Annotated in this window: 49 protein-coding genes, 1 tRNA gene and 1 pseudogene; 16 read left to right on the plus strand and 35 right to left on the minus strand. The window is 54.1% G+C overall.

Annotated features, from left to right (window positions below):
- From DF283_RS10555 to DF283_RS10565, 3 genes and pseudogenes are all read left to right on the plus strand, one after another.
- Positions 1-1,029 (plus strand): annotated as a pseudogene (locus DF283_RS10555) (hypothetical protein); the annotation flags it as partial.
- On the plus strand, positions 1,022-2,350 hold the full coding sequence (locus tag DF283_RS10560) for a replicative DNA helicase (protein WP_303674831.1): 1,329 nt from the start codon (positions 1,022-1,024) through the stop codon (positions 2,348-2,350). The pseudogene DF283_RS10555 and the gene DF283_RS10560, both read left to right, overlap by 8 nt.
- A gap of 105 nt (positions 2,351-2,455) precedes the next feature.
- Complete coding sequence (locus DF283_RS10565; RefSeq protein WP_303674833.1) at positions 2,456-3,607, plus strand: PDDEXK family nuclease; 1,152 nt, start codon at positions 2,456-2,458, stop codon at positions 3,605-3,607.
- Here DF283_RS10565 and DF283_RS10570 read toward each other — a convergent pair.
- From DF283_RS10570 to DF283_RS10585, 4 genes are all read right to left on the minus strand, one after another.
- A complete protein-coding gene (locus DF283_RS10570) occupies positions 3,604-4,872 on the minus strand; it encodes a tyrosine-type recombinase/integrase (protein ID WP_303674835.1) in 1,269 nt (422 codons plus the stop codon). The two genes, DF283_RS10565 and DF283_RS10570, sit on opposite strands and share 4 nt — an antisense overlap.
- Before the next feature lie 121 nt (positions 4,873-4,993).
- Entirely contained in the window at positions 4,994-5,371 is a 378-nt protein-coding gene (locus DF283_RS10575; protein ID WP_303674836.1) for a type II toxin-antitoxin system death-on-curing family toxin, read from the minus strand.
- Positions 5,368-5,595 (minus strand): hypothetical protein, encoded by a 228-nt coding sequence (locus DF283_RS10580; protein WP_303674837.1) that lies wholly within the window; start codon positions 5,593-5,595, stop codon positions 5,368-5,370. Before DF283_RS10580 ends, DF283_RS10575 begins: the two co-directional genes overlap by 4 nt.
- A gap of 295 nt (positions 5,596-5,890) precedes the next feature.
- Positions 5,891-5,967: transfer RNA gene (locus tag DF283_RS10585), tRNA-Arg, on the minus strand.
- 205 nt (positions 5,968-6,172) lie between these two features.
- Here DF283_RS10585 and DF283_RS10590 point away from each other — a divergent pair.
- Entirely contained in the window at positions 6,173-7,525 is a 1,353-nt protein-coding gene (locus tag DF283_RS10590; protein ID WP_303674838.1) for a FliI/YscN family ATPase, read from the plus strand.
- 22 nt (positions 7,526-7,547) lie between these two features.
- Here the strand turns inward: DF283_RS10590 and DF283_RS10595 are convergent, their stop codons facing one another.
- The 5 genes from DF283_RS10595 to DF283_RS10615 all read right to left on the minus strand — a co-directional run bounded on the left by DF283_RS10595 (position 7,548) and on the right by DF283_RS10615 (position 11,590).
- Positions 7,548-8,396 carry a type III pantothenate kinase gene (locus tag DF283_RS10595; protein ID WP_303674840.1) on the minus strand — a complete coding sequence of 283 codons (849 nt, stop codon included), beginning with the start codon at positions 8,394-8,396 and terminating at the stop codon, positions 7,548-7,550.
- Positions 8,383-9,024 (minus strand): SRPBCC family protein, encoded by a 642-nt coding sequence (locus DF283_RS10600; protein WP_303674841.1) that lies wholly within the window; start codon positions 9,022-9,024, stop codon positions 8,383-8,385. The genes DF283_RS10595 and DF283_RS10600 overlap by 14 nt, the downstream gene beginning before the upstream one ends.
- Before the next feature lie 119 nt (positions 9,025-9,143).
- The gene (locus DF283_RS10605) at positions 9,144-9,413 is read right to left on the minus strand and encodes a hypothetical protein (protein WP_303674842.1); all 270 of its coding nucleotides are present in this window, start codon (positions 9,411-9,413) and stop codon (positions 9,144-9,146) included.
- Positions 9,414-9,431: 18 nt separating this feature from the next.
- Complete coding sequence (locus tag DF283_RS10610; protein WP_303674843.1) at positions 9,432-10,244, minus strand: hypothetical protein; 813 nt, start codon at positions 10,242-10,244, stop codon at positions 9,432-9,434.
- 32 nt (positions 10,245-10,276) lie between these two features.
- Positions 10,277-11,590: an LCP family protein gene (locus DF283_RS10615; protein ID WP_303674844.1), complete on the minus strand. Its 1,314-nt coding sequence runs from the start codon at positions 11,588-11,590 to the stop codon at positions 10,277-10,279.
- Positions 11,591-12,131: 541 nt separating this feature from the next.
- Here DF283_RS10615 and DF283_RS10620 point away from each other — a divergent pair.
- On the plus strand, positions 12,132-12,935 hold the full coding sequence (locus tag DF283_RS10620) for a class I SAM-dependent methyltransferase (protein ID WP_303674845.1): 804 nt from the start codon (positions 12,132-12,134) through the stop codon (positions 12,933-12,935).
- Here the strand turns inward: DF283_RS10620 and DF283_RS10625 are convergent.
- The 4 genes from DF283_RS10625 to DF283_RS10640 form a co-directional block, all read right to left on the minus strand.
- On the minus strand, positions 12,902-13,252 hold the full coding sequence (locus tag DF283_RS10625) for a hypothetical protein (RefSeq protein ID WP_303674847.1): 351 nt from the start codon (positions 13,250-13,252) through the stop codon (positions 12,902-12,904). The two genes, DF283_RS10620 and DF283_RS10625, sit on opposite strands and share 34 nt — an antisense overlap.
- 186 nt (positions 13,253-13,438) lie before the next feature.
- Positions 13,439-13,651, minus strand: coding sequence for a hypothetical protein (locus DF283_RS10630; protein ID WP_303674848.1), 213 nt, complete (start codon positions 13,649-13,651; stop codon positions 13,439-13,441).
- Positions 13,652-13,769: 118 nt separating this feature from the next.
- Positions 13,770-14,879 carry a tetratricopeptide repeat protein gene (locus DF283_RS10635; RefSeq protein ID WP_303674850.1) on the minus strand — a complete coding sequence of 370 codons (1,110 nt, stop codon included), beginning with the start codon at positions 14,877-14,879 and terminating at the stop codon, positions 13,770-13,772.
- Between the two features lie 205 nt (positions 14,880-15,084).
- Positions 15,085-15,924, minus strand: a complete 840-nt coding sequence (locus tag DF283_RS10640; protein ID WP_303674852.1) for an Fpg/Nei family DNA glycosylase — start codon at positions 15,922-15,924, stop codon at positions 15,085-15,087.
- A 254-nt stretch (positions 15,925-16,178) separates the two neighbouring features.
- Between DF283_RS10640 and DF283_RS10645 the strand changes: the two genes are divergently transcribed.
- Positions 16,179-17,408, plus strand: coding sequence for an MFS transporter (locus DF283_RS10645; RefSeq protein ID WP_303674853.1), 1,230 nt, complete (start codon positions 16,179-16,181; stop codon positions 17,406-17,408).
- Between the two features lie 126 nt (positions 17,409-17,534).
- The gene (locus tag DF283_RS10650; RefSeq protein WP_303674854.1) at positions 17,535-18,368 is read left to right on the plus strand and encodes a WecB/TagA/CpsF family glycosyltransferase; all 834 of its coding nucleotides are present in this window, start codon (positions 17,535-17,537) and stop codon (positions 18,366-18,368) included.
- A 97-nt stretch (positions 18,369-18,465) separates the two neighbouring features.
- On the opposite strand, the gene DF283_RS10655 is transcribed toward DF283_RS10650, so the two are convergent.
- Positions 18,466-18,831, minus strand: a complete 366-nt coding sequence (locus DF283_RS10655) for a hypothetical protein (RefSeq protein WP_303674855.1) — start codon at positions 18,829-18,831, stop codon at positions 18,466-18,468.
- A gap of 281 nt (positions 18,832-19,112) precedes the next feature.
- Positions 19,113-19,895: a GGDEF domain-containing protein gene (locus DF283_RS10660; RefSeq protein WP_303674856.1), complete on the minus strand. Its 783-nt coding sequence runs from the start codon at positions 19,893-19,895 to the stop codon at positions 19,113-19,115.
- Positions 19,896-20,464: 569 nt separating this feature from the next.
- Here DF283_RS10660 and DF283_RS10665 point away from each other — a divergent pair.
- The gene (locus DF283_RS10665; RefSeq protein ID WP_303674857.1) at positions 20,465-20,704 is read left to right on the plus strand and encodes a hypothetical protein; all 240 of its coding nucleotides are present in this window, start codon (positions 20,465-20,467) and stop codon (positions 20,702-20,704) included.
- Positions 20,705-20,812: 108 nt separating this feature from the next.
- Here DF283_RS10665 and DF283_RS10670 read toward each other — a convergent pair whose 3' ends face one another.
- The 10 genes from DF283_RS10670 to DF283_RS10715 all read right to left on the minus strand — a co-directional run bounded on the left by DF283_RS10670 (position 20,813) and on the right by DF283_RS10715 (position 31,405).
- Positions 20,813-22,693, minus strand: a complete 1,881-nt coding sequence (locus DF283_RS10670) for a GAF domain-containing protein (RefSeq protein WP_303674859.1) — start codon at positions 22,691-22,693, stop codon at positions 20,813-20,815.
- Positions 22,694-22,770: 77 nt separating this feature from the next.
- Complete coding sequence (locus tag DF283_RS10675; protein ID WP_303674860.1) at positions 22,771-23,145, minus strand: response regulator; 375 nt, start codon at positions 23,143-23,145, stop codon at positions 22,771-22,773.
- Between the two features lie 49 nt (positions 23,146-23,194).
- Complete coding sequence (locus DF283_RS10680) at positions 23,195-23,701, minus strand: chemotaxis protein CheX (protein ID WP_303674861.1); 507 nt, start codon at positions 23,699-23,701, stop codon at positions 23,195-23,197.
- A 30-nt stretch (positions 23,702-23,731) separates the two neighbouring features.
- Positions 23,732-24,106, minus strand: coding sequence for a response regulator (locus tag DF283_RS10685; protein WP_303674862.1), 375 nt, complete (start codon positions 24,104-24,106; stop codon positions 23,732-23,734).
- Between the two features lie 3 nt (positions 24,107-24,109).
- The gene (locus DF283_RS10690) at positions 24,110-24,961 is read right to left on the minus strand and encodes a CheR family methyltransferase (protein ID WP_303674863.1); all 852 of its coding nucleotides are present in this window, start codon (positions 24,959-24,961) and stop codon (positions 24,110-24,112) included.
- Entirely contained in the window at positions 24,958-26,079 is a 1,122-nt protein-coding gene (locus DF283_RS10695; RefSeq protein ID WP_303674864.1) for a protein-glutamate methylesterase/protein-glutamine glutaminase, read from the minus strand. Before DF283_RS10695 ends, DF283_RS10690 begins: the two co-directional genes overlap by 4 nt.
- Positions 26,080-26,113: 34 nt before the next feature.
- Positions 26,114-26,587: a chemotaxis protein CheW gene (locus DF283_RS10700; RefSeq protein ID WP_303674865.1), complete on the minus strand. Its 474-nt coding sequence runs from the start codon at positions 26,585-26,587 to the stop codon at positions 26,114-26,116.
- Positions 26,554-29,394, minus strand: a complete 2,841-nt coding sequence (locus tag DF283_RS10705; RefSeq protein WP_303674866.1) for a chemotaxis protein CheA — start codon at positions 29,392-29,394, stop codon at positions 26,554-26,556. Before DF283_RS10705 ends, DF283_RS10700 begins: the two co-directional genes overlap by 34 nt.
- 3 nt (positions 29,395-29,397) lie before the next feature.
- Entirely contained in the window at positions 29,398-29,703 is a 306-nt protein-coding gene (locus tag DF283_RS10710) for an STAS domain-containing protein (RefSeq protein ID WP_303674867.1), read from the minus strand.
- 73 nt (positions 29,704-29,776) lie between these two features.
- Positions 29,777-31,405: a ShlB/FhaC/HecB family hemolysin secretion/activation protein gene (locus DF283_RS10715; protein ID WP_303674868.1), complete on the minus strand. Its 1,629-nt coding sequence runs from the start codon at positions 31,403-31,405 to the stop codon at positions 29,777-29,779.
- Positions 31,406-32,098: 693 nt separating this feature from the next.
- On the opposite strand from DF283_RS10715, the gene DF283_RS10720 reads away from it, so the two are divergent.
- Both DF283_RS10720 and DF283_RS10725 read left to right on the plus strand, forming a co-directional pair.
- On the plus strand, positions 32,099-34,360 hold the full coding sequence (locus DF283_RS10720) for a methyl-accepting chemotaxis protein (protein WP_303674869.1): 2,262 nt from the start codon (positions 32,099-32,101) through the stop codon (positions 34,358-34,360).
- 162 nt (positions 34,361-34,522) lie between these two features.
- The gene (locus DF283_RS10725; protein WP_303674870.1) at positions 34,523-34,789 is read left to right on the plus strand and encodes a hypothetical protein; all 267 of its coding nucleotides are present in this window, start codon (positions 34,523-34,525) and stop codon (positions 34,787-34,789) included.
- A gap of 107 nt (positions 34,790-34,896) precedes the next feature.
- On the opposite strand, the gene DF283_RS10730 is transcribed toward DF283_RS10725, so the two are convergent.
- Positions 34,897-36,243 (minus strand): hypothetical protein, encoded by a 1,347-nt coding sequence (locus DF283_RS10730; RefSeq protein WP_303674871.1) that lies wholly within the window; start codon positions 36,241-36,243, stop codon positions 34,897-34,899.
- 118 nt (positions 36,244-36,361) lie between these two features.
- Positions 36,362-36,736, minus strand: a complete 375-nt coding sequence (locus DF283_RS10735) for a VOC family protein (protein ID WP_303674872.1) — start codon at positions 36,734-36,736, stop codon at positions 36,362-36,364.
- Positions 36,737-37,022: 286 nt separating this feature from the next.
- Between DF283_RS10735 and DF283_RS10740 the strand changes: the two genes are divergently transcribed.
- On the plus strand, positions 37,023-38,072 hold the full coding sequence (locus tag DF283_RS10740) for a hypothetical protein (protein ID WP_303674873.1): 1,050 nt from the start codon (positions 37,023-37,025) through the stop codon (positions 38,070-38,072).
- A 23-nt stretch (positions 38,073-38,095) separates the two neighbouring features.
- On the opposite strand, the gene DF283_RS10745 is transcribed toward DF283_RS10740, so the two are convergent.
- Positions 38,096-38,776, minus strand: coding sequence for a class I SAM-dependent methyltransferase (locus tag DF283_RS10745; protein WP_303674874.1), 681 nt, complete (start codon positions 38,774-38,776; stop codon positions 38,096-38,098).
- Positions 38,777-39,069: 293 nt separating this feature from the next.
- Here DF283_RS10745 and DF283_RS10750 point away from each other — a divergent pair, with 293 nt between their 5' ends.
- Together DF283_RS10750 and DF283_RS10755 are read left to right on the plus strand one after the other, a co-directional pair.
- Complete coding sequence (locus tag DF283_RS10750) at positions 39,070-39,780, plus strand: hypothetical protein (RefSeq protein ID WP_303674875.1); 711 nt, start codon at positions 39,070-39,072, stop codon at positions 39,778-39,780.
- A 138-nt stretch (positions 39,781-39,918) separates the two neighbouring features.
- Complete coding sequence (locus DF283_RS10755; protein ID WP_303674876.1) at positions 39,919-41,418, plus strand: hypothetical protein; 1,500 nt, start codon at positions 39,919-39,921, stop codon at positions 41,416-41,418.
- Here the strand turns inward: DF283_RS10755 and DF283_RS10760 are convergent.
- The 3 genes from DF283_RS10760 to DF283_RS10770 all read right to left on the minus strand — a co-directional run bounded on the left by DF283_RS10760 (position 41,389) and on the right by DF283_RS10770 (position 47,664).
- Positions 41,389-42,000 carry a VanW family protein gene (locus DF283_RS10760; protein ID WP_303674877.1) on the minus strand — a complete coding sequence of 204 codons (612 nt, stop codon included), beginning with the start codon at positions 41,998-42,000 and terminating at the stop codon, positions 41,389-41,391. The genes DF283_RS10755 and DF283_RS10760 overlap by 30 nt on opposite strands.
- Positions 42,001-42,080: 80 nt before the next feature.
- Positions 42,081-47,090: an alpha-2-macroglobulin family protein gene (locus DF283_RS10765; RefSeq protein WP_303674878.1), complete on the minus strand. Its 5,010-nt coding sequence runs from the start codon at positions 47,088-47,090 to the stop codon at positions 42,081-42,083.
- The gene (locus DF283_RS10770; protein ID WP_303674879.1) at positions 47,077-47,664 is read right to left on the minus strand and encodes an AMMECR1 domain-containing protein; all 588 of its coding nucleotides are present in this window, start codon (positions 47,662-47,664) and stop codon (positions 47,077-47,079) included. The genes DF283_RS10765 and DF283_RS10770 overlap by 14 nt, the downstream gene beginning before the upstream one ends.
- A 118-nt stretch (positions 47,665-47,782) precedes the next feature.
- On the opposite strand from DF283_RS10770, the gene DF283_RS10775 reads away from it, so the two are divergent.
- Positions 47,783-48,694 (plus strand): penicillin-binding transpeptidase domain-containing protein, encoded by a 912-nt coding sequence (locus DF283_RS10775; RefSeq protein ID WP_303674880.1) that lies wholly within the window; start codon positions 47,783-47,785, stop codon positions 48,692-48,694.
- Between the two features lie 62 nt (positions 48,695-48,756).
- Entirely contained in the window at positions 48,757-49,923 is a 1,167-nt protein-coding gene (locus tag DF283_RS10780) for a SpoIID/LytB domain-containing protein (RefSeq protein WP_303674881.1), read from the plus strand.
- Between the two features lie 12 nt (positions 49,924-49,935).
- Here DF283_RS10780 and DF283_RS10785 read toward each other — a convergent pair whose 3' ends face one another.
- Positions 49,936-52,869 carry a tetratricopeptide repeat protein gene (locus DF283_RS10785; protein WP_303674882.1) on the minus strand — a complete coding sequence of 978 codons (2,934 nt, stop codon included), beginning with the start codon at positions 52,867-52,869 and terminating at the stop codon, positions 49,936-49,938.
- 204 nt (positions 52,870-53,073) lie between these two features.
- On the opposite strand from DF283_RS10785, the gene rsmG reads away from it, so the two are divergent.
- Positions 53,074-53,802, plus strand: coding sequence for a 16S rRNA (guanine(527)-N(7))-methyltransferase RsmG (gene rsmG / locus DF283_RS10790; protein ID WP_303674883.1), 729 nt, complete (start codon positions 53,074-53,076; stop codon positions 53,800-53,802).
- Between the two features lie 15 nt (positions 53,803-53,817).
- Here rsmG and DF283_RS10795 read toward each other — a convergent pair whose 3' ends face one another.
- From DF283_RS10795 to DF283_RS10805, 3 genes are all read right to left on the minus strand, one after another.
- Positions 53,818-55,476 (minus strand): hypothetical protein, encoded by a 1,659-nt coding sequence (locus DF283_RS10795; RefSeq protein WP_303674884.1) that lies wholly within the window; start codon positions 55,474-55,476, stop codon positions 53,818-53,820.
- A gap of 278 nt (positions 55,477-55,754) precedes the next feature.
- A complete protein-coding gene (locus DF283_RS10800; protein ID WP_303674885.1) occupies positions 55,755-56,360 on the minus strand; it encodes a lipocalin family protein in 606 nt (201 codons plus the stop codon).
- A gap of 106 nt (positions 56,361-56,466) precedes the next feature.
- Positions 56,467-57,108 carry a lipocalin family protein gene (locus DF283_RS10805; protein ID WP_303674886.1) on the minus strand — a complete coding sequence of 214 codons (642 nt, stop codon included), beginning with the start codon at positions 57,106-57,108 and terminating at the stop codon, positions 56,467-56,469.
- Positions 57,109-57,671: the final 563 nt, after the last annotated feature.

The raw sequence follows: 57,671 nt of genomic DNA on the forward strand, positions 1-57,671 counted from the left end.
TTTTGGAGATTTTGCCCAATGGCCAGAGCCCGGAATATCAAACCCCAGTTCTTTAAAAATGAATTTCTCGCTCAACTCAGCCCGCATGCTCGCCTTCTGTTTGTGGGCCTTTGGTGCATGGCCGATGTAAAAGGTCGCATGGAATATCGACCAGCTCGCATCCGTGCGGAATTATTCCCCTACGAATCTGTGGATATGGAAGCCCTTTTGGATGAGTTGGCCTCCTCCCCCGAGCGGTTCATCATTCGTTACGAAATCGACGGATCCCATTACCTGGAGATTCCCAATTTTTCAAAACACCAGAATCCCCATAAAAAAGAGAAAGACAGTGGAAGCTCAATTCCCGCCCCTAGAGCGGATTTTCAGAAAAGACCCGGAAATTCCGGGACAAGACCGGGAAATTCCGGGTCTGGTACTGTACCGGACCCGATCCAGCACCGTACTAGCCCAGCTGATTCCCTCTTACTGATTCCTGATTCCCTCACACTGAAACCTGAGGGTTCCGAACCTGACGGTTCGGGTGTGAGTGTGATCGGTTTGGAAAATGAAATAGACCCCAACCAAGCATTGGCTCAAGAGGGCATGCATTACCTGGCATCCCTAAACAGTCCCAATCATCAAAATATCGGGTGGATTCAGGGATTCTTGAAAATCCAGCTTCAAGAGCTGGCGCAAACCAAACCTGATATTCCGAAACCGGAAATCCTTCGGTTATGGCGAGACACTTGCGATCTTGCGGTGTCGAGAAACGCAACAGCCCCTCAGTGGCTCAAAACGACGTTTAAAAATAAATTAGATGCCTGGGTGGTCGAAGCTCCAAAAACGCATGCTCTCGATGATCTCAGCAGCCAATCAGCGGCCTTGTTAAAGTTCCCTTTCATCAAACATAAGTACACCCCCGAATGGTTCCGTTCAGAGGAACTGGAAATTCGCCCGGAATCCCCCAGCGGCTTGAGCCATAAAAAGACCTTTGATTATTATCCGCTTGCCCATCTGGAAGGTTGCCTGGAGGAACCCTCGAATGCATGATGTTGAGACAGAGCTTCAGCCGATTGAACGTCTTCCGCATTCAGTAGCGGTAGAGCAGGGCATTCTCTGTGGGCTATTGCAATATCCCGCTTTGTTTCCCCAAGTGGTTGGCCTGCTTCAGCCAGAACATTTTTACTCAAACGTTCATCAGGCAATCTTTCAGGCTATGCTGGATTGCTTTGAGCAGCAAGTTCCCCTTGAGCCCATCGCTTTAACGCAGGCTCTGGAGGTTTCCGGCGGCTTGGCCATGGCCGGAGGGTCAGCCTATCTCTATGATTTGTTGCTTGGCAGCAATCCCGATGTTCAGGTTCTGAACGACGCCAGCCTGAAGCACTGGACAAAGCTCTTGATTGATCTGGCCCGGCGGAGGGAAGTGATTCTGGCCTGTCAGGATATCGCAGACTCAGCCGCCCAACGGGATCAGTCCACCTATCTGGAAGAGGCGGAAAATTTGCTTTACCTAATATCGGAAACCTTCCCCACCGACACGATGGAGGCATTCGATCCCATTGAGGAGGCCATTCAGCAGCTTGAAGCGGAGACCAATAGCCCCAATGGGGTTACCGGCTTATCCACGGGGTTCCCCACACTGGATAATTCCACCCACGGATTTCAACCGTGGCAGTTGATCACCGTGTCCGCCCGGCCCGGTGGGGGTAAGTCCGCCTTTGCTTTGAACGTGGCTTGCCATGTGGTGCTTCAGGAGCGCAAGCCGGTGCTTTATATCAGCCTGGAAATGACCGCCAGCGAGTTAATGAAGCGGGCCATCAAGGCCAAGGCAGGCAATCCTAAAGACATGGACGCCTTGAAGATAGCGGCCATGGCCTGGAAGCCCTTCCAAAAGGATCTGATTATTGAGGATGCCGCCGGTCAAACCCTGGCGGCCATCCAGTCTAAAATCCTGAAAGCCAAAAAGCGGCGGCCTGATTTGGCCTTGGTAGTGGTGGATCATATTGGCTTAATTGCCTCAGAGCCGAATGGCAAGCAACAGAACCGGGCCTATGAGATTCAGGCCATCACCAGCCGTCTAAAGACCCTGGCCAAAACTATTCAGGTTCCCATTATCCAACTGGCCCAGATGAACCGGGCGGTGGATGCCCGGCAGGACAAAAAGCCGATGCTCTCAGATCTTCGGGACTCGGGTGGCATTGAAATGGACAGCGATATTGTGCTTTTCACCAATATTGAGCGCATGGAAGACCGGAAGCCCACTGGTGTGGCTTCTTTGACTATCGCCAAGCAGCGGGATGGCGTCCAGATGGAGATTCCCCTTCTGTTCGTGCCTCATTTGACAAGGTTTAGGGAAAAACTTATGCCATAAATAAGAAACAGATAGGTTAATTTAAGTTAATTAGGTTTGGGCGCAATCCATGTTGTAGGCCGGTTTTCATGGGGTTAAATAGCTCCAATAAAAGGAATTAACCCTTTGCCAAACTCATTTGTGTTCATAGTAGATATCGAAACATATAAGACTCACATCAAATATGGGTTTTGCGCCACCGGCAAATCAAAAAAACCAATTGAAAACTATAAAACCTTCATGGATGAAAAAATTCAATCGGAATATCACGATATTCTTGCAGACCTCTTAAACGTCGAAATTGGCGATCAAATATTTTTCTATATAACAAAAGAGGGTTTTAAGGATGTCTACGAAGTGACTGAAAAGCTCTTTTTTGACGCCACTGAAGTGGAAAATCTTCCGGCCAGTAGACCTTTTCGAATTCTGATCCGTCCAAAGTACCAATTTGAAAAAGCTGTACCTGAAGATAGTTTATTCCTCAGTGAAAAAAGACGCTCCAAGTTTTGGCTACTTTATTTCAATAAAGCTCGTGGTAAAGCCAGGGGATGCACCCCTCTTGATCCTGATGCAAGCCAAGAGCTATTGGAGTTGCTCATAAAGTACAATGCTTGCGAGTACAGTAGCGCTACCCAAGTTCCTGAACGCTATCCAGGCATCAAGAGAGAAATTAAGGAACTTAAGATTAAAACAAGGTTTGAGCAACCATTTTCTAGGGAAGATTCCTTGTTGGCAATGATATTGCGAGCTTATCAGACTAAAAGTGCCACATTTTCCAGCATTTTCGGAGGCTTTGACCGCTTGGAGTGGATGGGAAGTAAAATTCCTTATGACATTACAGGAAAAAATATCGATCTTTTGCTATATCACCGAGCAAAGACACCGGACGAACAGTTTAGTCCACGTTATAAATATTCAGTTGTTGAGCTTAAAAGAGAAACTGCCGACCTTGCCGCACTTTATCAAGTACTGAATTATAGTCAAGCAGTGGGAAACAACTTGGCGGAAGGAGATTTCCATTTAGTTCAGCCAGTTCTTATTGCCCATGATTTCACTGATGATGTTCTTAAAGCGGTGGAGCTTGGCTTCTCAAACCATAAAAAACCAATTCTTGTTTCATATCGATATGTCCAAGATGAAGGACTAACACTAGAAATTATTAATAAACATGATAATGACAGCCCAAGCCCAACAAAACCCATTAAGCGCAATAAGCGGGCTTCTCAATCCGAAACGCCTTATATTGAACCTCTGGTTGCAAAAGGAAAAATCGGCTAATCCCACCCCTTCATCGCCTCAATGACCTCCTGCTCTTTAGTCTGGCAATAGCTCATAGTCGTCTTGATGTCAGAATGCCCGCAAGCCCTCTGAAGCATTTGCAGCGGCCTGCCCTTGTTGGCATTGATGGTCACGAACGCCCGGCGAAGGGCGTGAGGGGAAACGGTGACACCTGCTAGCAATCCCAGTCTTTGTAATCTCTGGTACAGCCCGCTTCTGTCCATTGGCTTACCCTTGCGGTTCAAGAAGAGGGGCTGATGTTCCCCGCTTGGCACTTTGGCCTTATATTCTTTCAGGACTTCCAACAAGCGGGAGGAGATGCCCACCCTCCGGGTTTTATTTCCTTTTCCCAGCCTGACAATCAGCCAGCCGCCTTCCAAGTCAATATCACCCCAACGAAGGGAGCAGGATTCAGAAGCTCTCAAGCCAGTGTTTAACAATAAAAGCACTATGAGTCGCTCTTGTGTGGTTTCACAAACCTTCAAGAGGGCTGGAATGTCAGCATTATTGACAGCCGTTCGCTTGGGGGGAAGGTGCCTCTGTGGCTTCTGATGTTTCACTTCTTCTATAAAGCTGGGGGCTAGGGCATTTTCTCGAATCAGGAATTTAGCAAAAGAAATCAAAGCCTCATAAAGCCTTGCCTTCTTTGCGTACTGCTTGGGAGGAATCGCCATTAAGGCCATTTGCAGCGTTTTAGGAGAAACTTCACCGTACTTTTCAAGGAACTCATCTACTATGCGTTTGTAATTTTTTGAGGTGTTTGGGCTAAAGGGCTTACCAGTCATCAAGCCTGTTTCCATGGCCTTCACCCAGGCAAAGATAAAGAGGGCATGAGGCTTTCTATCCTGCCGAAGCGCTTCCTTTTCCTGCACCTTTCGAAGTTCTTTGTCTGCTTTCAGTTGATAAGAAAGCATTTCCAGAATTTTGGAGCTGATAAGCCAAGTGGTCTTCTTCCCGTAGGGTTTCGGGGTGGCTGGCAGCTTGCCCGTTTCACACCATCGGGCGATTGTCATTGGATTCTTACCAAGTTTTGAGGCCGCTTCCTTGACTGACAGAAAAAGTCCCACATTTTGCACTTTTGCATGTTGGACTTTTGTGGAAGTTGGGGGCGTTTTGCCTATCGTTTTATGAGATGCCTCATATTTTCCATTACCAGCCTCACAAACAAAAACAGCCCCAGAATCAAGTTCTGAAGCCGGTTTCAAGTTTTTAAAAGTGGCGCGCTCGGAGAGATTCGAACTCCCGACCTCATGGTTCGTAAACATGAATCTTCTTGATTTTCTCAATATACGAGGAATATACAGTCTGAATCTTCGAGAACATGAAGAATCATAGCTTGAAAAACCTCTAGGTAAAAGCCTCTTCTGTACGGGTTTTACAGCGGTTTTACAACGGTTTTACAACGGAGCTCAGCCACCAGAGCAACTTGTCAAAACGGAATTGCCCTGTTTCAAACCAGTTCATAAAATCCTGATAAGTCTTGGTATTATCACAATCAATATATTGACCGTTCATCCGCAAGAAGGTATCAGTCATAAAGAGAGCCACTCGCTTATTACCGTCAATGAAAGGGTGGTTGTTGGCCAAACTTTCCATTAAAGCGGCAGCCTCTTCAATTAATCCCTCATAGTAACCAAGCTGGGGTCTGAACAAAGCGGCTTCCAAGGCACCCATGTCCCGAACGCCCGGATGTCCACCAAACTCGGCAATCAGAAGCCGATGAATCGCAAGCGCCTCTTGCAGTGTTGGGAAGTTATGACTCATTGGGCAAGTAGCCGACCCAGTTCACTGTTTTTCCTCAAGCTGCTCTGAAAATGAGCCATCACCTGATTGCGGGGCTTATCCGATTTCTTGGTTTCTAGATAAAGCCGCATGGCATCTTCCATTACAGCTTGAAATTGTCGACCTTCCTGTTCAGCCAAAGCCTTTAGCTCAGCCAATAAAACAGGATCTGCCTGGGTGGAAAATTTTTGTCTTTGTGTAGCCATAACTTCAGTCTAGCTGATTTAAAATCGCATTTCAAGATTCATCTTGATGTTTCAAGCCAATTACATCCACTGCGCTTTTTCAGGGGTTCAAAACGCGCTGATAGCTGGATTTTTTTGGGAGAGTTCATGGCATAGGCCCATGCACTCAAAAAACAGGCGTTTTTCATATCAACCGCTATTCGCTGAAATTCTTATGGGATGAGTCTTTAATGGCGCGTCATCTTGAAAAGCATATCTACAACGGGTCAAAATACAAAAAACACCCGAAAAGGGGTGTTTTGAGAGGCTTTAAAAGTGGCGCGCTCGGAGAGATTCGAACTCCCGACCTCATGGTTCGTAGCCATGCACTCTATCCAACTGAGCTACGAGCGCACACGATAAAAGGTAGATTTATATATTGAAAGAAACACACCGGAAACGCAAGCCCCTCCCCTCACAATCTTTCACTTCCTGCCCGAAATCCCTGAAATCCGCCTGCACCCCCGCATGGCTTCCCCTCCCTCTGGATGAAACAATTCTTCAAAAAACGCTACAATAACAACAGGGCCCCCGTCCAAGCCCCGGAGCCACCCCACCCATGAGCGAATCCCTGATCCCCGACGATACCCTACAGGACACCCGCACCCGCATTCGGGAAATCTTGTACAGCACGGATCTCTACAAGTACAAGGGCCGGGTCTCCCGGCTGCAAGGCCTGACGGTGGAAGCCCAGCTTCCCAAACTGAAAATTGGCGACCTGTGCTTTATTGAAGGGGTGGATGGTGATGCCAAAGCCGCCGAAGTGGTAGCCTTCAAGGGGGATACCGCCCAAATGCTGCTGCTCTACGATGGGACGGGCATTTCTCAAGGGAGCTGGGTGACCACCACCAATGCCCCTATCACCGTACCGGTGGGTGATTTTCTGATGGGACGCCTGATTTCTCCCTTGGGGGAACCCATGGACGGCATGCCTATGGATACCAGCAAGGCCCAGTTCGTCAGCATTGAAGCCGCCCCTCCCGACCCCTTGCACCGTCCCATCATCAAAAACACCTTTTTTACCGGTGTGCGAGCCGTGGACAGCCTGTTGACCATGGGCGCCGGACAGCGCATGGGCCTCTTTGCCGGTTCCGGGGTGGGGAAATCCACCATGCTGGGCATGATTGCCCGGAACTCGGAAGCGGATGTCAACGTAGTCGCCCTCATCGGCGAGCGGGGCCGGGAGGTCAAGGAATTTATGGAAAATAGCCTGGGCGAAGAGGGTATGGCCCGTTCCGTGCTGGTCTGCGCCACCGGGGATCAACCGCCCCTGTTGCGGATGAAATGCCTGCAAACCGCCACCGCCGTGGCCGAATACTTCCGGGATCAGGGTAAAAAAGTCTTCCTGATGACCGATACGGTTACCCGTTGCGCCATGTCCGGTCGGGAAGTGGGTCTAGCCATCGGCGAGCCGCCCACCATGAAGGGCTATCCGCCCTCTATCTTCTCCTGGTTACAAAAAGTGCTGGAGCGCACCGGCATTACGGAAAAAGGTTCCATTACCGCCCTGTATACGGTTCTGATGGAAGGCGATGACATCAACGACCCGGTGGTGGACACCGTTCGGGGGATTATCGATGGGCACATCTTCCTCTCCCGGAAGATCGCCGCCCAGAACCGCTATCCGGCCATTGATATTCTGGGCAGCGTCAGCCGTCTGTTCACGGAAATCTGCGATGAGGAGCATATGCGGGCCGCCGGTAAAATGCGGGAACTGATGGCCGTCTATCAGGACGCCCGTGACCTGATTGACGTGGGCGCCTACGAGCATGGTTCCAACCCCAAGATCGACGTGGCCATCCGCATGATGCCGGAAATTGATAACTTCCTGCGTCAGCGCATCAACGATGACGTCAGCATGGAGTCCACCCTCAACCAGTTAAAGGGCATGATGGCCGACGTGCAAATTTAACCCCGACCTGCGTTGCTCTCCCTTAGCTGAGCGAGAGGGTCAGCCGGTTATAGTCATACAACAAGGCCAGCCCCTTCAGGGTCAAAGCCGGGTCCGTCTGCTGAAAACGATGCTCCAGTCCGCAAACCCGCAGCACCACTTCTGCCAGACCGCCGGTGGCCAGGGCTAAAAACTCCGTGGTATCCAGCGTTTCAATGGATTCCTTCAGCAACTCTTTGACCATGCCCCGGTAGCCGATGCCCAACCCTGCTTCCAGGCAGGCAATGGTGTTTTGGCCCATGCCAATCTCTTCAGCCCGCTTGCCCGTGATGTCCACCCATGGCAGCTTGGCCGTTTTCTCCGGCAGGCAGGCCGCAAAAGTATTCAAGCCCGGCGCAATGGCCCCGCCCCAGTACACGCCCTTCGCACTGACCAGATCAAACGTGGTGGCCGTCCCAAAATCCACAATGATTAAATCCGTGTCGGGATACAATAACCGGGCGCTGCAGGCATTCACCAGACGATCCATGCCCAATTGCCCCAACGGGTAGTGGCTAAAGTCCAGCGGCAGTTGAATGCGGGCCGGCGTCACGGCAAAAATACGGTGATCCGGCAGGTTATAGCAATACTGAATGGTCTTGCGGAAAACGGTCTCAATATCCGGCACCACGCTGGTGTAGGCCAGAGCGCCAAAATGCAGGCCGGTACGGGCCAGACTGTCACGCAGCATGGCGCTGAACTTTTCCGGATGCGTCCGGGTGCCGGTGGCCCGCCACTGTTCCGTTAGCTGTCCATCCCGAAAAATTCCAAACTTGATATCCGTATTGCCAATATCAACGGCCAGCAAATTCATAGTAGCGGCATGATAGTCCGAATTACTACCGTTGTCCAATCTCTCCCTTGCGGAAGGCCAGCTCGGCATGACGCTCCAGCGCGTTCAGTGATTTGAGTGTGTTGTTGCGGATTAACCCGGTGGAACCCGGCAGCGAAACGCCCGGATCAATGCTTAACTGATAGCTGAGCAAGGTGGCTTTACCGTTGTTCTGTGGCGTTAGTTTATAATTCGCCTGCAAAGACTTGAAGTCACCGGCAATGCGGGTCATGCTCAACTGTCGCTGGGCCTCGTTCTCCTGCGCCCGCACCCGGTATTTGTAAAGGGGCAGGAGGTTAGAAACCCGCATCCCCACATCCATTAAAGTGGTGGAACCACTGCGGCTCAGTACCCTGGTGCGTTCATAACCGGGCAAAATCTCGGAGACCCCCGGATAGTCGGTCAGCATATCCCAGACCAGCGCAGGAGGAGCCTGAATGAGTACCTGAGCCTTCACGGTTTTCAGGTTGCTGAACTTGGCCACGGGCGCCACGGATATCATGAGCATGTTTTCCGGCTCGGCCTGGGCCGGAATCAGGCTGGCCCCCAGGGCGATGCCAACTGTCAGACCCAGCAAAGCCAGCGGCTTGGTCTTGCTACAACCCTGTTGACCGAGTTTGCCGAATGGTCTCTTGTCCGGTACACGCACCCTAAAGCGCCTCTTTCTACTGCTGACACGTTCCTATTGTAGCAACCAAACGGCAGGAAGCCATCATTCTATTGGTTAATTGGGCTGTTGGCGAAAGGGGCCAGATTCATGAGGCCTGCTTAAACCGTTTGTAAGCTCAGGGTTTGCCAGCTTGGCAAGGTTAGCTTTTGCTCCACGGTGGTCAAAAAGTGAGTGGTCAGCCCGGTATCATCGCCCGGCAGTGCGAAAACCACTTCCAGCAGGGCGAAGGTATCAGGGCGTTCGGCTTTTAGCAGCACGAGTTTCCGGATATTGACCGCCTGACTTTTAAACAAGGCCAGTAACTCCTTGACCCAGAGTGGATCCAGTTCGCCGTAGCCTCTCAGACAATAGGTGGTGGCCTTTGTCACGATTTTGCGCCTACCCCGTTACTGGGCCAACTGCAACTTTTCGGTAAACCCGATTTCCTGAAGCATTTCGTAGCTACGCAAGCCCACCCGGCTTTTAGGCTGGGATTTTACCACTTCGGCCAGCTCTTTCACCGCCTTACCGTAGTCTTTATCGGCGATATAGACCCGGGCCATCTCCATCATGGTGCGATCCCGGAGTTGGGCGAACTGGAGGGCCAGTTCTTTTTCCAGTTCAGCCTGTCCTTTGGCGGAGGGAATCTGGTTCAGGGTTTTATACAGGCCGATATGGGCCTCGGTCAAATCGATCAACCACTGCCGGAGGGGAAGCAAACCGGTTTTGGCTTCGGCAAAGCGCTTGGCGTCGTTCAGTTGAATCAGGCGCTTCAGCTTGTTCTCGGCATCGGCAAAGCCCAGGGGGTTGGTGGGATCATCCAGTTTGGGATGGCTCAACACCGGTGGATTTTCACTGTCCACCTGCGGGGTTTCAATCTTGGCGTTGGTGAGAGGAGGCTGGGTCAACAACGGTTCGTGCATGGGCCCGGTCTGCATCATGGAGGGCCCGGAAAGGGTCGGCTGGGCGCCCGGAGGCTTTTGACCCTTGGGCTGGGGGCCCTGCACTTCTTCTTCCTCGTCCTCAGACGCTGATTGCTTGTTCTTCATCAGCTTGGTCAGCATTTTGGTCACCCCGTTCTCCTGAACGGGTTTGGGAGGCGGGAGCTGAGGCCCTACCTGCGCGGATGCCGAAACAACAGCTAACAAGCCCACCACACTGGCCAGAATAGCGACGGAACCGGCAACGGACAAGGAACGAGAACGATTGGGGAACAACATATGGGGCACTCTCCGGAATATCAGAACTGATGCTACTGACGGCTGTCCGCTCCGAGGATCAGGGTGTAATCTTCTCCCACGCTACAGGCGTTACTCTCAAATGTAGTGCCCACAGGCGCAAAGATCAAGCGAGCCTTCTCCAGGCGCGGGTCGGACTTGCGCACGGCATCGGTCAGGTTGTCCGTCACCCGGCTGGTATGCTCGATAATCTGGGTGCTGGTTCGACGCTGGCTATCTTTACAAACCACTTCAAACTGCTGACCCTCCAGCTTCTGAATCAACTGGGGCAGGCTGCTGGCCAGCGCCGGATCGTAGAAAATCCCCACCTTCAGGGGCTTACCGGTATCGGCGGAACCTCCAAACAGGGGCTGGGGATTGTCCAGAATCAGGCGATCCAGGATGAGTTGGGCCGGTTCCGGATCGATGACCCAGTAGCTCACGCGGGTGCCGCCGGGATGTCCGGGCAGGGTGGCCGTGCGCAGGCTGTTCATATTCAAGTCCTTGCCAAAAAAGGCCAGGGTCAGCAAGTCGTTGGGATTTAAATCCGTTTCCACATACTGACTGGCCAATTGCACCATGTTGGGGATTTTAAACACAATGCCCGGCTCCCGCAGCTTTTTGGACACCGCGGCGATAAATTGCTGTTGCCGTCGAATGCGTCCGATATCACCCAGCTGATCGTGCCGGAAGCGCAGGAACGCCTCGGCCTGCTTACCATCCAGATGGTGATTTCCCGGTTCAAAGTTGATAAACAGTTTGGCGGTGTTATCGGTGTAGTGCATAGGCTTTTCCACATACACGTCAATGCCGCCCAGGGCATCCACCAGGTCCCGAACGCCCCGCAGGTTGATGACAATAAAATTGTCTACCGGTATGCCGAAAGAATCCTGAACCGTTCGCACCGCTAAATCGGGCCCTCCCAGGGCGTGGGCGGCGTTAATTTTGTCAATGCCACGGTTGCCTGCCAGATAGACCTTGCTGTCCCGGGGAATGGAAACCAGAGACACCTGCTTTTTATCGGCGTTGATGCGGGCCAGCATCATGGTGTCGGTGCGGGTGCCTTCAAAGGCGCTTTCCCCATTCTCTCGCTGACCGCGGTTGGGTTCATCCACGCCCATCACCAAAATCACCTTTTGTCCGGGTGATCCGTGCCAGGAGAACACCGGCTCCTGAGATACCGGATTCCGCAACACCCAGGGAATACTAAACAGCTTGATGCCGGTAAAGATCAACGCGGCGCATATCACGCCCGAGGCAATGACCAGCCAAAGGAGGGGGATTTTAGAGCGCTTGCGCACCGGGGGTTTGCGAACCATCTTGGGCGGTGGCGTTTGAACAGAGGTCACGTTGTTTACCTTTACTGCGTTGCTGGGCGTTGTGTCTTGCTCGTTCATCTTGGCTGGGCATACCAAATGCGGATGGGGTTCTCAATGACAGTGGTGTCTGGGGGGCTTATCGGGAGCGGTTTGACCGGGGCCGTGCGAGAACTGTAATTTGTTCCAGTCAACACAGGTATTCACCTTACAAATTGTAATCTCAGTCCACAATGTCGGCAAGAAGACAGCCAAATGAAAACCGGCCCAACCCGGAAATTGCCTGCGACATAGGCTCCGCTTTAGCGGGTCGAGCTTGAGCCGCCAAATTTTACCCGCCAATTTTTATCCAGGAGGCTAGTCGGTTTGTCCAACTGTGCAATTTCCCCCGAGTCGACTTTTGGCCACAATCAGCACCACAGCACCCAAAAACCGTGAGTGTTTAGAACCAGCCGTCCCGGCACGGGTACAGGCCCATTGGCTGGTTTTTTGGGGGCGATGACAGGGCGTACCTGACCAGCAACGCCTGACAATGGACAATCCGACAGCACGTCCATACGCAAAGGGGAATGATATGCAGTTTTTGCAATCCAAAATTCTAGACGCCTACCAGCCGGGCAGTCTGGCCTGGCAGCTGCGACAAAAACGCTTTGAGCTGTTTCGGCAATGGCTTCAGCAGTTCCCCCGCCCCCTCAAAATTCTGGATGTGGGGGGCACCCCGGCGTTTTGGGAGAGCATGGGCTTTGAGAATCAGGGACAAATTCACATCACCCTGCTGAACGTGGAAGCCTATCCGGTCAACAATGCCCGCTTTAAGGGGCTTGGCTTTACCAGTCTGGCCGGGGACGCCACCGATCTGTCCCGCTTTGCCGACAAGAGCTTTGATGTGGTTTTTTCCAATTCGGTGATCGAGCATGTGGGAAACGACCTGCGGCAGTGGCAAATGGCCCGGGAAATCTGCCGGGTGGGCAAGGCCTACTTTGTGCAAACGCCCAATTTGTACTTTCCCATTGAGGCCCATTTTTACTTCCCCTTTTTTCAGTTTTTGCCCATCCCCCTCCGGGCCTGGCTGCTGTATTACTTTGACCTGACCGGTGGGGGGCTGAAACGGACCCTGCTAGCCTGGCAGCACCGCCTGAGCTTTCGCCGCTTTCATCGCCGACAGGAGGAATCCTGGGAGCGCTGTGTGCAGCGGGTGCAATCCGTGCGACTGATGGGGGCGGCCAAATTTCGCAATTTATTTCCCAATGGCACCCTGCATGCGGAAAAATTCCTGGGGCTGAGCAAGTCCTTTATCCTGTACAACCCTCCGCTCAAAGCCCCTCAAGCCAGCAACCGGGTGATTTACCTGCCCTCGGCCTCCCGGGCCGGGGTGTAGATTTCCGCCCACATGCGGATTAGCTCAAACACCAGATCCTGATGCTTTTGGCCGCTTTGGGCGTCTTTCAGGTGCATGACCCGGCGAAGGTCAAACTTCAGGGGATCCCCGTGCGCCCCTTCCACAACCAGATGCAGCTTTACCAGATCCAGCTTGATCACTCGGGCCTGATCCCAGTAGGCCTCCTGTGCGTCTTGGCTGGTGTAGTAAAAACTGACCCGATGTGGAAATTTTCGAGCGGCAAAGGCAGGCCAGTCCGGATGATCCTGAATGGTTCCACTGGTGCGCAAGGCGGCCAGCAATTCTTCAAACCCCATGATTGAACCTCCACATGCCTCAAGCATTTATTAACCGTCTTTTAAAATACACCGAACGGAACCGAATAAAAGGCTTGCTCAATATGCTAAACCCCAAAACCCTATCAACAAGAAAGCCTGTTAAAAACCAGTCCTGTTTGAGCGGCTTTGCCAGACACCGGATTAGGCACAGCCCCCCCGATCCCGCTAATGCGCCTCCCACCAGCCATCCCCATAGACTTCCGTCACCCGATCCACCCGCCGGTTGGCCTCGGTGCGCTCGGCCACGGCCTGAGCAACCAGGGTGCGCACATCCACCATAATATCGGCCACCACGGCATCGTGGGTAATATGGTTTTGTAGCTTCTGATACAGGTGATGCAAGCGATCTCGACTGGTTCCCGTTGAAGATGAGCGCATCGGGTGACCCTCTCTTCTGCCTGCCCCAGCGTAACAAATCGTCCTGAGATCATCGATTCGGCAACTGGCTAGACTCCGTTTACCCAACCTGCCATCTCGCGGGAATCGTCCTGTATGTCTATGGCCCCGTTTTCATGGGCTTCAACTGAAAACGCTCCCCATGCCCCTGGGATAATTTTACGGAGAGTATCAGGCTCTTCAGTTCCCTGGCATACTCGCCATTGGGTTCCAGTTGCACATAGTTCAGGCTGGCCTGTAAGGCTTCATCCATCCGCTTCAGGCGGGTGAGGGAAACGGCCAGTAAATAGTAGGTGGTGGCATGCTTGGGGTTGATTTCCAAAGCCCGGCTGTAAGCGCTCACGGCATCCTGATAGGCGCCCTGCCGCAACCACAGATTGCCCAGATAGTAGTAGACCCACTCGTTCTCCGGCTCAAGGCGCTGGGCGTCGTTCAGGAATTTTTCCGACCGCTGGTATTGTCCCAACACCGCGTACAAATTCCCCAGATTGAGGCGGGCCAGATTGTAGTTTGAATCCCGCTTGAGGGCTTGCTGGTAGGCCGCTTCGGCTTTTTGATAGTCCCGCAGGTCTTCATAAAGCAGGCCCATGTTGTTGTAGGCAAACACAAAGGCCGGGTCAACGCTCAGGGTTTGCTGATAATAGCGAATGGCTTCCGTCCGCTCCCCCAGCTGATCATGCACCCGGGCCAGGTTGAAAATCAGGGCGGCGTTTTTGGCATCGACCAGAATCCCTTGCTGGTAATAGCGCTTGGCGGCTTGGGGATCGTTTTTTAGCAGGGCGATTTTACCGAGCCGAAAGTAAACCAGGGTCAGTTCATTGTTCAGGTTGGCCACTCGTTCAAAGGCCTGTTGCGCCTGATTCAGGTAGACCGCTTGCTGTTCCGGCAGATCCGTCTGGCGGGCCAGTTCAAAGTAAGTATTTCCCAAATGGTACAAGCCCAATACGCTGACCGGGTTCCGTTCCACGGTTTCAATCAGCGGAATCAGGGCCTTCCCATACTGCCCCCGGGCCATTTGTTGAGAGGCCTGACTCAAGGGCACGAACTCGGAGGCGGCGATGAGATCGCCCGCCCGGTGGTATTGAGGCGCTACCACGGTTGGCCCGATAGCCAAGGCCGGGGCGTTCCATCCTGCCAGCACTGCGGCCAGCAACAGGGGTGTCAGTTTCAATACCTCGGTAGGCCAAGCCACCGGCGTTCTGCTTCTCAAAATATCCGTTTCCACGCTTGGTTATTTATTACTACATTTAGTATAGTTTATATATTAAAAATAGTAAAGTGTTCCGATCGGGCTTTTTGAGGCCTGATATATAATCAATAAACAATTGAAATCGGTAAAAATTGTCCGCTTAGTTCAACGCATGGGCTTACACCCAGCCGGTGAGGTCTCAAATGGAAGATTCCCGGATCGTTTCTCAGGCTTGGCAGACCGAACAAAAATAGGTGGTGCGTCCCCCAAAGGGCGCAATGTGCAAGGGGTGTCCCGCTTTGGGACAAACCGCCTTGGGGTGTCGCTGGTGGAGCATGTAATGGGCTGGTAAGTGATCCCGGTCGGCGGCCACGTCCACAGTGCGTTGTAAAACGTCCACCACCTGCTGGTGCAAGGCCTTTGCCTCTTTAGCGCTTAATCCACAGGCCTGCCGTCCCGGATGCAGTCCACTCTGATACAGGGCCTCATCGGCGTAAACGTTTCCCACCCCGGCCACCAGAGATTGATCCATGAGCGCTGGCTTCAGTTGTCCCTTGCGCTTTTGGAGGGCCGTCACAAAAGTCTCTCGATCCACGTTCAAGGCATCCGGCCCCAGTTTGCGGGCTTCAAAATAGCGATCCGCGTCGGCAGTCAAGCCCAGTTTGCCAAACATGCGCTGCTCATGAAAATTGAACAGGCCGCCGTCGGCCAGAACCAGTTGCACCCGAATATGGGCTTGTGGCAGCGCCGGATTGCCGTAGGCATTGACCACGGTCTGCCCGTCTCGTTCGAAGCTCAGGTAGCCGGTCATGCCAAAGTGCAGAAATAGCCAGCCCGCCTGCGGCTCGGATTCTATCTTCGGGAGCGGGGCAATTTTCACCAACAAGTGCTTACCCACCCTGCGGGTTTCTCCCAAACACCGTCCAGTCAAGGCTTCCTGCAATGCCGCTTCTGTCGTATTTTCCAGAATTTTAGGCCTGAACACCCGAATGTCAGTCACCGGGCTGTGCAAGGCGTATCGCTCCGTAAAGCGGCGAAAGGTTTCCACCTCCGGTAATTCAGGCATGGAGAAGTCTCCTTCGGAAAAGTCAAAATGAGAAGGTCAGCATTATCGGCTGACCAAGTTGACCACAATGTTTCTTGGGTCGGACTCTTTATCATACACACCGGGCCCCGGTCCGAGAACGGTTGCTTCTGGCGTGTCCGACATCAACACTTGAAATCCCCGATGCGTGTAGGAAGATGGAATACGGAAAATTCCGTGTAATCTCTTAGAGACTCCCCTTTCGTGATCCGTTGAACCCTGGCAGGAATAACCCCATGACCGAATCTTCTACCAAGCGTGGCCTATCGCCCGTTTTCGTTATTTTTTTCACCATCCTCATCGACATGATTGGTTTTGGTATCGTTATTCCCATTCTTCCCCTGTATTCGCTGCACTTTAACGCCACGGACTGGCAAATTGGTATCCTGTTCGGCTGCTTTTCGCTGATGCAGCTCATTTTTGCCCCGCTGCTTGGCCGCTGGTCGGATCGCATCGGGCGTCGCCCCATCCTGTTGCTCAGCATTCTGGGCACCTCCCTCAGCTTCCTTATTATGGGGCTGGCCAACACCCTGTGGCTGCTTTTTCTGGGACGCCTCATTGATGGCGCTTCAGGCGGGAACATTCCCACCGCCCAAGCCTATATTGCCGATGTCACGCCTCTGGAAAAGCGCTCCGGGGCCATGGGCCTGATTGGGGCGGCTTTTGGGCTTGGTTTTGTGATTGGTCCGGCCATTGGGGGCCTGTTAGGCCACTATTCCATTCAGTTGCCTTTTTATGTCGCTGCCGGACTCGCTTTACTGAACGCCGTGGCCATTTATCTTTTTCTGCCGGAGAGCCTGAATGAGGCGCAGCGCAAAGCCCACCCTGCCGTTTCTGGCTCGCTGGTGCAGAATTTTTTACAGGTCAAAAATAGTCGCCTCGGCACGGTAATGTGGGTCTCTCTGCTTTCTACCCTGGCTTTTTCTCTGGTGACTGCCCTGTTCACCCTGTTTACGGCCCATCGTTTGCAATGGCACGCCCGCGAGAATGGCTGGTTGTTTGCCTACATTGGTATGCTGGGCGTTTTGATCCAGGGCGGAATGCTGCGCCGCATGGTGCCGAAAGTGGGCGAAAAACCGCTGATTATCGTGGGTAGTGTGTTCCTGTTTATCAGCATGGCTTTGTTGCCAGTCAGTAGCAACCTGATTTGGGTGGTGGTGGCCTCTTCGGCCCTGGCCATTGGCAACAGTCTGGTCACTCCGCTGGTTAGCGGTCTGGCCTCCAAGTCCGCCGATGCCCAATCGCAAGGCATTGTGCTGGGCGTGCTGCAGTCCACGGCCAGCCTGGGTAGGATGTTTGGGCCTATGGTGGGCGGCTTTTTACTGCAATACGACGCCAACACCAACAATGCCCTCTATGGTATTTCACCCTTCTGGTTTTCCGCTTTGCTGATGGTGGCCACGGTGGTGGTGGCCCTGCGCCTGCCTGAGGATGCCATGCCTGACTCAGCCGTCAAGCACCCCTGACACTTTCTCAGTCGTTTGCGCCTGTTTGTCCCGACTTAAAGTCCGAGGCAATTTTGTACGGGGTTTTGCCTCTATAGGACATATCAGAGTACAGCCCGGTAACGGGCCATTCCCCATAGGTTCATCATGCTCTACTCCCCTGATTTGTCCATCCCCCAGACCCGGGAGGCCCTTGGCGACGACAGCCAGCCCGGCCAGCTTCTGCCCGACCCGCGCAGCGATATTGAAGGCATTGGGGTGGATAACATCTCTTGTTTACCCGCCCTGTTTGAACGGTTGCGGCAAGAGGCCCGGCGGCCCGGCAAGTCTGTTTTCGCGGCCCTGAACATTCATATTGCCAATATTGCCCATCAAAACCCGACCCTGCGGCAGTTTTTGCAAGCCAGCGACGTGGTTTACTGCGATGGTGCCGGAATCGTGCTGGCTTCCAGACTGCTGGGCAACCCCTTGCCGTGCCGGTTTACCGCCGCCGACTGGCTTCTCGACCTGTGGGCTTACCTCAGCCAGCATGGCATCACCGCTTTCTATCTCGGCGGGGAGCCGGGCATCGCTGAAAAAGCCCTGGCCCAGTTTGAGGAGCGCATGCCACAGCACACCATTCTGGGTGTTCATCACGGCTTTATCCTGCAGGATGAAGCGCTGGAACGGCAGGTCATCGACCGCATCAACGCCCTGCAGCCCGATGTTTTATTCGTGGGTTTTGGCTGCCCCCTGCAAGAAATGTGGATTCAGCGGCATCAGGCCGCCTTGAACGTGTCCGTGTTCTACCCCATTGGGGCCACGCTGGATTACCTGACCCGCAAAGTGCCCCGTTGTCCGGCCTGGATGGGTGAAAACGGTCTGGAGTGGCTATTTCGCTTTCTGGTAGAGCCCCGCCGTATGTTTGGCCGCTATATTGTGGGCAACCCGTGGTTTTTGTGGCGTATTGGCTGGCAGGCCCTGCAACAACGCCTGGGTTAATGGGTCAGTTATGGGGCGTTGGCGCTAGCAGTCAATGACAGGCCCGATGCTGGGCTTGTGCGGTCGGTCAGGCTTGATTATCGGGCTGCCGGTTTTTCTACTTTTTAGGCTTGAACGCCCCTTTTACAATCTGACCACTCTCCCACAGAATGACACCAGACCAAAACGCGCTCAGCGCCGCCAGTGGCCAGAGTGCTGGGGCGGCTACCGGCACCAGCATGGCGCCCACTAGTAAGGCGGGGGCCAGCCCGGTGGTGATATACCCTGAAATGAGGTAGTTTCGGCTCTTGGGATCCTGAAGTTCCTTTTTGAGCAGTTGAAGGCCTTGCGTCAGTTTATCCAGAAATGACGGCTGGGCCTGCTGAGCCTGGTTGGCGTCGCCGCTGAATCTTACCTTTCCCGAAACTGCCTTCCCCGAAACTGTGGAAAGTCGCCGGGAGCTGGAGGATACCGGCTGGCTCAATGGCCTTGCGGTGATTGGCTGCGTTGAAGAAACCCCATTTAGAACCATTGTGAATAACCCATATTTTTACTGCTAGCAGTATAACAAAAGCACAGACTCCTATAAAAAGAAGTCTCCTGTTAAAATTGCCTGTTGCAACCGGTTGCTGTCTCAATCAGTCGGGGAAGCCACGGCAGCAGGCTGGCTTGCCACGGTGTGGGTGAAGAGGTGTGATTCATCCCCATGGTGCAAACAGCAGCGTCATTTTATTGCCGGATTTTCAGACCGTGTGCAGCATCCGGTTAGTTTATTTTGCTGTCTTGCACCGGATCGTAAATGACAAAGGTGTTCCGCTTTTCTTTGGCCCGGTACAAAGCGGTATCCGCATGCCGGATCAGCACTTCCTCATCCAGCCCATGTTCGGGGAATACGGCGATGCCCAGACTGATGCCAATGACGTATTCTTTGCCCTGCAGGGTGAATGGGGCCTGAATGGCGCTTAAAATACGCATGCACAAGGTGGCAATCGCCCCTCGCTCCTGTAGGCTGGGGCATACAAAGGCGAATTCATCGCCACCGTAGCGGGCAATGGTATCCGATTCCCGAACCACATCCTTCAAGCGGCCCACCACTTGTTTGAGTAAGGCATCACCCGCCTCATGGCCCAGGGTGTCGTTGATGGGCTTGAATTTATCCAAATCGGCCATGATCACGCAAAAGCGGCTCTTGTTCCGGTTGGCCAGTTTGATGGTTTGCAACAAGCCATCCCGAAACAACCGACGATTGGGAAGTTGGGTGAGTGGGTCATAGAAGGCCTGGCTTTCAAACTGGAGCATGGCGTGCTTGGTCTTCCGGCTGGAGATCTCCACTTCCGCTTTGAGTTGGTCGTACTTTTTTCGGAGCCACAAGAGGGCGACAAACTCGATCAAGGCCACTATGAGGGCTATCCCCAAATAAGCCTCAAGGGTTGACGTTTTGGCGGCTGAGCTGGTTAAAGCGTGTGCTTTAAGGCCCAGGGCGCTTGATAAGAGAACCGCACTGGCGGTTTTCAGTTTTAGGGCCTTAAGGGGTCTGGAAGCCATCATTGAATATTGCCACAAAACGATACTGACGGAATGAATGCGGTTTCCTTATATATCTCCAGTCCGGGATTTTTACCTTGCTGCCTTGCCACCGGGTTTAATTCTTTTGGGGAAAGGTCTGGAAATGCTGTTTTCTTATATGGACACCCCAAGCGGGTATCGGGTTGAAAGCCTCACATTCCTATTAGTATACCACTCCTTAAGATTGTTGGGTTTATAAAAGCGGCCTGAAAAAGTTTCTGGCTGGCCCGCGGCTGAAGTCAGGAACGCCTGCCCCGGACTCTCGCGCCATGCTGGTATTCGGGTTGTCCACGGGTCAGCTATCTAAGGATCTTGAGAGACTGCCGGGCATGGCGCCTTTTCGGAGCGTTCTCTGAAGGCCAGCGCTTTGTGGTCACCCAAGCGCTCCCGCATCCTCTTACCTTTGGGAAAAAGTTTGGCGCACAAAATAGTCGGGCTCTGTTTTTATGCGCTCGAAATCGACGTATTTCACCAACGGTTGTATCTTTTTCCCTGCCTGTCGCTAACCAGCGGCACACTTCCCTCCCATTTTTTTGATACTGGAGTTACCCATGATTAATACCACCTCAAATAGCACCCAAAATCCCATTTATAAAAGCCCCGCTAAAAATGCGGGTGCCCCAAAAACCAAACAGGCTGACCCAAAGCCTAGCGCGCCGCCATTAACCGTGGCTGATGATAAAACCTTGCAGGCTTTTATTGATGCTCGTGGTGAAGCCGCTAAAATTGCCGCCCAAATTCTTAAGGAAAGAAAGCAGGCCGCGGGTCGAAGCATCGACGTGCTGGTTTAATTCAAATGACTGAAGCGGAGCCGATCCGGATAGTAGCGGGTCGGCTCCGTTTTTATGAGTGGTGGGGCGTTGTGCTTCAGCCTGTGGGCAGGGGCATTGGAAGTGCCCTCAAATATCGCTCAGGATGGTGTTCAGTGCGTCCAGCTTTCTGCTGAGTTCGCTGAACACGCTGACGCTTTCAGCCGTCGCTTCAGAGGCTTGGGCCAGTAGTTGAATGTTTTGAGTGATTTTCTCGATGGACAGCGCAGTTCCGTTAACGGTGTGACTGATTTCCGAGGAGGTGGCCGACTGTTCCTCGACTGCGCTGGCGATGGTACGGATAATCTCGTTGATTTCTTCCACGGTTTCGGCAATGGATACAATGGTTTGAATAGCGGTTTGGGTGTTCTGTTGAATGGTTTCGATTTTGAGGCGGATGTTTTCGGTGGCCTCCGCGGATTGCTTGGCCAGTGCTTTGACTTCGTTGGCCACCACGGCGAAACCTTTGCCCGCGTCACCGGCGCTGGCGGCTTCAATGGTGGCGTTTAAGGCCAACAGGTTGGTTTGGGAAGCGATGTCTTTAATCAGATCGATCACAGAGTTAATTTCCTGGGACGATCGGCCCAACTCATCCATTATTTTTTTGGACTCTTCGGCCTTTTTCTCCGCGTTGTGGGTGATTTGAGAGGCTTGCTGGGTATTGCGGCTGATTTCTTCCACACTGCTGCTCATCTCGGTGATGGCGCTGGCCAGGGTTTGAATGTTCCGGTTGGAATCTTCGGCCATGTCCGCCACGTGTTGAGATTTTTGAACATTGCCATCCATTGCTGTGCCGATTTGCAGGTTGGCGTCTTTCAATTGATCGGAGAAACTGCTTAACTCCATTGAGCTTTGCTTGATTTGCTCTGATTTTCGGGTTTCCGCTTCCTGTTTTTGTATGCGCTCAATGTTGGCGGAAACCAGTTTTCCTACCGTTTTCAAAGCCTCCAGTCGTTGGGCGCTTGGGTTTAAGGTTTCTGTGGTGAAGAAGTCCATGGTGCCCGTAATTTCACCGTTCACAAAGAGAGGAAAGCAAATACCGGATTTGACGCCCGCTCTTTGGGCGGGGTCACGGCGAACGCAGTCCGTTACGGTTCCCAAATCCTGAATAAAGACAAGCTCTCCACGTTCCCAGGCTTTGCCATTGATTCCCACGCCCTTTTTGAATTCAGCACTTTGGGTGATTTTTAAGAATTCGGGATTGACAGTGCCCGAGTCTTGTTGAAAGCGCAGTGACTGGCTTACTTTATCAATCTGCCAAAACGAAGCGTAGGCCCACTCGAAAGTGTCGCGGACGTTGTCCAATGCGATCTGAAGCGCTTCTTTTTCCGTTTTGGCTTCAATCAGATTTTGAATAATTTGATTGATGGCCTCTGTATCTTTGGCGTTCTGCTGAACAACCTCTTGCTTTCTAAGGCGTTCAATCGTGGACGCTACCAATTGGCCAATACCCCGAAGAACTTCCAGTTGCTCGTCATCTGGGGATAAAACTTTGGTAGAGAAAAAGTCCATGGTGCCGATGACTTTTTCATCGGTAATAATCGGGAAGCAAATACCGGATTTGACGCCCGCTTTTTGAGCTGATTCGCGTCTGCAGCAGTCTACCATCTCGCCCAGGTCTTTTACAAAAAAGAGGTCTCGTGTTTTCCAGGCCCGACCATTGATTCCCACGCCTTCGCTGAAGCTGGCGCTGCGGGTCACCTGTTCAAACTCGCTGTTGACACTGCCCGATTCGGTATAAAAACGCAGTGTGTTGGACTGGGCATCCAGTGCCCAATAGGAACCATAATCCCACTTGAAAGACTGTTTAACACTATCCAGCGCCGCTTTTAGTGCGCTCATTTCATCGCTGGCGGCGTTTAGCACTTTGATGACCTTAATGACGGCTAGCGCGTTACCGCTGTCATTCTGCAGGACTGGGGACTTAAGCTTGGACACGTTTTTGGGATGATGGCTCAGTAGGTTCAGCATGGTGCCCTTTCTTTTAATTTGAAAAATACAAAACCCTGGCGAGAAATATGGTGAATGACGAGATAATGTTCAACGGTTTAAAGCGTTACCAGTTGTTCAAATTTCTCCCGAAGGTCTTCCGCATTGAAAGGCTTTACCAGGTAGTTATTGGCTCCTGCCTGTATGGCCGTGATGACATTGGTTCTTTCGCCTTCGGTGGTAACCATTAAAATGGGGGTTTTGTTGCCAGAGGCGCGAATGTTGCGAACGGCGTCTATACCTAGCATATTGGGCATGTTCCAATCCATCAGGATAATGCTGTATTGCTGGCTTGCTGCTTTTTCAACCGCTTCACAACCATCTGTGGCTTCTTCGATATTGTCATTAGCGATATTCATACTGTTGAGAATTCCCATGATGACCCGTCTCATAATGGCGGAATCATCAACTACCAGAACTTTGATCGAACTCATTTCAGGGACTCCTTGTCGGCTTTGGAATGGATAAATTGGGGGCTGCCTGCTAGTTCGTAAACTTGAAAGAGACTTGCAGGCTAAAGCTTTGTTGTTCGACTTCAAATACAATACACAGGTACGGGCAGTTTTTGGGACTGGCGGAAATCTCGTGACCAGAACCCAAAATGATGCTGGGTAAAGACAATCGGTAATTCGAGTTGGTTTCCGTCGACAAAGAGGTTTTGGTGTTGCCCGAAATCATGTTCACCAGTTCACCAATGCCATCCGAACGATCTTCCGCGGAAATGGCCTCTGCGTTGGCTCCAATCAGGCGGGAGACAATGAGATTAGCAAGTTTGATGGGAAACGACAATGCGACCATGCCCTCGCCGCCTTCACCGGTAATCCCAATCAATGCCGAGATATCGCCTCCTGCCACATAGGAGGCCTGTGGGCGGACCTCTTTTACGGAAACCGTGGTGTTGGCCATGGTTCCCAAAACATCCTGGGTGGATTTGATTAAGGCGTTTACCAGTTTGGCGTCCAGTACTTTTTTTTCAGAAACTTCGCTCATTATGTCTCCTAGTGATTTTGACTTTAAACTTTAAAGAGAGCCGCCCAGGCATTCCAGCATGGTCGTCATCAGGTCTTCCGGGCTGAACGGTTTGACCAGGTAATGCTTAGCCCCTGCCTGAATGGCGCGCACAATGTTGGCTCGCTCTGCTTCGGTGGTGACCATCATGACCGGAATTGACTTGAACCGTTCATCCGCTTTCAGATACTGTAGCGTGGTGAAGCCATCCATTACCGGCATATTCCAATCCAGTAAAATCAGGCTGACATCCGGGTACTCGTTATCCAGAAGGTTTAACGCTTCCTGTCCATCTCCCGCTTCCAGAAAGTCCAGCCCCAGTGTTTCGGCGCTGCCCCGAATGATTTTCCTGATGATTGCGGAATCATCTACAGACAGAACTTTCATCCGCTATCTGCTCCTTTTGAGTTTATAGTAAGCGCCGCCACATGCTTCCAGTCTTTCAAAGTCATCACTGTAGCCGATCAATGATTCGGAAGCCCCGATAAATAGATAGCTATCCGGATTCAGGCACTGAGCCAGTTTTTTGAATAACTCTTTTTTAAACTCCGTAGAGAAATAGATGGCCACGTTTCGCAGCATAATCACATCGAAACGACCCAACTCAGTGAACGGATTCATCAGGTTCAGCTGTTGAAACTGGACAATCTGTCTGACGGTTTCATCCAGTACATAAACCCGGCCATCCTGTTTGAAGTATCGCTCCCTGAGTTCCTCCGGCATGCCTCTGGAAATGGAGAGGGCATCATATCGGCCAGCCTTGGCAATAAACAGTATGGCTTTTGAGAGGTCGGTGGCCGTAATGGACAAGGCGCCGCTGGTTAATTCCCTGCCCTTTCCCAGTCGTGCCAATTCGTGGGCGATTAACGAGATGGAGTAGGGTTCCTGCCCGGATGAACAGGCGGCTGACCAGAAGCGGATTTGCCTTTTTTCCCCGTTTTTAATTTTTTGCAAGAGTTCTGGAAAGATAACTTCCTTTAAAATTTCATAGGGCCATTGATCCCGAAACCACAGGGTTTCATTGGTGGTCATGGCCTCAATAATTTTATTCTTGATGCCGGGATCACTTTGGCTGATTTTGTAAAGATCGCTGAAATTGAGACAGGCATTTTCAATGGCCAGTCTACTGAGACGGGTTTCCAGCAGGTAGGCCTTGTCACTACTGATGGTGATGCCGCATTCTTTTTCTATGAATTTTTGAAACAGGGTCAGCTCTGTTTCTGAAATTGTCAGAGAGGTCATAAGCCTCGTCCTTTCCTCACCAGTTGTGTGATGCGTTGAGCCAGCAAGGACAGATCCACCGACTCATCGGCCAGTCGAAGCTCTTCAACGGCTTTGGGCATGCCGTAGACCACACACGATTTTTCGCTTTGCACCAGAGAGTAACACCCTGTTTGCTTCAGGCTTTTCACACCCAAAGCGCCATCGCTTCCCATGCCGGTCATAATCAGTGACAAGACATTTTTGCCATAGACGGGACTGATCGATCGGAACAGCACATCGACGGCCGGGCGACAGCTATTTTCCGGCGGGCCTTCGTGAATCAGTATCTTGACATCATGGCCCGCTTTAAAAATTTCCATGTGTTTACCACCGGGAGCGATATAGGCAGTGTTGGGTAAAACCAGATCATGGTGCGCTGCCTCTTTGACGTTTAATCTGGATTTTCGGTTCAAGCTGCTGGCCAGGGACTCCGTAAAGATGGGAGGCATGTGCTGAACCAGCAGAACCGGAATGTTTAAATCCTCTGGAAGCATGGGCAATACCTCCGATAGCGCATTGGGTCCCCCCGTGGAAACGCCAATGACCAGCACGTCAAAGTGGCCGGGTACTGTTGGGAGGCTGGATGGTTTAGAGGGCGGCGATGCGATGACCGGATTCTGGTTGGTAGAAGGGTTCAGGATCGGGGTGGGTGTTACCGTGGACTTGGTGGTAGTCAGTCTGGCAAGCCGTTTGGACCGGAAGTGACGAAAGACTTGCGTTAGTTTTTGCTGCAACTCGTTTTTACTGTCTTCAACATTGATCCCGTCCGGTTTGGGGATAAATTCCAGGGCTCCCAATTCCAGGGCCCTGATGGTGATATCGGCGCTGGATTTGTTTAAACCACTGACCATGACCACCCCGATGTCCGGATGATTTTTGTTCAGTATGCCCAGTGTTTCCAGTCCGTCCATTTCCGGCATTTCGATATCCAGCAGGACAAGGTCCACCTTCAAATGTTCCAGTTTGGCCAGGGCGATTTTTCCGTTGCTGGCGGTGGCGGCTACAGTGGCATCGGGGATATTACTGACAATATTGCTGAGAATACTGCGGTAGGTGACCGTATCATCTACAATCAAAACATTTAATGTGTCAGTCATAGGGCTCAATGTTTCTTACCTTCGGCACCAGGACTTATTTCAGGAGTTTATCAACGGAGAGGACTGCGACCAGGGAGTTATTTTGTTTGATGACGCCGGTTAAAAACTGACCGTCAATTTTTCCCATGTTGGCCGGTGGGGGTTCAATGGATTGCTCCGGGACGATGACAACATCTCGAATATCGTCTACCAATAATCCCACTTTATCGGATGTGGCCGCGAAATCCCCTTGATCCGGCTCAATACCCAGAGCTTGTAATTCCTGTTCCGTTTTGAGGATGATGTTGTGAGAGTCCTGGGCGACAGTGGCCTTTTCCAGGCCAAGCCGTTTGTTCAGATCCAGAATGGTCACAATTTGTCCCCGCAGGTTCAACAGTCCTCGAATGTAGGCGTTGGCATGAGGAACCGGGGTGATTTCCAGCTGCTTGTTGATTTCTCGCACCATGAGAATGTCGATGCCAAAGAGCTGGCCACTTAGTAAGAATGTTGTAAATGATCGGTTGGCCATTGATCACTCCTATTACTCGCTTGAAGCATTCCGGCGGATTCCAGTAAGCCCGCAAAATTCAGGAATAATGTCACGTGGTTGTTAATCACGGCGGACCCTTGAACGCCGGGATGTTGAATAAAGGATTTTTCCAGTTCGACGGCTATATCCAGTGCGTCAATAATCCTGGTGGCCACGATACCTGCCTGACCCGAGCCTTCAAGAGGCAAGATCAGAAAGGCCTCTTCAATCGTTTGGGAAACAGGTGTGACCGGTAAATAGTCGTCCAGAAAAATCAGCAGAATGCTTTTTCCCTGATGGGGGAGGAATTTTCGATTCCCAATCCGCTCGACGTCAGACATTTTGAACTGCTCCAGTCGGAGGATTTTAGACAGTGGAAGGGCGAAAATTTCCTGTTCCGCGCTGTTAAAGAGCAGGATGGACTGGTTTTGCTGTTGGGCTCGATGGCCGTTGAGGAAAGCGTTTTCCTGCAGCCGTCTTTCCTCTTCCGCGTTAATCTCGGAGAAGGACAGTCCAGAGGTGGCGACCAGCCCGCTAACATCCAGAATCATGGCCACCCGTCCGTCGCCCATAATGGTGGCGCCCGAGAAGCATTTGCAGTTCTTGATAAACTGTGAAAGTGGTTTGACCACGATTTCCTCGATATCTCGGATGCACTCTACAATCAGTCCATATTGCATGTTCCCTGACTTGAGTACCAGGATGTTGTAATCGCTTTTACCGTCGCTGCGGCGTTCTTTGAGCGAGTTGGGATGATCGGCCAGCAGTCTCTGATCCTCAATGCTTTCGCGCCGGTTTACAATGACTTCCGGTGTTGCCATGGGCGCTGCCATTTCAGGGTGGGCTTCGAGAGTTACCGTCTCATCCAGTCCCAGGGTGGTGCTGAGTTTGATGAGTGGTAACAGCTTACCCCGGAGCCTGAGAACCGAGGCGGTACCTACTTTTTCGATGCGGGTGGCGATTTGGGAGGCCTTGACGCAGACCAGTTCTACCAGATTGATTTGCGGAACCGCAAAAGTTTGTCCGGCACTTTCCACCACCAGGGATGGAATAATGGCCAGGGTCAAAGGCAGTCTTAACAGAATGGTGGTGCCTTTGCCTTTTTCTGTTTCAATACTGATGCTGCCGCCGATTTGCTCGATGTTGGTACGTACCACGTCCATACCCACCCCTCGACCGGATACATCGGTGATTTGTTCCGCAGTGGAAAAACCCGGGGCGAAAATCAGATTGACTTGCTCCTGTACACTCATCTGGCGGAGTGTGGCGTCCGTGATGATTCCTTTTTCCAGGGCTTTGCTAGCGACGCGTTCGTGATCAATACCAGCCCCGTCATCAATGACAGCGATATTGATATGGCCACTTTCCTGATAGGCTTTCAGGATGATGGTTCCCTGGCGGGGTTTGCCTGCCTGTTCACGCTGTTCCGGCTTTTCCATGCCATGATCGCAGCAATTCCGGATCAGGTGAGTGAGCGGATCGGACAGGCTTTCCAGTATGGATTTGTCCAGTTCCACTTCTTCGCCCACCATCTGTAAGGCAATTTCCTTACCAAGGCTTCTGGAAAGATCCCGGATCACCCGGGGGAATTTGCCGAAAACACTGGCAATTGGCTGCATCCGTGTCTGCATGATGTGTTCTTGCAGGTCACTGGTGACCAGGTTGATATTCTGAATGATGGCGCTCAGACCTTCGTGGTTGTCGCTGAGGGCCTTGTTTTCGATGGCACGGGCCAGCTGGTTTCTAGCCAAGACCATTTCACCGGCCAAGTCCATCAGGCGGTTTAGCAGATCCACTTTGACCCGAATGCTGTCATTGGAGCTGTCCGCACCGGCACTGCTTTTTGAAAGGGCTTTGGAAGTGGTTTCGGTCGCCGGGGCCTTGGCTGGAGGAGCGGGCTTCTCTTCCGCTTTTGCAGGGAGGGCGGTCAGCGCTGTATTTATTTCCGGGGATGATGTATTTGCGTTTTCCGTTGCTTTCGATATTTCTGAAGCGCCACTGTTCACCTTTTTGGGGGGAGGCTCTTCTCCCGTGATCTTGAACTCGGAGATTTGTTGCTCAGGGATATTTAAAGCAATGGAGAGCAAGTCGGCTTCCAACACGGAACTGTAAAGAAATAGAAAGGGCAGCGCTTCATCCAGGGAGTTTTCCAGTCCGCTGATGCCGGAGATATCCAGCGCCGTGTCCAGCACGTTGCCGGTAGTCATCAGCAAGTCCAGAAACTGAAGAGGACTGCGATTCTGGAATGCCAGATCGTTGTCTGTAAACACTTTGATGGAGTAGATTTTATGGCCATTTTGTTTGGCGGAATTAATGGCGACAGAGTCAGCGAACAACAGGCTCTTCTCTTCTTCAGGGCTGTTACAAGTCGGCTTCTCTTCTCCCGCTTTGGATACTTTTTCGATGGGCACCATGGCTCTGGGATTGATTAAGCTTTCCAGTTGCTCAACCACATCTTGAAAGGGCACATTCTCGCTGTTTCCAATCTCATCCAGCATGAGTCGCAGGCGATCCACGCCAATGAGAAGCGGGTCCATGACCGCTGCCGTGGGTTCCAGTTTTCCATCCCGCATGATCATTAGAACGCTTTCCATGCTGTGGCTAAGCGCTTTTAATGCCTCAAGACCAAAGAACCCGGAGGCCCCTTTGATGCTATGAATAGCCCGAAACACCCGGTTAATAATCTCGGGATCGACTGACTTGCCACCTTCTTCCAGCGCCAATAAATCGGGCTCGATTGAAGAGAGATGTTCTCGACTTTCAATTACGAACTCAAGGAGTAACGACTCATCGTTGATACTGCTCATTTTTCAATTTTCCTCCAGATGAATCAGTTGCTCCAGTTTGCAGACCCGAATGACCTTGAGGACACTGGGATTTACAACTTCGAGTTTTAACAGGCGGTTTTGAGACTGGCAGGTTTTGTAGAGACCGATCAACAGTTTCAGCCCAAGCGAGTCGATGAGTTCCACTTGCCGCATGTCCAGAACGACATCCCTGTCCGGATTGGCGTTGATGGCTTCCAGCATTTTCTTTTGCAAGGCGTCAATAAACGTCGAGTTAAAATTTTCTTCAGAAATTAACCGAAGTTCTTTTTCATTGACCACAGTTTGCATGGCTAATACGACCTTTGTTGATGAGGGTTGTGCGGAGGCTTTCAGTTTAGGCTGCCCTTTCAGTATATTCTCTTTAACGTAATGCGATATCCACTCCAAAGTGGAGTCTTGGCTTTTGGCTAAAGGGCACCATGCGGATGATGGGATAGGCCAGATCCAACCTGCCGCTGATGCGGTTGGTCAGTTGGGTCCGTAAACCGATACCCGTTGAGAACACTTTGTAGTTGGCGTCAACGCCATCCGCTGGGGCTGCGATTTGCCCGTAGCCATAATCCACAAAGGTGAGCATTTGCGTGGAATCCCGTAAGGTCTTATCCGAGAAGGGCAGTTTTAATTTTTTAGGGATAAAGTATGCGGGTGCCTGCAATTGGCTGGTCATAACCACGTAGCGATCCACGAAAAAGTAGACTTCCCGGTAACCACGCCCATAGAAAGTGCCTCCCAAACCACCCACATCAAAATTGGATAGCCCGTTGGGGGTGAATTGCCACTGTATGTTAAACAGACCCGTGGACTTCAGGGGCAAAGGACGGGTTAGTGCCGCGTAGCCCGTATAACGGAAGTATTGGCTACCCCCCTTGAACCAGGACAACCGTGGATCGTTTGACAAGGAGCCGCCCCAAATGGGCACAGCGCCCGCAAATTCGCTGCGAGTGGACAGATAGGTCTTACCGATGTTCTGATCATAGTTAATTCCGGCTCTCAGGGTGCGCACGTATTCACGTTCCAGCGAGCCTTCTCCCCAGTGGCTTTTTGAGTTTTTCAAGTCAAAGGCCACATCAACGCTGGCTCTGAGGTTGGGACGATCCAGGAAGGTGTATTTCAGGCCCGGAGATATCCGGTAGGCCCAACCATGGGTGTCAAACTGGGTGTACAAGCTTTGAAAGGGTGTAATACTGGCGTACTGTGCTTCCAGGGTTGCTCTCAGAGAGGGACGAATGGGGAATTCGTACCGGTTGAATATACCCCAGGAACGGTAACCTTGCACATAACCCGTCATCAGGGAGTCCCCGTGACCAGTCACGTTGTTGGAAACCGCGGTGGCGGCACCAAAGTGTCGCCCGAAGATGACCTGATCCAGATTGTTAGCCGAGGCGATGAGGTGCAGGTTTTTTCTGGATTCTCCGCCATGAATTTTGACGTCAACCTGATGCGTGTAGGGCTCCACTTCCAGCTCGGTATCAAAACTTAAGTCCGGGTTAGATTGAATCAGTCGGATCTGGCGCTTTAAAGCGGAGAGTCGCAAGGGCTCATTTTCATGAATGCCTCGGGTTAAATGGCTGAGGGCCCGACCTTGCCACTTGTCCTCCAGCGAGATATCCACCTTGCCCACGAGCATGGGCGTCACAGTCAACACAATTTTTTGGTCTGCCATTCGGGCGCTGACATCGCATAAATACCCATCATCGGCACATTGGGCGATTTCTTTTTTAGCCAGTTCAGACAGTCTGGCGGATGTCATTGGCTCAGTCTGGGGCAGGGCTTGATTCTGCCACTTCAGGGGGGGGCCGTACTCAATCGTCACCCCCGGCACAGAGAGCGTTCCCTCGGCCAGTTTTCCCTCCAGATCCTTTTGAATATAGAAGGGTTCCGGGGTGTTCTTGAGCGCTTCAATATCCAGTTTGACTTGTGGTCCGTAGCTTCCGTAAACCAGGTTGGGAGTAGTGGCCATAACGGGTAATTCACTGGCGGTATAGGGCATTACCGGTTCATCGGCGAATGCGCCCCAATGGAAAAGACCGGCTGATAAGAGCAGCGGGACAACCCTTATGGTATGGGCAAACGAGAAGGATCTCATGGGTTCTTTTACACTCCCAACAATTAACACTTTTGCACAATACACGCATTCAATATCCCTGGGCCGCGTCGGTGACCCTAAGGGAAAACAGTGCCTAAACGCTTTAGCTAATCTTTTTTGTACGTTGTTGAATGGTATGTTTTTCTTCCGTTTGGAAATGGATCTTGGTTGGCTAGAAACATATCTGGAATCAATATACAAGATTTTGTTTTCATTTGCTGAAAATGGAATCGAACTTCCCCTGTTTAGAGTAGGCTGCTGTCTACCGCTTGCCTGCGCCTTTCCGCTTGTCCTATCCACGGAGGACATAAACCTCTTACTACTTTTGCTAGTGTTTGCTTAGGCCATTTTATTACGACAGCTTCAGACGCCTCTTAAAATCCTGCAGATGGAGGTTTACCAGAACCTCGATAAATTTGCATTATTAAAGTGATTGCTAAAGATGTTGCTCTTGATTTGAATCATTTTCATTTTTGATTGGGCAAGTTGAATGAATCTGTTTTTAATTGATTGTTTGGGAGTTGGAAGATGTTGTCGCTCATCTGTAAGCCGATGGTTAGGCTGATTAACTGCTTTTCCTATAGCATGAAGTTTGGGATGTTGTCATTGTTGTTTTTGGCGGTGTTGGCAACCCCGGTCTATGTCCTGAATGGCTATGTTGAAGGATCTAATGACTTTGCCAGAAAAGAAATTGCCGGACTGTTATACATTAACCCGGTCAAAAATTTTTTATTTAGTGTGAATCAATACAATTTAATGGATGCAAACCCGGGTTCTCAGGCGTGGTCGGCTGTGGAGAAAAACTGGGCTGCCGTGGAAGGAATCGAGAAAGAGAAAGGTGCTTTACTCTCTACCAAACAGGCTTTTTCGGATTTAAAGGCGGCTTATGCCGATTTTGTGAATTCGGAAAATGCCCGGGATAAAACCGATGCCGGGCGTTATGCCATTGTGGATAAGCTGCTTAGTCAATCCATTGCCCTGATTAGTACAGTGGGCACCAATTCCAATTTGGTTCTGGACCCGGATACGGACGCTTATTATGTGATGGATACGGTGGTTTACCGCTTGCCGGTGCTGGTTCAGTATATTAACCAACTGCATCATCACGGGCTGGCCCTGAACCGTCAAGGCCGTGTCAGTCTTGAGGATGTTGAAAAGGCCATTGAGCTAAAGACTCATTTGGCTGATACCTTGGCGTTAATCCAGGGGAATCTGGATACGACGTTGGGCTCAACCAGGGATAAGATGGCTGGCTTTGAGCTGAAACCGGTTTTTGGCCAGTATTTTCCAACCTTGAGCCAATATATTGACTATACCCGGGCTGCCTTGCGTACCTCTGGGGGAGAGGGGGGGAGTTCCATGAGCTTCCGGGCCTCGACTTCCAAAATTACCAATTTGTCTCTGGCAGCTTCTCAGTATGCCTCTGCGTTTTATGATAAAGGCAGTTCAGTGATGATTCGTCTGTTGCACCAGCGGATACACCGCACCAATGAGCCGTGGAATTTTATGGTGTTGGTCTCTTCCGTGGTTCTTCTGTTTATTTTTTACTTTATGGCGAGTTTCCGCTTGGCTGTGGTGCAAACGGTGAAAGGTCTGGAAAGCACCAGCAAGCGTTTGGCTAACGGAGATTTAACCCAGCGCGTTCAGGTGGAAACCCGTGATGAATTGAGCGATGTGGGGCACGCCTTTAATCAAATGGCAGAGGCCTTCTCCAGGCTGATTGGTGAAGTCAGGGAGAACGCCTTCCAGGTTACTTCCGCCTCGGAAAGTCTGTCGGCGACCTCTACCCAGATGAAGCAGGAAGCCATGACCATGACCCAGTTGTCGGAAACGGCCAGCCATTTGAGTGAAACCGTGGATGATAGCGTGAAAACCGTGGCCGCCGCGGTGGAGCAAAGCAGCGCCAATATCAGCGAAGTTTCCAAGGCCAGCAGCAATGTGGAGCATAATATCAAAATTGTGAAAACGTCCGCTGAGGATGTATCCACTCGCATGCAGTCTATTGCGGACGCGGCTGAAGAAATGTCCACGTCCGTAACCACGGTGGCTTCGGCCATGGAGGAAATGTCCGCCTCCTTGAATGAAGTCTCTCAAAGCGCCGCTGAAGCGGCCAAGGTGGCCAACGTGGCTGAAGGAACCGCCAAAACCACCAGCGAGACGGTCAATGCCCTTGGAGATTCCGCCCGAGAGATTGAGAATGTATTGGGTGTGATCAAGGAAATCGCCTCACAAACCAACCTGCTGGCCCTGAACGCCACCATTGAAGCCGCCAGCGCCGGTGATGCCGGAAAAGGCTTCGCCGTAGTGGCCAATGAGGTGAAGGAGTTGGCCAAGCGTTCGGCGGAGGCAACGGAGGACATTCGCTCCCGCATTGATAATATGCAATCTAACACCCATGCGGCGGTGAGCGCCATTGAGCAGATTCTGGTGATTATTTCTGAGATCAACCATATTAATTCCACCATTGCCAGTGCCGTGGAGGAACAGACCGCCACCGTGAACGAGATCACCCGGAGCGTGGCAGGAGCCGCCCGATCGGCTGGTGAGGTGACCCGCAATGTGCAAGAGGTGGCTGAAACCACTGCCAATGTGGCCATCAAGATCAACGAGGCCGACCAGGGTGTTAGCCTGATTGCCACCAATATCGCAGAACTGGCCCAGGGGACCAATGAAATTGCCAAAGGCGCTGGTAGTGCGGCGACTGGTACGGCACAGATGGCTGAAAAAGTGGAACAGGTCAACCATACCAGTGTTTCTACTGAAAAAGGAGCCATCAATGTTCAGACCACGGCACAAGACCTGTCCGAGCTGGCTGGTCGCTTGCGAGTGGTGGTAGAGCGTTTTAAAGTGGCCGTTTAGGGGTAAAATACCCTTGTGTGAGAATGGAAAGTGAAACCACGGTTACAAAACCGCAAGAATGGTCAATTCTACTTTTTTCCCTGTTTTTATATCAGTATGATGTCATTTGAGGCCCCATTGAGGGATAGATTTCAAATGGATGTGTTTCAAAAAGGAGAGACTATGAGAGTTTTGAGCCTGTCCCTGGTAATGGCCGCCGTGCTGGTGAACGCTGGCGTTCTGGCCCAGGCGGAATCCACTGTGGATGCGTCATTGAAGTCGGATTATTCCTATGTTGACCTGTCCACGACGGGCAAGGAAGAGAGTAGCGCTTTGCTGATGGTGCAGCCCGATACTGCCAAAGAGACCAAAACCACCGAGGCCAGCGATAAACCTCAGGCTTCTCAATGTTTTGCGGCCAACAAGCAGTTTGTACATTGCTTGCGCTAGACTTCGCTGGCTTTTTGGCTTCATATTTTTAAAAATCTCTGGAAAAGAGGGGCACTCCCATTGGGAACGCCCCTCTTTTCGGGTTTTCCGGGTATCGATTGGCTTGCTTATTCCAGCGTGGAACCGTTCAGCGATTGCTGGCTGGCATCGGCGGCAGAGGGTTGAGCTTCTACCTCTGTTGTTGGCGTGCTTTCCTCCGGGGCCTCTGGGGATGCCGGGCTTGTGGTGGCTGGCTCTGAAGTGGGGCCCGGAGCCGCTTTGGGCGAGGTCTGTGTTTCGGCGGCAATGGCCAGGCTCATCATCTGGTTTACGGAACTCAGCAACTTGCTGGCCTGAGCGCTAAACAGACCGGGCTCAACCTGCATTTCGTATTCTCGTACCTTGCGCACTTTAATGGCTGAAGATACGCCCATCTGGCGCATGGCCATATTGGCAGCGAAGCCCAGAGCCTGGGCCCCGAAGTTTTGACCATCAAAACGCACCAGTCCAACGGGGTCCACGTTTTGAACCGGCTTTTTCAGGACGAAGTTCAGCTGGTAGTTGGCGCTGTAGGCGGTTTGGTTCTCACCAACCCGGGTGAAAAACCGGACATGGCTGCCGGGGCTAATGGACAGGCCGAAGGTGGAGTCCTTGGCGCTGCTGCCAAAGGGGTTCCCGGGAAGATAGCCGCCGATGGCCTTCAGTTTTTTAAAGTCCACATAGTAGGTGACGGCGATGGGAGTGAAATCGGAGAAATCCTGATAGGCTCGGCTCTTGGCTTTGGTTTCCCCGTTCTGGGCAAAACCGGCCCCGATTTGCTTCATGCCATCCACAAAGCTGGGTTTGGCGCCCGCAAAAATATCGCTGTTGACGTCCAGCCGCTCCAGCGGGAACCCTTGGGGAACCACAGACCACACCGTGTTCTTGCCGAATTTGGTGGCCCGTTGCGTGTTGCTGGTCAGGTCATCGTTGTGTTTGCCCCGGGTCAGGGTTTCCTGAACGAAGGCCTGATAGTTGGCGCTGTTGGCGATTTGCTCCTGGGGGACGAGTTCAAAACCCTGCTGGGCCAGTCGCTCCTGAAATTCCCGGTACATGGCCTCGGTGATTTGTTGACGCACCTCGGGTGTGATGTTTTTGACCTCAAGCTCCCAGCGGTTATCGCTCCAGTTTCCGGTTCGAATCCCGTTCAGGGTGCTGCCATTGGTCTGTTCCACCACCACTTCGGAAAATACCACGTGAAAGCCCACGATCCCGACCCGGTGGACGCCATTGACCGACTCCTTGCGGGAAAATGTACTGGTTTTTGGACTTTTGGTGTCCACGTATTCTTTGGTTACAGCCACAGGCTGTTGTTCCAGGGCCTGAAAATCAAAGGGGGTGATAAACTCACGGGCCTGAGCGGGCAGAGATGAGCAGATGACGGTTCCGGCCAGCAGCAGACTGAGAAGCGGCGAAGTAGAACGGGAAAAACGCATGGGGATTGTTCCTATGTTATCAAGACAAGACTTTGCAATACGCAATACACAGTTGTGTTTTAACTATAAAATAAACAAGTTGCTTTGGCGACTGTGGTCCGGAATGGCGATGGTGGGGTTAGTCGGGTTGACCGGAGAGCAGTTCGATTTCATACCCGTCCGGGTCTTCAATAAAGGCCATGGACCGTCCGTTGGGCATGGTCGTGCATTCTTCGGTAATCTTAACGCCTTCCGCGCGCATTTGTTCAAGGGCATCCGGGACGTTGTCTACCTGAAAGGCCAGATGGAAAATATCTTCTGGTAATTGAAAGTCTGGGTCCCAGGGTAAATAGGCCAGTTCCAGTTCGGTCGGGGAGCCCGGCACCTGCATAAATGCCAACTGGCTCCCTCGGGGGGATGTCTTTCGCCCGCGGCAGGTCATATTGAAGTAACGGCTGTAAAAAGCGATGGCCCGCTCAATGTCCCGAACTTTCAGGCGAGTGTGTAAAAACATGCGTGCCTCTTTCCTTCTGGCCCTTTGACGGTATGGTTTTAACGAGGGGACTTGTAACCCAATTTTTTTGTTCCAGTTTATAACGAGTGGGGTCCGCATTGAAGTCCCTGACTGTCTGCTAAAGCGCTCAGCCTTTTTTTCTGGCAATTCAGCCTTTTTTTCGGTTTGATTCAGATAAAGGCCCGCAAGTTAAGGCCCCGCGATGCAGAGACTTGCCAGCCGCCCGGGCTCTTGCTGGTTTGCCCCGGATGGGCCTCAGTGCAACGGAAAGGACACAACGGCCAGCATGGACAATGTTTCGTGGTTCCAGATTCCCCGGCCCAGCATGCTGTCTGCGGCGGTGGTTCAATTTCAGGGTGGGGACAAGCCCGGCCCGCCAGAAGCGTCAAAGCCCAAGGCGTTCCTGTTGCAATCGGACCAACTTCGGTTATCCGTTCCTCAGTCAGGCAGACAGCCTCACTTTAATCCCCGCACGACCCGGGTTTTGTTGTCTGTGGATTATGATGGGACCCTCAGCACGGATTTGGTGGGGGCCGAGCGTTTCCAACAGCAGCGTAGTGATTGTTTGCTGCACCTGAACACCGGGCGCTGCGTTGAAGATTTGGCGCCTTTGGGGGAACGGCTGCGAGGGCTCAAACTATACGCCCTGAGTACCTCTAATGGGGAGGGGCTGTTTATCAATCATCAGGCACTCCCGGCCAATCGTTGGATAGCACAGATTGCGGAACAGCAACAGCGGGGGCAGAACGCTCAGTCATCCGACTGGCGGCAGTCCGTGCAGTCCAAAACGGGTTGGGATCACTTCCGGGTGGGCCGTGTGATACGGTCTTTTATTGAGCGGCGACTGGCATATCCCGGCTTCGGCCCCCTGGAGTGCGTTCCCCAGTCAGAGGCGGTGGCTTCGGCTATTTTGGAGACTCTGCGCCAGGAGCGAATTCAGGCTGACTTCAGCGTAGAAGGGGACACCTTGCATAAATTTTGTCCTCAGGGCTACGCCAAGCATTCCCCGGTGAGCTTTTTGGCGGCACGGTGTCCCAACCTGAAACGGGTGGTGGTGGCGGGGGATGGTCTCAATGATTATGCCCTGATGACCCTGGAGTCGGTGGTGAATGGTCGTGGACAACCCGTGGCGGTGGATCGGGTTCTGGTGGCCCGGGACAACGCTTTCGTGCAGCGTGTCTTACAAGAGGCACCCAATCCGTTGAAAGTCAGGATGGTGTCCCCCAGGCGGCACACCTTGTTTGAGTCCATCGCCGACCGGGTGGCGTCGGTGCCGCCGGATGAGGCCGCTGAACCGTCCAGCCTGCCGCAGGACGTGGCGGTTGTCACGGCGTAAAGCCACTGACTGGCTTATTGGTTCTAGAGGCAGAACGCCGGGTTGGTGCCGTGAATGGCCAGACAAATCGACAACCCTGAGGCAATGGCCGCTTGGGGATCGGCAACCTGCTGGCGGGTGCCTGCCACCTCAATGAACCCGGCCCCGGTTAAATGGGTCAGAAGTTCCTGAATGTGGGCGTTGAAGTCGCCCCGCTCAAAGCGGCCGTAATGGCGGTGCATCACAAAATAGATGCGTCCTCCCGGGGTCATTTGGCTTTTGAGGGCCTTTAAAATGCGGCTCATTTTATGGGAAGGCCAGTACATCACGCTGTTCACGGCCAGAATGTGATCGAACTTCCGGTTAAAATCGGGTAAGTCAGCCACATCGGCCTGTAAAAGCTGGACTTTGCCGCTTTGAATGGCTTTCTGATTCAGCTGGGTCGCCTTTTGCAGCATCAGCGGGGCGGGATCGATGCCGGTGATCCGGCTGACCGGGGTGCGCTTGACCAGTTCCCGGATGGCCTGGCCAGTGCCAAAGCCGATTTCAAGAACAGTTTCATTCGGTTGCACCTGCATTAAGTCTACCGCCCATTGATTGACCGACTCAAAAGTGGTTGATAAGCAGCTGGCCACAATCTCGCCATAGAAGCCGTCGGGCTTGGCCAGTTGGCCGAGGACGATTTTTGATTCGTCGATGAAGTTGGGGAAGGCAGGATTCGGCATCAGATTTACAGGCTTTGGCTGGAATTCCGCTTGCGTTTCGGTTAGGGGACGCTTTTTACTGGAATTCAGGGCATTATAGGGGAGCTGGAGCAAGCCCAACGGGCAAGTGCATGAAAGTTTAGCAAAAAACCGGGGACAGTTAAAATTCCCCGCCCCCGCCAGGGAAATCCGGGATGTCAAGGATATGTCAACCTGTGGGCTTGATGGGGCTTTGCCTCTGTGGGATGGTTATGTCGAAGCCGTTTTTTTAATCAGGGCGGGACGGTGGGAGACAGTTTGAGGCAGTCGCATTGGTGAGTTTCTGGCGGGGACGGTTTTTTTGCAGCTTAATGCTGGCGGCGGGACTCTGTCTGGGCTCTGCTCAGGCTCAGCAGACTATTTTTAACGTGCCTTCCGCGGACGTGACCCCCCAAGGGGAAATCTTTTTGCAGCATGAAAGCCAGTTCAGGATCTGGCGGCCCGGTCGCTTTCTCAACAGCACGGAGTATTCGGCTTTCGGGCTGGGTCACGGGACTGAGCTGGATGTGACCCTGTTTAACGTCAACGCCCCGGCTTCCGATAACATCACCCTGGGGGTGGGATTGAAGAAGATTGTGCCGCTATTCCCCAAAAAATTTCCCCGGCAGGAATTCAAACTGACTGTGGGCCAGCTGGTGCCGGTTTCCCTGCAAGGCCAGGGGGTCGGCAATTGGTCTTACGCCCACCTCAGCGCGCGGGCGCCCCGGTTGAAAACTCGGCTGGCGGTCGGGGTCAGTACGGGTACCCGGCAGATCTTCGGGCGCACCACGGTGGGGGCCATCGCCACTCTGGAGCAGCCGGTGACCAAGCGCTTGAGCTTGCAGGGCGACTGGTACTCGGGCACGCACGCCCTGGGCTTTTTGATTACCGGCTTCAGTTACGCCTTACCCTACAATACTGTGCTGTTTGGGGGTTATCAAATTCCCAATACGCCCCGATGTGGTCGGCAGGGCTTTGTATTTGAGTTCGCCAAATATGTGAAATAAGGCAAAGCACCCCGGAGAGGAGGCTTCTTCATTTCTGGGGCACTGGTTGGCTGGAGGGCCTCCGGCAGATTTTCAGGCCAGACCGTGCTATACTCTGGCCCAATTGTGAGGTTGTGTCGAAGGGAGTTGGCCGAGGCTATGACGATTGCGTCTCCATTGTGGACTGGGTTGGTGTTGGCCTGTGGGGCAGGCTTGGTTCTGCCTTTTATGACTGGCGGAAAGCCCGTCTGGCGTTGGCAGTGGACCGCCGCTCAGATCCAGCAGCTGGTTTGGGGGGGCAGTCTGCTTGGACTGGCGGCCCTTTTGGCCGTGGGCTTGCATCTGGCAGCGGCTCAAACTTTGGGGTTCGCCCTGGCTGGCTTTGCGGCCATGGCGCTGCTGTCCGGCTTGAGTCTGCCGGTGGGGGTGCCGGGGCTTTTGCTGGTGATAGTGGCGTTTTTTATAGGCGGGGCTGGCGATGCGCAGATCCCCATCCAGAATGTGCAGGCCTATTTGCTGGGCCTGCTGCTGGCTCAGCTGGCACTGTCTGAGGGCCCTTCTCCTGAGCGCTCCTCCCGCTGGCTGGAGTTTTTATGGCCCGCCATTTTTGGGGTGGGCTCGATCTGGATTGCTTTAACCAGCCCCCAGAATGGCTGGGCCAATCAGCAGGGGCTATTGTTGCTGTCCTTGGCCATCGCCGTGCTGTTACGAAGCGTTTCACTGTTTCCGGTCTTGTCCGAATCAAAAATACGGCAAGCCCTCTTTGTCTCTATCACCTCCGGCTTGCTGGCCTGGTTGGGCATTCAGAATGCGCTATTACAACCCAACCTGTCCCCCTGGGCCTTCCTGATTGCGGGCGGGAGCCTGTTGGGGTTTGGGTTAGCGGCGTTGGGGTCTGTATCCTCCTCTAAAATGGTCGGCATTCGGGCGATGCAGCTGCTGTTGTTGGGGCTGGCCACCTTGGTGGCCTCTCGACTGTTTGGTTCCACGGGTTGGCTGGTCTTGGCGGCCTCGCTGTTATCGGCCACGGGATCTGTGGCGGGCAAGGCGGCGGCAAGCAATCTCCAAACCGGTAGCGATGAACCGCCCGCTGGATTGTCTGTGGTCGGTCTGGCCAGTCTGTTTTTGGTGGGGCGGGTTTTATTGCAGACGTTTATTGTGCAGTTTAACCCCAACGTCACCGGCATTAACATTACCCATCCTTACGCCAGCGCGGCCCTGTATGTTGGATTTGCTGTTATGCTGCTGCTACCGTCATTGCTTAAAGCCACAAAGCCTGCTTCGGAAACACAGACCGCTTTGTCTCATGGGTTTTTACCCGTGGTTTTGGGGGCCATCGCTCTGTTGTCGGCGGGATTGGCCAACTATTTTTTACACGCCGAAGCCACTGGCAGCTTTTTGACTGCCTTGTGGGTCACGGGGATTGGCGTCACTCTGCTGGGCCCCTTTACCGATGAACAGAGCCGCTTTGTGCCGCTTCAGTTGGCTTTTCTCACCACGCTCATCTGTCTGTTGTCCCCGGAATTGATTGAAGCGGGCAATCTGGCTGAGAAGAACGAGAAACTGTGGGTGCTGACGGGGGCCTTTATCGTTTATAGTGCCTTAGCCCTGCTGATTCAGAAACAAGGCTCAGGGCGTCAGGCGGTACCAGTCGCGTGAAATCATACGATCGTTTCGGAAAACGCTGACCAGCACACTGTGTTGGTTGGGCTGCCGGGTTGTTCGCAGAATACGGGCTGACTGCATGACCTGTTTTCCCTGAAAGGCCAACGACAGGGTGTTTCCGTTTTCAGTCACGGCAATGCGCAGGGCCTGAGGCTGGTTGTTTTTGAACTTTAAATCAGCGCCGCCGTACCACACCGTGGCATCCAGCCCTGGCGGCACGCTGTGGATGGTTCGCAAGTGGGGTACCCGTTGCTCAATGGGCAGATTGGCTTTCAAGGCCAACTGGTATAAAGCCGATGACAGCAGGCAAATGCCGCCGCCCACCGTGCTGGGGCTTTCACCACCTAGATAAGAGGGAGCAGCCTGATAACCTCGGGCCTTGGTGCGGGGGCCTACCGAGCGGTTGAAGGAAAAGCTCTGTCCCGCAGGGATGATGACCCCGTTGAGGTGGCGGATGGCCGTACGCAGGTTGTTTTTTTGCGCCGGTGACAGGCTTTGTACGGAGAGTTGCTGCTGAGCCACCGGCTGGGCAAAGGGATTGCCCCACCAGCACAGGGCCAGTAGGGTGATGGGCACACTCCACAGACCAAGGCGCTGAAAGAGCTGTTTTGTGACAGATAGACCTTTAGGTTGCGATTTAGCAGGCAGCAAGGGGGTTACTCCACGACCTGAATGCTATCCAGCGCGGAGTAAGCCTTGACCCGCTGGCTGTACATCCCCTCCAGCTTGACTGGGTTCATCTGGAAGGTGCCGGGCAGCTCCATGCGCACCAGGGCGTGGAACTCCGATTTCCCGGCGGGAACGCTATTGGCGAACATGACCACCCGATCGTCCAGAATATCCTGATGGGCCCACCACCAGTTGCCCCAGTCACCCGAGAACTGGCCTTCCTCGTCAGATTCCTGTAGCAGAGATTCCCGTGGGTCATTGGAAATCACCTCGCCCCCGCTGGGCAAAGCTGCTTCCAATAGTACATAGGGCAGTGCCACTGGCGTGTTGACCGTCACTTTCATTAGTACCGTTTCCCCGGCCCGAACCTGATTGCCGGACAGGGGGTACATTTTAAAGCGCATGGTGCCGTTGGGGCCCACCGGTTCCGCTTGAATGCGGAAGAATTTCCGCTGGATGCTGAGCCCTTGGGGCATGGCCACTTGCGGGACTTGGGCACCCGGTTGTAGTGCTTGCCAGTAGGTCAGGACGGTGCTGTAGAACAACTCGCCGGGGCCTTCCTTGCGCAGGCTGATGAAGGTCGGGTGCTGTTGGGCTAGCGCGACCCGGGTGGTGAACTCTGGATCGTACAATTGGGCCTGAGTGAAAGCACGGGCTTCCGTCCACAAGTTGGAGGTGGCTGTGAAATTGGGCGGCTGGTTACTGCGCAGGGCCAGCGTTTTTTCCAGCAGGGCCTTGAGTACCAGCGCAGTGGTTTTGGTGTTGTCCCAACCGTCCTTGCCCCGTTGCAGCATCAACCAGCGCTCAATGGCGGCCAGGGTGTCCGGCGCAACCGTGGCATAAGGTCGCATGGCCAGGGTGGCCCTCAGGCCCAGCGCTGTGGCTTCCGTTCCGGTGAAGCGATAGGTGTAATCGGCAGAATCAAAGCCCAGTTTTTTGCCCATTGGGGCGGTGTGATCCCAGCTCATCGTGTCGGCGCTGTGATCGGCCAGACGGTTCAGGGCGGCGAAGCTCTGCAGAGCGGCAGCGGTGTCTTGCTGCTTGACAAAGGCCAGCGTCAGGTAGCTCAGGGCTTCCGGGGTGGCCTTGGGAACCTGACTGAGAACGAACTGGCGGGTTTGGGCATCGGTTTTTTGACCGTACAAGGCCAGCACCTGCTGCAGGTAGGCTAAATCGGTGAATCGCTCTGCTTGTAAAATGCGCTCAGAGGCCAGTTTGGGGTCGGCCAACTGGTGTGCCAACTTTTTGGCTTTGGCTTGCATCCACTTGAGGCCATCGGCTTGCCACTGATCCGGCAAAATGTGCCAATCAACTGGCATGTTGAGCTGCTTCAGCGTGGCCAGACCCTCCATGACATAGGCGGTCATGGCAGGGTCGCTTTCCCCGTATTGCCACCAGCCCCAGCCGCCATCCGGATTGTGGGCGTCTTTCAACTTGCCCAGGGCTTTCAGGCTGACTTGCCGGAATTTTTCCTGCTGGGCTTGAGAGAGGGGGAGATTTAATTGCTGACTGAGCTGGACGGCCACCATGGAGGGCACCAGACGGCTCATGGTTTGCTCCGTGCAGCCGTAGGGATAGTCGATCAGGCTGTCAAAACTCCCCAAAACCGGCCCAATGGTGGAACCGGCCACCGACAGGATGACTTGGGCCAATCGGGGATCGGTATTGGGTGGGAGTTTCAGTGGGATTTCCACCGCCTCCACGGGTTTTGGCAATTGCCCGCTGTGGGCTTCACTTACCTCAACGCCCAAGGGATGGATGGGTACTTGCAGTTCCAGGGCATCCCCGGCGGTTTGCCCAACGGCTTTGATGGCTACAGTGCCCTGTCCCGGTGTTTTGATTGTGACCGGCCATTCGTAACGGCTGGCCTTGTCCGCTTGGATGGTCAGCTTTTGGCTGAGGGCCTGCCGAGTCTCAAACTGGGATGAGGGGTTCAGCGTGAGTGCCACCGTTTGGGGCTGCTGGGTGTAGTTATGCACAATGGCGGTCAGTCGGGCCTGATCGTGCTGGGTGTAAAAGCGGGGCAAGGCTAGCCGTACGATCAGATCCTGAGTGGCAATGACCTTGGAGAGAGCAGCGCCCACATCGGTCTGCGCGGTGATCCCCCGCACGGTGGCCCGCCAGGTGGTTAAATTATCCGGCAACTGTATGGTAGCCTTGGCCAGGCCCTGAGCATCGGTTTTTAGAACCGGTTGCCAACCGGCCACATCCCGAAAATCCTTGCGCACCTTGGGCTCAATTTTATCCGGCCCCGCGGAGTACTCTTCCGGGAAGGAGGACAGGGTGAGGACCGAGTTGTAAATTCTGGGGTAAAAGAATTTGCGGATGTCTTCGGCGGCATCGGGGCGAATGGCGTAGATGCTTTCATCCACCACCCCCAGGGAGACCTCGGTGTTGGGGGCTGGCTGGCCGTTGGGGTACTTGGCGGTAATGGTGTAGGTGGCTTTCTCCCCCGGCTGGTAACGGGCCTTGTCCGGGGTGACCGTCAGGTTTAAAAAATGCTGGGCCGGGGAGACCATGGCCATTTCCGACTGGTTGTAAAACTGGTGCTTGGGGCCCACAAAGGTGGCCGTCACGTACACATTGGGGGCGTAATCGCCGCTTAGCGGGATTTCCACCACTTTGGCCGTGGCGTCCATGGGCACCACTTGCAGAGTGTGAATTTTACTGCCTTCCACGGCCACAATGGCCTGCCCCTTTTCTTTCCCGCTGACGGGGGCTGTAATCAGAGCCTTGGCCACTTCGCCGGGTTGGTAAATCTTTTTATCCAACTTCAGAGAAAAAGCCTCCTGCTGGGCCTGTTGCCCTTCTCGGACATAAGGTTGGTTGGGGCTGGCAATCCACAGGCTGCTTTGATCGTAAATGGTATGCCCGTGATCATCGCTGGCTCTGGCCGTCAGGTAGTAGTTGTCGCTGAAGTACTGATCGGTGGTGGGCAGGGTCACCGCCGCTTTGCCCTGGGCATTGGTGGTGGCTGAAACGGTGCCCAGGACGCTGGTGCCCCGGTACTCCTGCTTGACCCGATCCCAGTTCCAGCGCATCAGGGAGACGGAAATGGCCCGATGGGCCACCGGTTGCCCGTTGTAATAGACGGCATTCAGTTCCGCTTGCACCGGCTCTCCGGCCCGTGTGACTGATTGCTTGGGTTGCACAAACAGGGTGAAATCTCCGGCCACCACCGATTGCGATCCGCTGCCCACCACGGCCATGCGACTGAGGTCGGTGACTTCCGCCTGAATGGTGTAGCGACGATCCAGATAATCCAGACTGTAAGGCTCATTGGGATCAATCTTCATGGGCTGGGTGGGGAAGTCAATCAGCGCTTCCCCGGTGGCGTCCGTCTGGGCAAAGCCTTCCGTAATGTAGTCTCCGGCGTAGCTCAGGTCTTCAAACACCCCGTCATCGTTGTCCCAGTCATCAAAGTAGCCGTAGTAATCCGGGCGAGGCATCAGGCCAAAGCGGGATGACCAGTCGGTGCTGGCGTAAACGGTGTATTTCACCCGGGCGTTGGTGACGGGAGCCCCGAAGTAGTAATTGGCCCGAATGCGGGCCTCGGCTCGGTCCCCGGCCACCAGCCGGGGTTGCAGGGGCAGAACGTCTACCTGATATTCCGGCTTGCGGTATTGGGCCACCTCAAAGCGCTCGTAGGATTCGCTACCATCCGGGTAAGTAATGGTGAGCTGGTACGCACCGGTTTTGCCGTCTTTGGGCACTTGGTAAAGTCCATGGAAGGTGCCGTGATCGTTGGTATTCACCCGACCTTCCCAGAGTTTGGTGTTGTCCGGGTCCTCAATGCGCAGGCCCAGGCTCATACCGGCCTTGGGCGTCTGGAAACCGCTGGCCGTTTTCAGGCGGGAAATCCCCTTGAAGTAAACGGTTTGCCCCAGCCGGTAAATAGGCCGTTCGGTATAAAAGTAGGTGCTGTAGTTATCCCGGGCGTCGTTCCAGAAGCCGATGCCCCCAAAGGCCCGGTTTTTGGCTTGCGTGCCGATGGCCAGCCAGTTGTAGTTGCTTTCCCGCTTGCGGGCGTTGGGCACGGGAAAGGAAGCAATCCCCTGAGCGTTGGTTTTACCCTGACCCAGGCGGGCCAACTGCGGGTGATCCCGATCCAGCAGTTGAATTTGGGCGTTGGGCACCGGTTGCAGGGTGTTTAAATCGATGGCCCGCACCCAGGTCTGATCCACGGCCTGTTTGACGATGAGGCCCAGATTGCTGACGCTGAACCACATCACGTTCCAGTCCGACTTTTGCTTCAGATTGCTGACTTCCGCCACCAGCAAATATTCGCCGGGGGGCAGGGGCTCATTCAGTTTGAATTCGGCGTGGGACCAGTCCTGATAATCCCGCTCCAGCTTTCGGCTGAGGGTTTTTAGCGGCGTTTCGTTCTTAAAGAGAACACCGCTGTTTTTTTGGTAAGGCTTGTACAGGGAGAGGTCGGCACTGAAGTCCATGCCATTCTGGCGGCTGTTTTGCAGTAGGCTGAGCATGTCCTTGCGATAAATGCGCACGGTGGCCTGATCGCTGCCCATGGCGTTCAGCCAGAAGTGGGGGACCTCCTTGCCGGTAAAGACCCGGGTGTTGCTGGCAATGTTGACGCTGGGTTCCAGAATGGCCAAATGCACGGCGTCCTTGAGTTGGGTGGTTTTGGCCTCATCCACGAACAGGCCTTGCTCATCGGTGGTGGAAAAGCCGGGGGCCCGCACGGTCAGGCTGTATTCCCCCACCGGAAGCTGGTTGATTTTAAAAGTGCCATCCGGCTTGACCCATACCCCCCGCTCCACCAGCGTGCCGCCCCGTGGGCCCACGGCCAGGGCGTAAACCTTGTTGCCCTTGATGTCGTAGCTGCTTAACTGGAAGCCTTCCTGCTCCAGATCGATTTTTCCGGCCAGGCTGCCAGTGGGTTTCTCCAGACCAATGGCGATGGCCCCGCCCGCAAATAACAGGGCGACCACGCTGACGCTGAGGAGAACGCTTTGGTTGGGCTTATTGGTAAACATCGGCAACAATCCTGTACAGCTGAAACTTTTCGTTGGGGGCAATGCCCGCTTTTAGCTTGGCCTGCACCAGCATATAGTTGGCATCTCTGGCTTCTCCGGGCAGCATGACCCCAGCCTTCCCTCCCTGACGCACCATCAGGCCATCCCGCAGGGGGTTGATAGCCGCTAGCCGGTTGACGGGTTGCAGGGCCTTAACCACCGTGACCTGTGGCTGGAGCAGGGGCCACTCGCTTTCGCGGATGGGCGGATAGCGATACTCCTTGCTCAGGGCCCCCAACGTGGCGTACACGGTGGCCTCGGACACGGTTTTATACTGCGGGTAGGCGGATCCCCAGCAGGCCCGGGGTTTGCCATTGCGGCTCAGGGTGACAAAAACCCCCCGTGGTTTGGAGTAGCGCTCATTCAGTCGGGAGCTGAGGGCTAAAGCGTTCCATTGGGCGCTTGGTGAATGGTTACTGAAGTACACCTGTCCCGTTTTCTGCACCAGTTGGGTGGGGGTCAGGGTGTCCGCATGTGCCAGTCCGCAGAGCAGGCTCATCAGCAGACCAAGAACCAGGCTCTGCCTCGTCCGCATTGAACTTCCCCTGAGGCTGACCGGCGGGTCATTGCCCCTTCGTCCCTTTGGCAATGGAATTTTCTCTCCTAACCCGTACAATAGGCATCAACATCCACTGGCCAAGACGCCCTTCGATTTGAGCGAGGATGAAATGCACGATTATTTTACCAGCTCCAGCCTATCCCGGCGCGATTTTTTAAAGGGCTTGGCCCTGACTGCCGCGGCGCTGGTTCTGCCATCCGCAATCCGGTGGCCTGAAGGGCAAGCGGTGGAGCCTGTTACTCCCTTTTGGTGGTGTGCGTTGCGAGATGGCAAGCCCCATGGTTCCAATCATCCGGGGAATTGCTTTGGGCTGCCCGGTTCCTTAATGAAGCTGGTGGCGGCCACGGCCTTGCTGGAGGAACGCTTGCTCTCTTCCGATCAGCTCTTGGAGTGTCGAGGAACCTTGCGGATTAAGGGGCAGTTGTATCGTTGCCAGCATGCCCATGGAAAAATCAACATGCGGCAGGCCTTGGCGGCTTCCTGCAATATCTACTTCGCTCAGGCGGCGGAAGTGTTGAGTACCCGGCGGTTTTTGCAATACGCTGAGGCCTTTCAGCTCAATCGACCCACCGGCCCCAGCCGGGAAAGCGCTTATCTATTTCCCTCGGCCACGGCATTGACGCACTCGTCCCAGCTGTATGTGCTGGGTCTGGCCAAGCCCATGCAGCCCAGCGCCGCACAACTCTTGCGGATGACCCGGCACATTGCTTTACGCGATATCCAAGGCTTTCAGCCAGCCACCTGGCGCATCTTGCAAAGCGGCATGCGTTCAGCGGTCACGCAGGGAACGGCCCGACAACTGGACCCGCACAATCGTTGGCGGGTGGCCGCCAAAACCGGCACCACGCCATCCGGGGAGTTTTATCAGTCCTGGGTGATGGGCTTTTTCCCCATTGAAAAGCCAGTGGTGGCTTTTTGCGGACGGGCGTTGAGCGGGACTGCCAAGGACGCCGCTGTGCCCGCGGCTCGCCAGTGGTTGCAGCAGGCCCCCTGGGCTTCGGTGTAAGGTGGCCTCTGGGAACGATGGTTGAACCGACAGTGCAGAACTTAAAATGGAGCAGCTTTAAATTGATTCTGCCATGGCGCGTTCTGTTGGCCACCGGGTGGTGCATTGCTCTGCTGACCGGCTCAGTCGAGGCTGCCCTGCCCTCACAGGTTCGGGTTCGTCTGTTTGAAGCCCACCCCACGGTTCAGGCCTTTCGGTTGCAAGGAGCCCTGCGGATTCAGGGCGGCGCTGGCTCCTCCGTGCCAGCATCGGTACTGACTGTGGGGCAGTCGCAGGGACGCCTTTGGGCCCGCTGTGGACCTCGGCAGAGCCTGTGTTATCGGGGTGCCCGGTTGACCGTTCAAGCTATGGGAGGGCAGCCCATTCAAGTGACCGCCCTGCACGGAGACCGGTCCCTGCCCGCCCGGCGCTACAGCGGACCGTTGACGTTTGTGATCCAGCAAGGGCGGTTGAGGGTGTTCAATACCCTGCTCGCTCGGCATTATGTGGCCGTGGTTATTTCCAGTGAAACCGGGCCTGGTTGGCCGTTGGAAGCCCTGAAGGCGCAGGCGGTTCTCACTCAAACCCGGCTGAGCCGGTACAAGCCCGGAGATGTGTTGGGGGACTCCACCCAGCAGGAGGTATATCTGGGAGAGGCTTACCGGAAACCCAACGCCGAACAGGCGGTGCGGGCGGTGTGGGGACAGACTTTGACTTCCAATGGGCAGGCCATTCAGCCGTATTACCATGCCAGTTGTGGTGGACACACCAGCCATCTTCGATGGTTTGCCGGGCAGGCAATGCCGTCGGGGCAGGTGGACGGGGTGATTTGTCCCTATTGCGCCAAGGCCCCTTTTGCCCAGACCACGGTGTCTGTACTTAATGCGGCCCAGTGGCAGTCGGTTTACCCGAACAGCATTCCGAAAAAAGCCCCTTTGGCAGAAAGTATGCCCACAGTCACTCAGGTGGATGCCAGTGGTCGGCCCCTGCAGGTGCAGGTGGGGGCGCAGCGGTTGAGCGGCTATCAGTTTTGGCTTCGGCTGGGTCAGCGGTTGGGCTGGGATAAGCTACCCGGCACCCGTTTTCAGCTTCAGGCCTTGCCTAACGGTCGACTTCGCCTCAGCTCTACCGGTGCGGGTCATGGGGTGGGGCTGTGCCAGTGGGGCGCCGCAGAAATGGCCCGGCAAGGCCAGCGCTATAATCAAATCCTGAAATTCTACTTCCCGCAGGCCCGGCTGAGTGGGCGTTAACCTTTGTGGTCTTTAACCTTTGCCATGAAGTTCGTGAACCTTCTTGGAGAGCCAGCGCAGGCTCTCATCCGCCAGTGTATTGGCCCCGCTGGACAGGGCCAGCTGAAAATTCTGGATGGCTTGGGCCCATTGGCCCTGACTTTCACAGAGTTGCCCCAATTGGGTGTAAAACTGGGCCTGCCACAGAGCGGATCGGTTCTGAATGGAGAGGCTGAGCCCCTGCTGGGCGTAGCGTTGCGCCTGTGGCCAGTTCTTCAGGTGGCGCTGTAGTTTGCAGAGGCGCTCCAGGGTATTGAATTGCCCCTCGGTGTTTTGGCTGTCCTGATCGAACTTCAGTGCCTTTTGCAGGCACTCCTGGGCGGAGGACCACTGCTGTTTGTCCTGATACAGCAGGGACAGGTTGGTGAGGGTGGCTGCCGCAGACAAGGGGTTGCCCAGGGCTTCATCCAGCGACAAGGCCTTTTGGTAGGCCTCAATGGCCGCATCCAGATCGCCTTGATCGTCATGCACTCCGGCCAGCTGAAAGTGAATTTCCGCCTGTCCCGAGGGGTTATCGGCGGATTGGTACCAGCGCAAGGCGTGTTGAAAAGCCTCAATGGCCTGAGGGGACTGTTTTCGGTAGGCGTAAATCTCCCCCAGATCCTGATAGACTTGCCCCAGACGGCCCAGCCACACGGCGTCCACCGTGTCGTCCTCGTACATCAGCTTGCGGATTTGCTCGGCCGCTTTCAGCAGGTTGGACAAGGCGCTGTTGTGGTGATAGGTCTGTTTGTTGACGGTGCCGTTCAGCCGGTAGGCCTCGGCCATCACGTCCTTGGGGACGCTGCCTTTCAGGCTGAGGGCCTTTTGCAGGCAGGAGCCAGCGCTTTCGTAACGGCCATGGCTGGCCCGGTAGCGGGCCAGTTCAATCAATTCCTGGGCGATTAAACTGTGGTTTTGAGCGGCCACGGCGGAGGCCAGACGGCTTTGAATGATTTTTTCCTGCTCGTCTTCCGCCTGAACGCTGGCCACGGCGGACAGCACGTCCCCGGGGGCCGTTGGGACAGGCTCTGGTGGGGTGAGGGGCCCTGGTGGATTGGGGGAAAGGGCCTCGGAGGCGGCTACCTCCGCTTGCAGCAATTCCCCCAGGCTTTTATGCTGTTGCAGCAGGCGCTTCTCTTCGTCACTCAGGCCTAATTCATCCAGTTCCTGTGGCAGAAAAGGTTTCTGGCTGCTTTCACGCAGTAAGTGTAAAAAGGAGTGCGCTTCCTCCGGCGTGGGGGTAGGCGTCTCCTCTGAGCCAGCGCCCGCAACCGGCTCGGGCAAGTTTATATTTTTGTAGTCGGACAGGGTGAGGGGACGATCGACCGGGCCGACCGGCTGCTTGAACCCGGCCAGATAGGTTTTGGTGGACAGGGGCGGCTCATCCATGCCGGAGATGAGTCCCCCGGTGGAGGCGGTTTTGCGTTCTCGGGCCGCATTGCTGTGGTACTTGGCTTCCGCCAGCAGGGCCCGATTTTTAATTTTCAGGATGCGGTGTTCGGGCTCCTGTGTTCTTTCCTGCCGATAAAAATCCTGTAGAACCCCGTGCAGGCGCTCCCGCTCCCCGGCTGGCAGGCTGCTGTAAATGATGAGCCTGACCCTGTGATACAACTCGTACCAGGGGCTGAACTTCTTGTGATGCGCTTCCGCCACGGTGGCGTTATTGCCGGTCTCGAGGTGATGGCGCTTGCGAATATGCTCCAGCACCTCTTGCGGAGGGTAGCTTATTTTGAGTAAATCCCGCAACAGGGAATGCTCCAGAATATACTGCAGGGCCGATTTCTCCAGCCGGGTCGGGCCTAAAACCGGAAAACAGAGCCCGGTCAAGGCCAGTAGGGAGGCAGGGTCCACGGGGTGACGCAAAAAGGCCATGACCTGAAACAGCCGTCGCTGCTGATCGGGTAAACGCTGGTAAATCAGGCTGATGAGGGTAGAGAGCGTGGTGGGTTCCTGCCCAGTGGGGACGCTTTGGGTTTGTTCCAGCGTGTTTTCCAGCAGGCGGTTCAGGGTGGCAAAATCCAGGTTGGTCTGGCGGTTGAGGTGCTGGATGATTTGGAGCAACCAGGGCTGGCCCTCCGTTTTTTGCCACAGGCCTTGCAGGGGTTTTAAGGCGGTTTGGGGCGCGAGCATATTTTCCAGCACCGCCGCATCGGTTTGTAGGGCTTCCGGTTTTGGATTCAGGCTCTCCAGAAATGTTACGGTCTCGGCCTGAGGCAACCCTTCCAGATGAATGTCCGACACGCCTTCCTGATTGGGGCTCATATCGGCATGGGGTAGTCGCTCCCCGATGAGTACCATTTTAATGTTGGGAAAGGTCAGCAGGAAGTTGAGCATTTCCTTAAAGGGGTAGGAGTTGAAGCGCAGTTCCGGGTCAACGATGTACTCCACGTTGTCCAGCACCAGGAGCAAGGGCATCCCGGACACTTGTACAATCAGTTTTTCCAGACGCTTCAGGGGATCGTCCCCGGCTTTTTCCGGTAAGGCGTTGGAAGGGCTTGTCGGCTGGCCGGTGTGGGTTTGTGCGTCGCAGACGTAGGTAATGTAGTGAATAAGAAACTGGATAATCTCTTCAAAGTCGCTGTGCCGGTTGACGTCAAACCACAGTAACTGCTCGTTGTGGCTGCCCATCAGTTCGATGAGTCCCCGTACCAGGCTGGTCTTGCCGCATCCCTGAGGGCCACCCACCAGCACGATTTTGGTTTCCGCCTGATTCAGGGCCCGGGCCAGTTTCAGAATCAGCGGCTTGCGATGCGTAAAGACGTGGGGCTCATAGCGAATGCAGCGCTTGGTGACTGTCAGCGGGGACAGGACGTTGCGGCGCTCTTGGGGGGCGGAGCTGGGCTTGGCGCGCCGTGAGGGGATGAATGAGCCGTTTTCAATGCGCTCAATCACGCCGGGGCTAATAAAGATGGGGGGGGCTGTCATGGGCTATCCGTCGGGCCATTCAGGGGGCCATCCAATGCGTGGCCGGCCAGGGCATTGTCCACACTCTCTCTCTTTTATTGTACACTGGGCTTGGCCGCAAACCCGGTGCTTTGGCCTTTGGCAGGGCAAAAACCCTCGGTCTGGAGGAGGGCGACACTCTCTCCGCGACATTGTTCAGTAACCCCCAGGAAAGTTTTTTGCGTCATGACCTTTGAACAACCCTCAGCCGCCCAATGGGAACAATGGGTCGCCGATTGCCAGGCCATCGGGGTGACCATTCCGGCGGATCGTCTCCCTCTGTTTCAGCGGTTTTACACCCTGTTGCTGACGGCCAACCAGGCCGTGAATTTAACCCGCATTACCGCTCCGCAGGATTTTCTGGATCGAAATTTGCTGGATTCGTTGACCCTGTCTCCGCTCATTGACGCCGGACAGCGGGTGGTGGATATCGGCAGCGGGGCTGGGTTTCCGGCCATTCCCCTGGCGCTGGCCCGTCCCGATGTGACCGTGGTGGCGGCGGAATCCATTGGCAAAAAGTGCAAGTTTATTCAGGAAACCGCCGAAGCGCTCGGTTTGACCAATCTGACTGTGCTGAACGCCCGCAGTGAGGAGCTGGCCCGGGAGCGTGACTACCGGGAAGCCTTTGATGTGGTCACGGCCCGTGCGGTGGCAGCACTTCCCACCCTGCTGGAACTCTGCGCTCCGCTGGCCACGGTGGGTGGTCGGGTCATCGCCATGAAGGGGCTGAATGCCGAAGTGGAGTTGAGCGCCTCGCAAAAGGCCATTCGGGTGCTGGCCTTGCGCCATGGGCAGAGCGTGTCGTTTGCGTTGCCCCAACTGCAGGGCTCCCGGCTGCTGGTGTTTGAGAAGGTGGCCCGCACTCAGGATGCTTACCCCCGAGCGGCGGGACTGCCCGCCAAGAAGCCCTTGTAAGTCGGCTCGAGTCTGTTATCTTACGCTGTTGGGATTCAGGTTTTTATGAATGCTGTTGGCGATTTGGGGCTTGCCGTCTTTTTCCATCAGGTCGGCCACATTGCGCAGGAAGTTCAGCACTTCCGGGTTGCCGGGTAATGGGCCATTCTGGGCGTTACCAGCGGCTTTTTTGGCTGGTTGGGCCACTTTGGAGGCATTAAGCGGGTTGGTGGCCGGGGCATTCTTAAAGTTGACCGGATTGACTGCTTTTTGAGCGGCAGCGGCTCGGTTGACCGGCGTGTTTTTGGGCTTGACCGTGTTGCCCTGGGCTGCGGCGATTTGTTGCTGGGCTTGCTGCAGTAGCTCCTGCTGTAAGGCTTGAGCCCGTCTCATTTCCTTGACCATGGTTTCATCCGGGAAGCTGCCCTTGGGTGGTGCCTTGGGGGCGGGCTGGTTGGCCTGTTTGTACTGACTCACCGCTTGCCTGGGCGCTGCCGGGGTTTTCATGGGCTTCTGTCTGGGTTCGCTGACCGCTTGCACCATGGCCAGCAGTTGTTCCATGTTGGGCGTTTGGCCGCCAAAGGGTTCCTTAGCCGGGGAAGTGGGTTGCGTGGCTCTGGAAGATCCTGTTTTGGGGGCCGCCTGTGGTTTTTCCGCAGGTGTTTTTAAAATCGGTGTTTTTTCGATTTGGCTCAGGGAGCGCAGGCCAATCACGTCATCGGCATGCTTTTTGCCGCTGTTTTTGACAGGCGCTTCGGGATGCTCGGTTTTACGGGCAGGGTCGTGCTTGCTGCGGTAGGCGTCGGCCATTTCCCGGAAGCTGACCTTTTTGCCGTTGTGTTGTTCCAGGATCAGTTCTTCCAGATCAGGCTCGACCTGCTTGAGCTTCAGGATTTTGTGAACCACGAAGCCGCCCACGCCTAGGGCCATCAGGGCCAATATACCACCCAGAATGTAGTTGTTGTACTGCCCGTTCTTGGCGTTTTCCAGAATGGGATCGGGAGTGCCAGGCATGTCCTGACTTGGCAGGTTCAGGGGTTTGGCCTGCTCGGATTTGGCTTGGGTGGGGGACAGTGGGGCTTTGGGCTCATCACTGGATGGGCTCATGAGAGGCTTGGCCGGTTTGCTTTCCACCAAGCCGCCAAAGGGAATGCTCTCTTCAAGGTTCTGGGTATCCGTGTTGCTGGCGGCAACCGGCTTTGAAGTGGCCATGTCTACAGGCCGGGCGCTGGTGGGCGCGGGCATGTCCGCTTTACCGGCAGGGCGGTAATTGGCGGGCTGGATGCCGCTATCCTGAATTTGTTTCAAGGCCGCACGGGTCTGTTGATCGAAGCTGTCGGGGTTGTTCCAGCCGGGGCCGCTGGGGGCGGAGGCGCTATTGGGGGTGGTAAAGGCCACGCTGGGAGGAGCCAGATTTTCACCCCGCACAATCAGACGGATTTTATGCTCGTTGATGGGCTGCAGAATGACGTGGCTGATGTTGGAGGCCCCGCCGAAGTTGGTGCGAATGGTCTCCGTGGCGTTGACCTGATCCACTTCCAAAATCAGCTTTTTTTCAGAGGTCAGCACTTTTTGCACCGGCACAATACTGCCCGTGTGCAGGATGATATTGGTCTGCTGGTGAGTGGTGCTGAGATCCACGCTGTCCAGATTGAAGTTTTCGGCCCAACAGGCTGGGGCGAACCAGGGCGTCAAGGTTAATCCCGCAGCCAGTAGCCACTGTTTGCCAGGCCAAGAGCAGAGGGAATTCCACTGATGAGTTGTTTGCATCACTCTCATACCACCACCGTTCTTTCCACTCGTTTGGGCCTACCCGGAACCGGATAGATATCCTCAAAGTAACGTGTTTCACGGGGGGCTTCATCAACCATCCGGTTGAGTTTGTTCAGTCAGAGGTCGGCCCATGGGCGCAGGCATGGGGGTGTAGATCCGGGGTGATTTATTGAAGGCAGCCCTACCAAAATTTAAATTTTTTAATGGGGAACGGTTATCCCGGTGACCGTGCAAAGCGATTGACTCTTCTCCAGCCCCTTGGTGTGCGGAGTGGTCACAAACTCGCAGGGATCATACCCTTGCTCTTTAAGCTTTTGGGCCAGATGCTGCAAGGTTTCCGTCGGCAGGCTGGGAGTGCGTCCCATGATCCAGCCGTAACGCCGGGAGGGTTGGGCCACGATAAACGCCTGATAGTCCTCATCCAGCGCCGTAATCCAGAAATCGCCCAAGGGCAGGTAGATCCAGCCCAGTAGTTTCAGGAAGGTGGTTCGCTGTTTGGCCCCGCTTTCATCCAGAATTTTGGAGCGCCCCTCGGCCATAAAGGGTTTGCCCGTGGTGTCGCAGCGGTTAATGACTTTCAGCAATTTGGGCGAGAGCTGGAAGTATTCATCGGTGGTGTTGGCGACGCATTGTTTTTCAAACGGGTTGGGGGTGTATGCAATCTCGTACCACAGGCCCAAAAAGCGGTTCATATCCACCTTGGCCGGGGTTTGCAAGGGCGGTTTGGATTTGGCGATGGCCGGGCCGCCACCCAAAAACAGCAGGCCCGATAAGAGCAGGGCGCCGAGTGTTTGCTGAAGGTTCATAGGCTTGATCCTTTCCAAAGGCAGACGTGCCCATTTTAAGGCAATATCCTGAGAAAACATATTGGAAGTATTCTCGCTGCAGCGCAGGCCGGTTAAAACCGCCGGATTATTTGGCCGTCGGGCTGACGGCCACGCACAGGGGCTGTTTCTGACTGAAGCCACCGGTTTGCGGCATGGTGATGAAATCGCAGGGGTTGTAGCCTTGGTCTGCCAGTTTTTTAGAGAGGCCCTTCAGGGTTTCCGTAGGCAATTCCGGGGTGCGGGAGAGTATCCAGCCGTATTTGCGAGTGGGATGACCAATCAGGGCGGTGCTGTAGTCATCGGCCAGATCGATGATCCAGTAATCGCCAGAGGCCCAGAACTGCCAGCCGAACAGGGGCAGGTTAAGAAAACTGACTTTGAGTTTGGCGTTGGTTTTGGGATCGACCACCCGGGCCAGGCCGGTGGCGCTTTGCCGCTTGCCATTGCTCAGTTGGCAGCTATTGAACACGGAAACTTCCCCGGAGGCCAGCCGGGTGTATTCGGCGGTGGTGTTGCCCACGCACTTGCGCTCAAAAAACATGGGGATGGCGGCAATCTCGTACCACTTGCCGGTGTATTTCTCCAGATCCACATGCGCCACCGTGGTGGGCGGGGCCGGAGTCTTGGCATGGGCAGGGAGCGAATTCCCCCAGAAGAGTCCGTTGACTAGCCCCAGTAGGGTTAGTCCTAATCCGAATAAGGTGGTGTGATAAACCCGTTTTTTCATGGTGGCTCCTTCGTGGGCCCTTGCTGCGGATAGTTAGATTGAAGGTAAAAGACAGCCCACACGCAATTGACCAGCCGGTCTATATGCCTGTTGTCGTCCTGTTGTTGGCTTAAAGTTGCCGGACCGGGGTTTGGCGGCGATGGGGCCAAGGGGGTATGAGACGATTGGCTGTGTTGATTTGATGGGAATTCGCCAGAGGTGCCATGCTCAAATCATTCCGTCTATGGGTCGACTTTCGGGTGACAAGGTTGGGCTTCATCCTGTACAATATGAGCATCATCAATTTCAAGGGGATGTCAAAACCATCGAGCTTCCGGGGGAAGCGTAGGGAAAGTCGCTCGCTGCGCGAGACAATTCAAAAAACGTAGTTCTTTATTTTCAATTCCATTTCAAAGCCATAACGACTCAATAACTCAAAAATCCCGACTGAAAGAAATAAAGGAATGAGGAGGTTACTTATGGATGTTTACGTGGCTGCCTTGATCGTAACCGGATCATCAATTGTGTGTGGCATGTTTTTGGTGAATGAAAGCGCCAAATTGCCGCATTCCTAGTTCAATTCT

The organism is Vampirovibrio chlorellavorus, from assembly GCF_003149375.1.
GTDB lineage: Bacteria > Cyanobacteriota > Vampirovibrionia > Vampirovibrionales > Vampirovibrionaceae > Vampirovibrio > Vampirovibrio chlorellavorus_B.

Bases quoted from the DNA above. Each gene is read 5' to 3' on its own strand.
- rsmG (WP_303674883.1), top strand. From the start codon at position 53,074: ATGACCTTTGAACAACCCTCAGCCGCCCAATGGGAACAATGGGTCGCC.
- DF283_RS10770 (WP_303674879.1), bottom strand. From the start codon at position 47,664: ATGCGGACGAGGCAGAGCCTGGTTCTTGGTCTGCTGATGAGCCTGCTC.
- DF283_RS10630 (WP_303674848.1), bottom strand. From the start codon at position 13,651: ATGCGCTCATCTTCAACGGGAACCAGTCGAGATCGCTTGCATCACCTG.
- DF283_RS10735 (WP_303674872.1), bottom strand. From the start codon at position 36,736: ATGTTTTTACACACTCGCCTGAAAGTTCGGGACATTGAGCGGGCCATC.
- DF283_RS10785 (WP_303674882.1), bottom strand. From the start codon at position 52,869: ATGACAGCCCCCCCCATCTTTATTAGCCCCGGCGTGATTGAGCGCATT.
- DF283_RS10650 (WP_303674854.1), top strand. From the start codon at position 17,535: ATGCTCTACTCCCCTGATTTGTCCATCCCCCAGACCCGGGAGGCCCTT.
- DF283_RS10675 (WP_303674860.1), bottom strand. From the start codon at position 23,145: ATGAGTTCGATCAAAGTTCTGGTAGTTGATGATTCCGCCATTATGAGA.
- DF283_RS10725 (WP_303674870.1), top strand. From the start codon at position 34,523: ATGAGAGTTTTGAGCCTGTCCCTGGTAATGGCCGCCGTGCTGGTGAAC.
- DF283_RS10580 (WP_303674837.1), bottom strand. From the start codon at position 5,595: ATGGCTACACAAAGACAAAAATTTTCCACCCAGGCAGATCCTGTTTTA.
- DF283_RS10680 (WP_303674861.1), bottom strand. From the start codon at position 23,701: ATGAGCGAAGTTTCTGAAAAAAAAGTACTGGACGCCAAACTGGTAAAC.
- DF283_RS10730 (WP_303674871.1), bottom strand. From the start codon at position 36,243: ATGCGTTTTTCCCGTTCTACTTCGCCGCTTCTCAGTCTGCTGCTGGCC.
- DF283_RS10645 (WP_303674853.1), top strand. From the start codon at position 16,179: ATGACCGAATCTTCTACCAAGCGTGGCCTATCGCCCGTTTTCGTTATT.
- DF283_RS10740 (WP_303674873.1), top strand. From the start codon at position 37,023: ATGGACAATGTTTCGTGGTTCCAGATTCCCCGGCCCAGCATGCTGTCT.
- DF283_RS10665 (WP_303674857.1), top strand. From the start codon at position 20,465: ATGATTAATACCACCTCAAATAGCACCCAAAATCCCATTTATAAAAGC.
- DF283_RS10695 (WP_303674864.1), bottom strand. From the start codon at position 26,079: ATGACTGACACATTAAATGTTTTGATTGTAGATGATACGGTCACCTAC.
- DF283_RS10625 (WP_303674847.1), bottom strand. From the start codon at position 13,252: ATGGGGTTTGAAGAATTGCTGGCCGCCTTGCGCACCAGTGGAACCATT.
- DF283_RS10805 (WP_303674886.1), bottom strand. From the start codon at position 57,108: ATGAAAAAACGGGTTTATCACACCACCTTATTCGGATTAGGACTAACC.
- DF283_RS10640 (WP_303674852.1), bottom strand. From the start codon at position 15,924: ATGCCTGAATTACCGGAGGTGGAAACCTTTCGCCGCTTTACGGAGCGA.
- DF283_RS10590 (WP_303674838.1), top strand. From the start codon at position 6,173: ATGAGCGAATCCCTGATCCCCGACGATACCCTACAGGACACCCGCACC.
- DF283_RS10610 (WP_303674843.1), bottom strand. From the start codon at position 10,244: ATGTTGTTCCCCAATCGTTCTCGTTCCTTGTCCGTTGCCGGTTCCGTC.
- DF283_RS10570 (WP_303674835.1), bottom strand. From the start codon at position 4,872: ATGTTTACGAACCATGAGGTCGGGAGTTCGAATCTCTCCGAGCGCGCC.
- DF283_RS10700 (WP_303674865.1), bottom strand. From the start codon at position 26,587: ATGGCCAACCGATCATTTACAACATTCTTACTAAGTGGCCAGCTCTTT.
- DF283_RS10690 (WP_303674863.1), bottom strand. From the start codon at position 24,961: ATGACCTCTCTGACAATTTCAGAAACAGAGCTGACCCTGTTTCAAAAA.
- DF283_RS10575 (WP_303674836.1), bottom strand. From the start codon at position 5,371: ATGAGTCATAACTTCCCAACACTGCAAGAGGCGCTTGCGATTCATCGG.
- DF283_RS10745 (WP_303674874.1), bottom strand. From the start codon at position 38,776: ATGCCGAATCCTGCCTTCCCCAACTTCATCGACGAATCAAAAATCGTC.
- DF283_RS10670 (WP_303674859.1), bottom strand. From the start codon at position 22,693: ATGCTGAACCTACTGAGCCATCATCCCAAAAACGTGTCCAAGCTTAAG.
- DF283_RS10710 (WP_303674867.1), bottom strand. From the start codon at position 29,703: ATGCAAACTGTGGTCAATGAAAAAGAACTTCGGTTAATTTCTGAAGAA.
- DF283_RS10715 (WP_303674868.1), bottom strand. From the start codon at position 31,405: ATGCCCTATACCGCCAGTGAATTACCCGTTATGGCCACTACTCCCAAC.
- DF283_RS10705 (WP_303674866.1), bottom strand. From the start codon at position 29,394: ATGAGCAGTATCAACGATGAGTCGTTACTCCTTGAGTTCGTAATTGAA.
- DF283_RS10560 (WP_303674831.1), top strand. From the start codon at position 1,022: ATGCATGATGTTGAGACAGAGCTTCAGCCGATTGAACGTCTTCCGCAT.
- DF283_RS10765 (WP_303674878.1), bottom strand. From the start codon at position 47,090: ATGTTTACCAATAAGCCCAACCAAAGCGTTCTCCTCAGCGTCAGCGTG.
- DF283_RS10720 (WP_303674869.1), top strand. From the start codon at position 32,099: ATGTTGTCATTGTTGTTTTTGGCGGTGTTGGCAACCCCGGTCTATGTC.
- DF283_RS10620 (WP_303674845.1), top strand. From the start codon at position 12,132: ATGCAGTTTTTGCAATCCAAAATTCTAGACGCCTACCAGCCGGGCAGT.
- DF283_RS10755 (WP_303674876.1), top strand. From the start codon at position 39,919: ATGACGATTGCGTCTCCATTGTGGACTGGGTTGGTGTTGGCCTGTGGG.
- DF283_RS10800 (WP_303674885.1), bottom strand. From the start codon at position 56,360: ATGAACCTTCAGCAAACACTCGGCGCCCTGCTCTTATCGGGCCTGCTG.
- DF283_RS10660 (WP_303674856.1), bottom strand. From the start codon at position 19,895: ATGATGGCTTCCAGACCCCTTAAGGCCCTAAAACTGAAAACCGCCAGT.
- DF283_RS10685 (WP_303674862.1), bottom strand. From the start codon at position 24,106: ATGAAAGTTCTGTCTGTAGATGATTCCGCAATCATCAGGAAAATCATT.